57 protein-coding genes and 1 other RNA gene (2 of these 58 only partly in view) are annotated in these 55,581 nt (G+C 63.4%); 40 read left to right on the top strand and 18 right to left on the bottom strand.

The window, feature by feature from the left end:
- Positions 1 to 503: the 5' portion of a LysR family transcriptional regulator gene (locus G522_RS0100580; protein WP_036837521.1), read on the bottom strand. Its footprint begins 385 nt before the window's first position; 503 of the gene's 888 nt are visible here — the first part of the coding sequence; the start codon lies at positions 501 to 503; its stop codon lies off the left edge, out of view.
- Between the two features lie 112 nt (positions 504 to 615).
- Here G522_RS0100580 and G522_RS0100575 point away from each other — a divergent pair, with 112 nt between their 5' ends.
- Positions 616 to 801: a 4-oxalocrotonate tautomerase gene (locus G522_RS0100575; RefSeq protein WP_026789385.1), complete on the top strand. Its 186-nt coding sequence runs from the start codon at positions 616 to 618 to the stop codon at positions 799 to 801.
- Positions 802 to 1,056: 255 nt separating this feature from the next.
- Positions 1,057 to 1,611, top strand: a complete 555-nt coding sequence (locus G522_RS0100570; RefSeq protein WP_026789384.1) for a class I SAM-dependent methyltransferase — start codon at positions 1,057 to 1,059, stop codon at positions 1,609 to 1,611.
- A 9-nt stretch (positions 1,612 to 1,620) separates the two neighbouring features.
- Here G522_RS0100570 and G522_RS0100565 read toward each other — a convergent pair whose 3' ends face one another.
- Entirely contained in the window at positions 1,621 to 2,193 is a 573-nt protein-coding gene (locus G522_RS0100565) for an FMN-dependent NADH-azoreductase (RefSeq protein ID WP_026789383.1), read from the bottom strand.
- Between the two features lie 96 nt (positions 2,194 to 2,289).
- Here G522_RS0100565 and G522_RS28715 point away from each other — a divergent pair, with 96 nt between their 5' ends.
- On the top strand, positions 2,290 to 3,024 hold the full coding sequence (locus tag G522_RS28715) for an AraC family transcriptional regulator (RefSeq protein WP_051227956.1): 735 nt from the start codon (positions 2,290 to 2,292) through the stop codon (positions 3,022 to 3,024).
- On the opposite strand, the gene G522_RS0100555 is transcribed toward G522_RS28715, so the two are convergent.
- Entirely contained in the window at positions 3,025 to 3,693 is a 669-nt protein-coding gene (locus tag G522_RS0100555; protein WP_036837518.1) for a TetR family transcriptional regulator C-terminal domain-containing protein, read from the bottom strand.
- A gap of 88 nt (positions 3,694 to 3,781) precedes the next feature.
- Complete coding sequence (locus G522_RS0100550) at positions 3,782 to 4,330, bottom strand: cupin domain-containing protein (protein WP_026789381.1); 549 nt, start codon at positions 4,328 to 4,330, stop codon at positions 3,782 to 3,784.
- A gap of 188 nt (positions 4,331 to 4,518) precedes the next feature.
- Between G522_RS0100550 and aptA the strand changes: the two genes are divergently transcribed.
- The 10 genes from aptA (at position 4,519) to G522_RS0100500 (ending at position 14,116) form a co-directional block, all read left to right on the top strand.
- Complete coding sequence (gene aptA, locus G522_RS0100545; protein ID WP_026789380.1) at positions 4,519 to 5,838, top strand: omega-aminotransferase AptA; 1,320 nt, start codon at positions 4,519 to 4,521, stop codon at positions 5,836 to 5,838.
- A 74-nt stretch (positions 5,839 to 5,912) separates the two neighbouring features.
- Positions 5,913 to 6,359, top strand: coding sequence for a VOC family protein (locus G522_RS0100540; protein WP_425414036.1), 447 nt, complete (start codon positions 5,913 to 5,915; stop codon positions 6,357 to 6,359).
- A 169-nt stretch (positions 6,360 to 6,528) separates the two neighbouring features.
- Positions 6,529 to 6,759, top strand: coding sequence for a hypothetical protein (locus tag G522_RS0100535; protein ID WP_026789378.1), 231 nt, complete (start codon positions 6,529 to 6,531; stop codon positions 6,757 to 6,759).
- A gap of 256 nt (positions 6,760 to 7,015) precedes the next feature.
- The gene (locus G522_RS0100530; protein WP_156886799.1) at positions 7,016 to 8,269 is read left to right on the top strand and encodes a Zn-dependent hydrolase; all 1,254 of its coding nucleotides are present in this window, start codon (positions 7,016 to 7,018) and stop codon (positions 8,267 to 8,269) included.
- Positions 8,266 to 8,754 carry a GNAT family N-acetyltransferase gene (locus G522_RS0100525; protein ID WP_026789376.1) on the top strand — a complete coding sequence of 163 codons (489 nt, stop codon included), beginning with the start codon at positions 8,266 to 8,268 and terminating at the stop codon, positions 8,752 to 8,754. The genes G522_RS0100530 and G522_RS0100525 overlap by 4 nt, the downstream gene beginning before the upstream one ends.
- A gap of 3 nt (positions 8,755 to 8,757) precedes the next feature.
- The gene (gene hydA / locus G522_RS0100520) at positions 8,758 to 10,212 is read left to right on the top strand and encodes a dihydropyrimidinase (protein WP_026789375.1); all 1,455 of its coding nucleotides are present in this window, start codon (positions 8,758 to 8,760) and stop codon (positions 10,210 to 10,212) included.
- A gap of 298 nt (positions 10,213 to 10,510) precedes the next feature.
- Positions 10,511 to 11,290: an ABC transporter ATP-binding protein gene (locus G522_RS0100515; protein ID WP_156886779.1), complete on the top strand. Its 780-nt coding sequence runs from the start codon at positions 10,511 to 10,513 to the stop codon at positions 11,288 to 11,290.
- 27 nt (positions 11,291 to 11,317) lie between these two features.
- Entirely contained in the window at positions 11,318 to 12,217 is a 900-nt protein-coding gene (locus tag G522_RS0100510; protein ID WP_026789373.1) for an ABC transporter permease, read from the top strand.
- Positions 12,217 to 13,086 (top strand): ABC transporter permease, encoded by an 870-nt coding sequence (locus tag G522_RS0100505; RefSeq protein ID WP_026789372.1) that lies wholly within the window; start codon positions 12,217 to 12,219, stop codon positions 13,084 to 13,086. Before G522_RS0100510 ends, G522_RS0100505 begins: the two co-directional genes overlap by 1 nt.
- Before the next feature lie 46 nt (positions 13,087 to 13,132).
- A complete protein-coding gene (locus tag G522_RS0100500) occupies positions 13,133 to 14,116 on the top strand; it encodes an ABC transporter substrate-binding protein (RefSeq protein WP_026789371.1) in 984 nt (327 codons plus the stop codon).
- Positions 14,117 to 14,223: 107 nt separating this feature from the next.
- Here G522_RS0100500 and G522_RS0100495 read toward each other — a convergent pair whose 3' ends face one another.
- The 4 genes from G522_RS0100495 to G522_RS24905 all read right to left on the bottom strand — a co-directional run bounded on the left by G522_RS0100495 (position 14,224) and on the right by G522_RS24905 (position 17,496).
- Positions 14,224 to 14,505 (bottom strand): ArsR/SmtB family transcription factor, encoded by a 282-nt coding sequence (locus tag G522_RS0100495; protein WP_036837512.1) that lies wholly within the window; start codon positions 14,503 to 14,505, stop codon positions 14,224 to 14,226.
- 520 nt (positions 14,506 to 15,025) lie between these two features.
- Positions 15,026 to 15,541 (bottom strand): transglutaminase-like cysteine peptidase, encoded by a 516-nt coding sequence (locus G522_RS0100490; RefSeq protein ID WP_026789369.1) that lies wholly within the window; start codon positions 15,539 to 15,541, stop codon positions 15,026 to 15,028.
- 573 nt (positions 15,542 to 16,114) lie between these two features.
- Positions 16,115 to 16,732, bottom strand: a complete 618-nt coding sequence (locus tag G522_RS0100485) for a PilZ domain-containing protein (protein ID WP_026789368.1) — start codon at positions 16,730 to 16,732, stop codon at positions 16,115 to 16,117.
- Between the two features lie 98 nt (positions 16,733 to 16,830).
- Entirely contained in the window at positions 16,831 to 17,496 is a 666-nt protein-coding gene (locus tag G522_RS24905; protein ID WP_036837509.1) for a PAS domain-containing protein, read from the bottom strand.
- 466 nt (positions 17,497 to 17,962) lie between these two features.
- Between G522_RS24905 and G522_RS0100475 the strand changes: the two genes are divergently transcribed.
- Both G522_RS0100475 and G522_RS0100470 read left to right on the top strand, forming a co-directional pair.
- Positions 17,963 to 18,718 (top strand): rhomboid family intramembrane serine protease, encoded by a 756-nt coding sequence (locus G522_RS0100475; RefSeq protein WP_026789367.1) that lies wholly within the window; start codon positions 17,963 to 17,965, stop codon positions 18,716 to 18,718.
- A gap of 126 nt (positions 18,719 to 18,844) precedes the next feature.
- Complete coding sequence (locus G522_RS0100470) at positions 18,845 to 19,279, top strand: CBS domain-containing protein (RefSeq protein WP_036837507.1); 435 nt, start codon at positions 18,845 to 18,847, stop codon at positions 19,277 to 19,279.
- A gap of 617 nt (positions 19,280 to 19,896) precedes the next feature.
- Here the strand turns inward: G522_RS0100470 and G522_RS0100460 are convergent.
- Positions 19,897 to 20,163 (bottom strand): hypothetical protein, encoded by a 267-nt coding sequence (locus G522_RS0100460; RefSeq protein ID WP_026789365.1) that lies wholly within the window; start codon positions 20,161 to 20,163, stop codon positions 19,897 to 19,899.
- A 277-nt stretch (positions 20,164 to 20,440) separates the two neighbouring features.
- Between G522_RS0100460 and radA the strand changes: the two genes are divergently transcribed.
- The 8 genes from radA to G522_RS0100425 all read left to right on the top strand — a co-directional run bounded on the left by radA (position 20,441) and on the right by G522_RS0100425 (position 28,277).
- Positions 20,441 to 21,862 carry a DNA repair protein RadA gene (gene radA / locus G522_RS0100455; RefSeq protein ID WP_026789364.1) on the top strand — a complete coding sequence of 474 codons (1,422 nt, stop codon included), beginning with the start codon at positions 20,441 to 20,443 and terminating at the stop codon, positions 21,860 to 21,862.
- 123 nt (positions 21,863 to 21,985) lie between these two features.
- Complete coding sequence (locus tag G522_RS24900) at positions 21,986 to 22,693, top strand: CvpA family protein (protein WP_036837503.1); 708 nt, start codon at positions 21,986 to 21,988, stop codon at positions 22,691 to 22,693.
- A 286-nt stretch (positions 22,694 to 22,979) separates the two neighbouring features.
- Positions 22,980 to 24,449: an amidophosphoribosyltransferase gene (purF, locus tag G522_RS0100445; protein WP_026789363.1), complete on the top strand. Its 1,470-nt coding sequence runs from the start codon at positions 22,980 to 22,982 to the stop codon at positions 24,447 to 24,449.
- 19 nt (positions 24,450 to 24,468) lie between these two features.
- Entirely contained in the window at positions 24,469 to 25,203 is a 735-nt protein-coding gene (locus G522_RS0100440) for an SDR family NAD(P)-dependent oxidoreductase (protein ID WP_026789362.1), read from the top strand.
- The gene (locus tag G522_RS0100435; protein ID WP_026789361.1) at positions 25,200 to 25,955 is read left to right on the top strand and encodes a peptidoglycan recognition protein family protein; all 756 of its coding nucleotides are present in this window, start codon (positions 25,200 to 25,202) and stop codon (positions 25,953 to 25,955) included. Before G522_RS0100440 ends, G522_RS0100435 begins: the two co-directional genes overlap by 4 nt.
- A gap of 149 nt (positions 25,956 to 26,104) precedes the next feature.
- Positions 26,105 to 26,701, top strand: coding sequence for a lytic transglycosylase domain-containing protein (locus tag G522_RS29360; protein ID WP_156886778.1), 597 nt, complete (start codon positions 26,105 to 26,107; stop codon positions 26,699 to 26,701).
- Positions 26,702 to 27,067: 366 nt separating this feature from the next.
- Positions 27,068 to 27,448, top strand: an RNA gene (gene rnpB, locus G522_RS28770) — RNase P RNA component class A.
- A 277-nt stretch (positions 27,449 to 27,725) separates the two neighbouring features.
- A complete protein-coding gene (locus G522_RS0100425; protein ID WP_026789360.1) occupies positions 27,726 to 28,277 on the top strand; it encodes a flavodoxin family protein in 552 nt (183 codons plus the stop codon).
- Positions 28,278 to 28,342: 65 nt separating this feature from the next.
- On the opposite strand, the gene G522_RS24890 is transcribed toward G522_RS0100425, so the two are convergent.
- Positions 28,343 to 29,386, bottom strand: coding sequence for a uracil-DNA glycosylase (locus G522_RS24890; RefSeq protein WP_342663861.1), 1,044 nt, complete (start codon positions 29,384 to 29,386; stop codon positions 28,343 to 28,345).
- Positions 29,387 to 29,462: 76 nt separating this feature from the next.
- On the opposite strand from G522_RS24890, the gene G522_RS0100415 reads away from it, so the two are divergent.
- From G522_RS0100415 to G522_RS0100405, 3 genes are read left to right on the top strand one after another with little or no spacing between them, the layout of a single operon-like run.
- A complete protein-coding gene (locus G522_RS0100415) occupies positions 29,463 to 31,133 on the top strand; it encodes an electron transfer flavoprotein-ubiquinone oxidoreductase (RefSeq protein ID WP_026789359.1) in 1,671 nt (556 codons plus the stop codon).
- A gap of 34 nt (positions 31,134 to 31,167) precedes the next feature.
- On the top strand, positions 31,168 to 31,851 hold the full coding sequence (locus G522_RS24885; protein ID WP_051227943.1) for a LuxR C-terminal-related transcriptional regulator: 684 nt from the start codon (positions 31,168 to 31,170) through the stop codon (positions 31,849 to 31,851).
- A 1-nt stretch (position 31,852) separates the two neighbouring features.
- Positions 31,853 to 32,398, top strand: coding sequence for an NUDIX domain-containing protein (locus tag G522_RS0100405; RefSeq protein ID WP_036837496.1), 546 nt, complete (start codon positions 31,853 to 31,855; stop codon positions 32,396 to 32,398).
- Positions 32,399 to 32,407: 9 nt separating this feature from the next.
- Here the strand turns inward: G522_RS0100405 and G522_RS0100400 are convergent, their stop codons facing one another.
- The gene (locus G522_RS0100400) at positions 32,408 to 33,058 is read right to left on the bottom strand and encodes an HD domain-containing protein (protein ID WP_026789357.1); all 651 of its coding nucleotides are present in this window, start codon (positions 33,056 to 33,058) and stop codon (positions 32,408 to 32,410) included.
- Between the two features lie 517 nt (positions 33,059 to 33,575).
- Here G522_RS0100400 and G522_RS0100395 point away from each other — a divergent pair.
- From G522_RS0100395 to G522_RS0100375, 5 genes are all read left to right on the top strand, one after another.
- Positions 33,576 to 34,103, top strand: coding sequence for a flavin reductase family protein (locus G522_RS0100395; protein ID WP_036837492.1), 528 nt, complete (start codon positions 33,576 to 33,578; stop codon positions 34,101 to 34,103).
- 108 nt (positions 34,104 to 34,211) lie between these two features.
- Positions 34,212 to 35,564, top strand: a complete 1,353-nt coding sequence (locus tag G522_RS0100390) for an LLM class flavin-dependent oxidoreductase (protein ID WP_026789355.1) — start codon at positions 34,212 to 34,214, stop codon at positions 35,562 to 35,564.
- Positions 35,565 to 35,588: 24 nt separating this feature from the next.
- Positions 35,589 to 36,434, top strand: a complete 846-nt coding sequence (locus tag G522_RS0100385; protein WP_026789354.1) for an ABC transporter permease — start codon at positions 35,589 to 35,591, stop codon at positions 36,432 to 36,434.
- A gap of 48 nt (positions 36,435 to 36,482) precedes the next feature.
- Positions 36,483 to 37,478, top strand: coding sequence for an ABC transporter substrate-binding protein (locus G522_RS0100380; protein WP_026789353.1), 996 nt, complete (start codon positions 36,483 to 36,485; stop codon positions 37,476 to 37,478).
- 23 nt (positions 37,479 to 37,501) lie between these two features.
- Complete coding sequence (locus G522_RS0100375; protein WP_026789352.1) at positions 37,502 to 38,272, top strand: ABC transporter ATP-binding protein; 771 nt, start codon at positions 37,502 to 37,504, stop codon at positions 38,270 to 38,272.
- A 78-nt stretch (positions 38,273 to 38,350) separates the two neighbouring features.
- Here G522_RS0100375 and glyS read toward each other — a convergent pair whose 3' ends face one another.
- The gene (gene glyS, locus G522_RS0100370; protein WP_026789351.1) at positions 38,351 to 40,390 is read right to left on the bottom strand and encodes a glycine--tRNA ligase subunit beta; all 2,040 of its coding nucleotides are present in this window, start codon (positions 40,388 to 40,390) and stop codon (positions 38,351 to 38,353) included.
- Positions 40,391 to 40,547: 157 nt separating this feature from the next.
- A complete protein-coding gene (locus G522_RS24880; RefSeq protein WP_245586559.1) occupies positions 40,548 to 41,783 on the bottom strand; it encodes a cell wall hydrolase in 1,236 nt (411 codons plus the stop codon).
- Positions 41,784 to 42,013: 230 nt separating this feature from the next.
- Here G522_RS24880 and G522_RS0100360 point away from each other — a divergent pair, with 230 nt between their 5' ends.
- Together G522_RS0100360 and G522_RS0100355 are read left to right on the top strand one after the other, a co-directional pair.
- Positions 42,014 to 43,006, top strand: coding sequence for an MDR family oxidoreductase (locus G522_RS0100360; protein WP_026789350.1), 993 nt, complete (start codon positions 42,014 to 42,016; stop codon positions 43,004 to 43,006).
- Positions 43,007 to 43,074: 68 nt separating this feature from the next.
- Complete coding sequence (locus G522_RS0100355) at positions 43,075 to 44,025, top strand: DMT family transporter (RefSeq protein WP_051227937.1); 951 nt, start codon at positions 43,075 to 43,077, stop codon at positions 44,023 to 44,025.
- Positions 44,026 to 44,098: 73 nt separating this feature from the next.
- Here the strand turns inward: G522_RS0100355 and apbC are convergent, their stop codons facing one another.
- Positions 44,099 to 45,214, bottom strand: a complete 1,116-nt coding sequence (gene apbC / locus G522_RS0100350) for an iron-sulfur cluster carrier protein ApbC (RefSeq protein ID WP_026789348.1) — start codon at positions 45,212 to 45,214, stop codon at positions 44,099 to 44,101.
- A 114-nt stretch (positions 45,215 to 45,328) separates the two neighbouring features.
- On the opposite strand from apbC, the gene mobA reads away from it, so the two are divergent.
- The 4 genes from mobA (at position 45,329) to G522_RS0100330 (ending at position 48,726) form a co-directional block, all read left to right on the top strand.
- A complete protein-coding gene (gene mobA, locus G522_RS0100345; RefSeq protein WP_026789347.1) occupies positions 45,329 to 45,973 on the top strand; it encodes a molybdenum cofactor guanylyltransferase MobA in 645 nt (214 codons plus the stop codon).
- A gap of 284 nt (positions 45,974 to 46,257) precedes the next feature.
- Positions 46,258 to 47,037, top strand: coding sequence for an ABC transporter substrate-binding protein (locus G522_RS0100340; protein ID WP_026789346.1), 780 nt, complete (start codon positions 46,258 to 46,260; stop codon positions 47,035 to 47,037).
- A 151-nt stretch (positions 47,038 to 47,188) separates the two neighbouring features.
- Positions 47,189 to 47,899 carry an ABC transporter permease gene (locus G522_RS0100335; RefSeq protein ID WP_026789345.1) on the top strand — a complete coding sequence of 237 codons (711 nt, stop codon included), beginning with the start codon at positions 47,189 to 47,191 and terminating at the stop codon, positions 47,897 to 47,899.
- A complete protein-coding gene (locus G522_RS0100330) occupies positions 47,899 to 48,726 on the top strand; it encodes an ABC transporter permease (RefSeq protein ID WP_026789344.1) in 828 nt (275 codons plus the stop codon). Before G522_RS0100335 ends, G522_RS0100330 begins: the two co-directional genes overlap by 1 nt.
- Before the next feature lie 125 nt (positions 48,727 to 48,851).
- Here G522_RS0100330 and G522_RS0100325 read toward each other — a convergent pair whose 3' ends face one another.
- Positions 48,852 to 49,127, bottom strand: coding sequence for a glycine zipper domain-containing protein (locus tag G522_RS0100325; protein WP_026789343.1), 276 nt, complete (start codon positions 49,125 to 49,127; stop codon positions 48,852 to 48,854).
- Between G522_RS0100325 and G522_RS29865 the strand changes: the two genes are divergently transcribed.
- The 3 genes from G522_RS29865 (at position 49,126) to G522_RS0100310 (ending at position 51,150) form a co-directional block, all read left to right on the top strand.
- Positions 49,126 to 49,266 carry a hypothetical protein gene (locus G522_RS29865; RefSeq protein ID WP_156886777.1) on the top strand — a complete coding sequence of 47 codons (141 nt, stop codon included), beginning with the start codon at positions 49,126 to 49,128 and terminating at the stop codon, positions 49,264 to 49,266. The genes G522_RS0100325 and G522_RS29865 overlap by 2 nt on opposite strands.
- Positions 49,267 to 49,301: 35 nt before the next feature.
- Positions 49,302 to 50,171, top strand: a complete 870-nt coding sequence (locus G522_RS0100315; RefSeq protein ID WP_026789342.1) for an NAD(P)-dependent oxidoreductase — start codon at positions 49,302 to 49,304, stop codon at positions 50,169 to 50,171.
- Between the two features lie 409 nt (positions 50,172 to 50,580).
- Positions 50,581 to 51,150, top strand: coding sequence for a manganese efflux pump MntP (locus tag G522_RS0100310; RefSeq protein WP_026789341.1), 570 nt, complete (start codon positions 50,581 to 50,583; stop codon positions 51,148 to 51,150).
- On the opposite strand, the gene G522_RS0100305 is transcribed toward G522_RS0100310, so the two are convergent.
- The 3 genes from G522_RS0100305 to G522_RS0100295 all read right to left on the bottom strand — a co-directional run.
- Entirely contained in the window at positions 51,104 to 52,333 is a 1,230-nt protein-coding gene (locus tag G522_RS0100305; protein ID WP_156886776.1) for an MFS transporter, read from the bottom strand. The two genes, G522_RS0100310 and G522_RS0100305, sit on opposite strands and share 47 nt — an antisense overlap.
- Before the next feature lie 59 nt (positions 52,334 to 52,392).
- Positions 52,393 to 52,938: a helix-turn-helix domain-containing protein gene (locus G522_RS0100300; protein WP_036837666.1), complete on the bottom strand. Its 546-nt coding sequence runs from the start codon at positions 52,936 to 52,938 to the stop codon at positions 52,393 to 52,395.
- A gap of 72 nt (positions 52,939 to 53,010) precedes the next feature.
- Positions 53,011 to 55,581: the 3' portion of a DUF2339 domain-containing protein gene (locus G522_RS0100295; protein ID WP_051227931.1), read on the bottom strand. It continues 183 nt past the right edge of the window; 2,571 of the gene's 2,754 nt are visible here — the last part of the coding sequence; its start codon lies off the right edge, out of view — the gene reads right to left on this strand; its stop codon occupies positions 53,011 to 53,013.

Raw genomic sequence — 55,581 nt, 5'->3', positions numbered from 1 at the left:
GCCGCAAGAATGCGCCGATAGGGCCGCAGCGACCGCGCGACAAGATTGGTGTCATTCAGTTCGCCGATGTGAATGCCCAGTTCATACCCCTCGCCGATCAAATCATGCGGATTGTTATCAAGGGCAAGGTCGATGCTGACCCGAGGATTCTGCCGCATGTACTCGACAAGCGCAGGAACCAGATTTTGCGTTCCGAAGCTCACGGGAGCCACCAGCCGTAAACGGCCGTGTGGCGTCGATTGCAGCTCCGAGGCGGATGCTTCGGCAAGCTCCACCTCGGCCAGGGCGGCCTTGCTTCGCTCATAGTAAAGCCGACCGACTTCCGTCAATTGTTGGCGGCGCGTCGTGCGATGCAATAATCGAGCTCCAAGGCGCTGTTCGATTGTCCGAATGTGCTTGGCGGCCATGGCAGGCGACACACCGCTGGCCTCCGCGGCGGCGGCAAAACTACCCAAATCGACAACCCTGACAAACATTGCCATGCCGGCCAATTTATCCGTCATTCCGTACCTGCAGGTTTTGAATGAAGATAACGCCCGCGTATTTATCACCCCATGTTTCTTTGGGATAGTCCGCCCCGCCCAGGCTCGGGCGGTACTCTTATGAGGAACAGCAATGCCTATCATACGCGTTGAGATGCACCCCGGACGCACGCAGGAACAGAAGCGCGCGTTCGTTCGCGAGGCAACCAAGGCCGCAGTCGAGACGTTGGTCTGCCCGCCGGAATCCGTCGAAATCATCCTTGCGGAGATATCAAAGGAATCCTGGGCGAAAGGCGGCAAATTTAAATCTGATGTCTGAAGCCATATGGTTCGAGGTGCCCCGCGAAAATAAGCCAAAAACTACCGTGGGGCACCTGGCTGTCTGATGAGTTCTGGAGCGGTCGGATCACTCATAAGGATATGATTGGGCTTTCAGCTTTCCGCGCTAAGAGTTGGGGAGTTGTCAGGCACATCGCCTTTCATCAAATCCGAACCTGTCTGGCACAAATGGGGATAAACCGGACCATCGGCAGGCGCGCCAGTCGGCTCGCCTCCGAACTGGGGGGAGTTGCGAATGCCTCATCGCTGTCCTTGGTATCTCGGATACTTTCTGCTCAATCCCTTGCGCCGACTTGTTCAAAATCCGACCAAACTGTTGGCGCCCTTCGTGAAGCCGGGATTCCGCGTGCTCGAGCCCGGGCCGGGCATGGGCTATTTCACGCTCGAGTTGGCACGCCTCGCCGGACCGACCGGCAAGGTCCACGTCGTCGATGTCGAGCCGCGCATGCTTTCGGCGCTGGGGCGCCGCGCCAGATCGGCTGGCTGCGAAAATCGGATTGACCTGCGCTTGGCGCGGAAAAATGCCCTTGGTGTCGGCGACCTTGCCGACGAAATCGATTTCGTTCTCGCCTTCGCCGTCGTGCACGAGCTCGGCAACGTCGCGGGCTTCTTCACCGAAGCGGCGAGCGCCATGAAGTCTGGTGCGCGATTGCTTCTTGCCGAGCCGACCGGCCATGTTTCTGAAGCGCTATTTGTGCAGGAATGCGCGGCGGCCGAAGCCGCCGGCCTTGTTGTTGTCGAGCGACCCGACATCTGGCGGAGCCACGCCGTCGTCTTCGCCAAGGCTTGAGGAACGAGATCAAGCGTCGGCGGCTTGCCGACGCTCCTGGCGGATGCGGGCGGCGACGCTGGCGATTTCGGCGTTGGCCGCTTGCATTGCCTTTGCCCGATGCTCCTCCGAGATATTGACGCCCTCGGCGCGGACGACGTCGATGTCCTTGATACCCAGCAGTCGGAAGAACGAGCGCAGATAGGGATCGACGAAATCCTCTTCCGGTCCGCGATGGAACCCACCGCTGGCGTAGGCGACGACCACTTTGCGTCCGGCGGCGAGGCCCTCCGGCCCTTTCTCGGTGTAGCGGAACGTCTTGCGGGGAATGGAGATCGAGTCGATCCAGGCCTTGAGGCGGGACGGGACGCTGAGATTGTACATCGGCGCGCCGATGACGATGACGTCGGCAGCCAGGAACTCGTCGGCGGCCGGGCTATCGCCGAGGCGTGGATTGATGGCTGCTGGCTCCTCGTTCGTGAGGTCGTGATGGATCACCGGCTCGCCGGAGCCATCGGCGATGGCCGCCACAATGGCCGCCGTCAACGCGCGAGAAACGGATCCGTCGCTCTGGATGCTGGAATCGATATGCAGGATGGTCACTGTCTCTAACCTCGATTGATGTCGAGCGGAAATCTATCGTGACACCCGCCGATCTGTTATCGACACTGGATCATCTGATATCGAGTTTGGGCCAAAGTGACCGATACCCCTCTCAACCGCCTTGTCGAGAGTGACGCGCGCCATAGCGCCGCCATCCATCGACACGACCAGGGTCAGCTCACCTACATCGAACGCGGCGTGCTCAGCCTGGAGGCGGACGGCGGTATCTGGGCCATACCACCCGGTCACATGCACTGGATTCCGGCCGGTGTTGAGCATGCTTCGCGCTCGCATGGCCAGGTGCGCTTTTGGCTGACGCTGGTGCCGGAAGGCTTTGCCGATCGCCTGCCGAGGCACACCACCGTGCTCGAAGCTTCGCCGCTGCTCATCAGTGCGCTCGACCGTCTCAGGGGCTTGGAACCAAATGACGCCTTCGCAGGTCCGCTGCTGGATATCATCGCCCATGAAATCCATGCCGGTGCCCAGGATGCGCCGGGCATACGCCTTCCTGCAGCCTCGAAAATGCGCGACTGGGCCCTGGCTTTTCTGGCCGCACCGAACATCAAGACCAGCATAGATACAGCCGCCGCTGGCGTTGCCATGTCACGACGCAGCTTCACCCGGCATTTCGAACGTGAGGTTGGCATGACCTTCGCCGCGTGGAAGCGGGCGGTGATCGTCCACCGAGCAACGGTGCGACTGGCTGAAGGAGCTTCGGTTGGTGATGTTGCGCTGGATGCCGGCTACGAGAGCGTCAGCGCCTTTATCGCCATGTTCAAGGCTGTCGGCGGCCGCCTGCCAGGCGACATCCGCCGCCGCGCGGAAGCGTGATCAGCGCGCGGGTAGAATGCCGCGCATCAGCACGCCAATGACTGTGTCGGAGGCGGTGCGGAAGGTCGTGGGATCTTCGATGCCGCGCCCCAGCACCGAGCGAACTTGGGCATCGAAGTCGGCGTAGTGCTGCGTCGTTGCCCAGATCATGAAGATCAGGTGGACGGGATCGACATCGAGGAGCTTGCCGTCCTCGATCCAGCGGCGAATGACCCCCGCCTTTTCTTCGACGATCGATTTGAGGTCGGTTTTCAAGACGCTGTCAAGATGCGGCGCGCCGAGCAGAACCTCGCCGATGAACAGCCGGCTTTCGTGAGGAAAGTCGCGCGACTGCTCAAGCTTCTGGCGAATATAGCCGGTGATTTCAGTCTCTGGGTCGCCATCCTCGGTCATGTCTCCGAGCGGCGCCAGCCACATGTCGAGCGTGCGCGTCAGGACGGCCGTGTAGAGATCATGCTTGCGGCGGAAATAGTAGAGAAGGTTCGGCTTGGACATGCCGGCCTTCTCGGCGATCTGATCGACGGTGGCGCCGCGGAAGCCATAACGCGAAAAAACCTCCAGCGCCGCGTCAAGGATGCGTTCCTCGTTTTCCGCCTGGATGCGCGTCCGCTTCTTGGAGCCGCGCGCGCGGGCCAGATCCTGACTGTCAGTCGCTGTTTCGTAACTCATGCAACGAATGTCCACGCATTCCCCATGTTGGGCAAGCCCGGATCGACGCCAAAACGCTGGTAGCGGTGGATGAATTTTGTCCTGATGGTCAGAAACTCGGCGGTGTGCACACCGAGATCACCTCGCAGATCTCGTCGCCGACATTGCGGAAACGATGCGGTTCGTGGCTCTTGAAATAGTAGGCCTCGCCGGGACCGAGCACCTGTCGCTTGTCGCCGACGATCACCTCGATCTGCCCCTTGAGCACAATGCCGCCTTCCTCGCCCTCATGGCGCAGATGGATTCGGCCGGAGCTGCTGCCCACCTCGTAGCGCTCGGACAGGATCTGCAGCGCCTTGCCCGTGAGATCGCGCCCGACCTGCCGATAGGATACGCCGCCGCGACCGATCTCCATCAGGTCTTCCGCCTTGAAGAAGATCTGTTCGGCCGCCGGCTCGTCCTCGGCAAAGAAATCGGCCATCGGCACCGGCAGGGCATCGAGGATGCGTTTCAAGGCGCCGACCGACGGGCTGATGGTGTTGGATTCGATCTGGCTGACGGTGGCGTTGGAGATGCCGGCCCGCCGTGCCAACTCGCGCTGCGACAGGCCGCGTGCTTCGCGAAACCGCCTGAGCTTGCCGCCAAGATCGAGGCCCATGGCGTCCTCCACTGTTAAGTTGTTTGCTTTACCAAACAGGTCGCCACAAACGGCTTGGTTTTGCAAGGGTGGCGATCTGCACAAGATAACTGCTTGTTCAGGAAACGCGCATGTCGTTATCTACGTGTCGATCCGGACCCGCTCGAGCGCTATCCAAGCCTCGCCGTCCGCCTCGATCGGAGATCTTCATGAACGTTCCCGTTCCCAACAATCTCGAAGCCTTCTGGATGCCGTTTACCGCCAACCGGCAGTTCAAGAAGGCGCCGCGTCTGCTCGCCTCGGCCTCGGGCATGTATTACACCACGGTCGACGGGCGGAAGCTGCTCGACGCGGCGGCCGGCCTCTGGTGCGTCAATGCCGGCCACGGTCGCCGCGAGATCGTCGAGGCGGTGGCCAACCAGGTGGGTGAGCTCGACTACGCCCCGGCCTTCCAGATGGGCCACCCCAAGGCGTTCGAGCTGGCGGCGCGCCTCACCTCTATGCTGCCGAAACCGCTCGACCACGTGTTCTTCACCAACTCCGGTTCCGAGTCGGTGGAGACGGCTCTGAAGATTGCGCTCGCCTACCAGCGCGCTCGCGGCAAGGGCACCAAGACACGTCTCATCGGTCGCGAGCGCGGCTATCACGGCGTCAACTTCGGCGGCATCTCGGTCGGCGGAATCCCCACCAACCGCAAGTTCTTCGGCTCGCTGCTCACCGGTGTCGATCACATGCGCCATACGCATGATATCGAGCGCAACGCCTTCACGCGTGGCCAGCCGGAATATGGTGCCGAGTTTGCCGACGAACTCGAGCGTATCATCTACCTGCATGATGCTTCCAACATCGCCGCTGTCATCGTCGAACCGATGTCGGGTTCAACGGGCGTGCTGGTGCCGCCCAGGGGCTATCTGGAGCGCCTCCGGCAGATCTGCACCAAGCACGACATTCTCCTGATTTTCGACGAAGTGATCACCGGCTTCGGCCGCCTGGGCACGCCCTTCGCGGTCGATTACTTCGGCATCGTCCCGGATATGGTCGTTACGGCGAAGGGCATCACCAACGGCGTCATCCCGATGGGCGGCGTGTTCTGTTCCTCGGAGATCTACGACGCCTTCATGACCGGGCCGGAGCACGCCATCGAGCTGTTCCACGGCTACACCTACTCGGCCCATCCGGTCGCCTGCGCCGCTTCCATGGCGACGCTGGACATCTACGCCAAGGAGGGCCTGCTCACCCGCGGTCCCGAGCTCGCACAGTATTTCGAGGATGCGCTGCATTCGCTGAAGGGCCTGCCGCATGTCATCGACATCCGCAACATCGGCCTCGTCGGCGCCATCGAGCTGCGGCCGATCGACGGCGAGCCGACCAAGCGCGCCTTTTCGGCCTTTCTGAGTGCCTACGAGAAGGGCGTAATGATGCGCACCACAGGCGACATCATCGCCCTGTCGCCGCCGCTGATCGTGACCAAGGAGCAGATTGACTTCCTGGTGTCGGTGATCGCCGACGTGCTGAAGACGCTGCCCTGAAGACGGATACCGTTCGCTCCTAAAACAACGCCGGCCGGGCTCCCTGGCCGGCGTTTTGTCATCTGGACCGATTAATGTCATTGCGTTCAGCGAACATTTGGTTCACGTTATGTTCCGTAATGGCTGATCGAGAGGAGACCGCCATGACTCACGGTAGTTTTTGTTGGAATGAGCTGATGACCCCGGACGTCGCCGCCGCCAAGGCCTTCTATGGCGCCGCCCTTGGCTGGACGTTCACCGAGGAGGATATGGGGGACAACGGACTTTATACGCTGGCCCATACGGCTGGAGAGGAAAAGCCGGTGGCCGGTATTTACGAGTGGCCGGAAAGTCAGCCCGGCTCGCGCGACTGGTTCCCCTATGTCGCCGTCGATGATATCGATGCGGCCGTCGGCAAGGTAGCGCCAGCCGGCGGCAAGGTTCTGCGCGGCCCGTGGGCGATCCAGGGCGTTGGCAAGATTGCGATTGTGCTCGACGCGGCGGGTAGCGCCATCGGCTATCTGGAGCCCGAACCCAGGTGATCGGCTGACTAACCATTCGCTCGCCGGTTGAGCTTGGGCATCGATCGAAACACCGATGGTCGCGACAACGTGATCCTGACCGTCGGTGTTTCCAACAGGCTTGCCATGTTTCTGCCGGACACCGGAGCGATCTTGCCGCCAGCGAAACGGAGCGCGACGGAGGCAGGTTATGACGCCGATCGTTACCATAACCATGTTGGTGGCCGCCTTTTGTGGCATGGCCCGGCGGTTTGTCGCCTCCCTCGTTGGAGCATTCATGCTGGCCATGATTGGTGTCGCCCATTTGTTGGCGCGCCAGCCGGCATCCGCGCACCACATTCTGCTGCACGGCTTCCATCTTCTGCTGATTTTCAACGTGACTTACGCTGCCTTCGCATTGCTTTCCGCGTTGGTACTTTGAAGCTTTCCGCGCTTCTGCTCGAATACGGCACGTAGCTCTGCTGCGAAGCGCAGCAACTTTTTGAGTTTCGCCAAAAACTGAGGCTTTTGCCTAGTTTGTTGCCCAAAAATCGCCCTTGACCAATTCAGGGGCAAATCCGACACTGCCTTTATCAATTGGTAAAAGTTTTGCCGATCCGCCGTCCGAGGGATGGTTGGATGGCCGGGGAATGTCGGGGGTGGCCCGATCGGCTTGCTCTCGCGATCAGGGGAACATGATGACGACGCCGACCGACAACATGCGGGTCAACGGAGCGCGGCTGTGGGACAGCCTTGAAGAGATGGCGACCACCGGCCCCGGTCTCAGAGGGGGCTGCAACAGACAGACGCTGACGGACGCCGATGCCAAGGGCAGGGCGCTGTTCAAGGCCTGGGGCGACGCAGCCGGCATGACGCTCGGCATCGACCAGATCGGAACGATGTTCTTTACCAGGCCGGGCACCGATCCGAACGCTTTGCCGGTCTATGTCGGCAGTCATCTCGACACTCAGCCGACCGGCGGCAAGTATGACGGCGTGCTCGGCGTGCTCAGCGCCCTGGAAGTCGTCCGTTCGCTGAACGACCTCGGCGTCAAGACCAAGCATCCAATCGTCGTCGTCAACTGGACCAACGAGGAGGGCGGCCGATTTGCGCCGGCCATGCTGGCCTCGGGTGTCTTCGCCGGCGTCCACAGCCTCGACTACGCCTATTCGCGCAAGGACCTCGACGGCAAGGTGTTCGGCGATGAGCTGAAGCGCATCGGCTGGCTCGGGGAGGAAGAGGTCGGCGCGCGCAAGATGCACGCTTATTTCGAGTATCACATCGAACAGGGGCCCATTCTCGAAGCCGAGAACAAGCAGATCGGTGTCGTCACCCATTGCCAGGGCCTCTGGTGGCTGGAGTTCACGCTGACCGGCAAGGAGGCGCATACCGGCTCGACGCCGATGAACATGCGCGTCAACGCCGGCCTTGCCATGGCCCGCATCTTCGAGCTGGTGCAGAAGGTGGCGATGGACAGTCAACCCAATGCGGTTGGCGGTGTCGGCCAAGTGAAGTTCTCGCCCAATTCGCGCAACGTATTGCCGGGTACCGTCATCTTCACCGTCGATATCCGCTCGCCCGAGCAGGACAAGCTCGACCGCATGCGGGCGCTCATCGAGGCTGAAGCGCCGAAACTCTGCGATCCTCTGGGCGTCAAATGCTCGGTCGAGGTGGTCGGCCATTTTGACCCCATCACCTTCGATCCGACGCTGGTCTCCCGTGTTCGTTCCGTTACCGAGAAGCTCGGCTACAGCCACATGAACATCGTCTCCGGTGCCGGTCATGACGCTTGCTGGGCGGCCAAGGTGGCGCCGGCCACCATGATCATGTGTCCCTGTGTCGACGGCCTTTCCCATAACGAGGACGAGAAGATCACCCCGGAGTGGGCGGCAGCCGGCGCCGACGTGCTGTTGCACGCCGTGCTGGAAACTGCGGAGATCGTCGCCGGATGACGGATGCTCTCCACGCCATAGCCGAGGAGGCGCCGGATAGCCCCGACGTCGTGGCGTTGATCGAGGCCTCCGACGCCTATTCGCTGGAGCGCTACCCGCCGCAAGGGCATTTCGGCACCGACATCGTAGGCTTGACGTCGCCGGACATCACCTTTCTCGTCGCGCGGCGGAGCGGCTCGGCCGAAGGCTGCGGGGCGGTGAAATGGTTCGCTGACGGTACGGCCGAGCTGAAGCGCATCTTTGTAGCGGAAGCAGCGCGTGGTCTGGGCCTTGGACGCCGCATCATGGCCCGTCTCGAAGCGCTTGCCGCCGAACGCGGCGTGAAAACGCTCTATCTGGAAACCGGCCCGCTCAACACCGAGGCGGTGACGATGTATCGTCGGCTCGGTTACGCCGAATGCGGCCCGTTCGCCGATTACGCTGCGAACCCCTATAGTCTGTTCATGACAAGAAAGCTGACGGACAAACCGTCCAACGAGGGTTGAACCATGTCGAAGGTCATCAAGGGTGGAACCATCGTCACCGCCGATCTGACGTATGAAGCCGACGTGCTGATCGAAGGCGAGCGCATCGTGGCCATCGGTCCCGATCTCAAGGGCGACGAGGTGCTGGATGCCACGGGCTGCTACGTCATGCCGGGTGGCATCGATCCGCATACTCACCTCGAGATGCCCTTCATGGGCACCTATTCGGCTGACGATTTCGACAGCGGCACCCGGGCGGGCCTTGCCGGCGGCACCACCATGGTGGTCGATTTCATCACGCCGCGTCCGGACGAGTCGATGCTCAGCGCTCTGCAGAGCTGGCACAACCGGGCGAGTCGCGCCAACAGCGACTATTCCTTCCACATGTGCGTCACCTCGTGGAATGAGAAGATCTTCGACGAGATGAAGGTGGTCGTCGAGGAGAAGGGTATCAATTCCTTCAAGCACTTCATGGCCTACAAGGGCTCGCTGATGGTGGACGACGACGAGATGTTCTCGTCCTTCCAGCGCCTGGCCGAACTCGGTGCCCTGCCGATGGTGCACGCCGAGAACGGCGACGTCGTCGCCCAGATGCAGGCCAAGCTGTTTGCCCAAGGCAACACCGGTCCCGAGGCGCATGCTTACTCGCGTCCGCCGGAAGTCGAGGGCGAAGCCACCAACCGTGCCATCATGCTGGCCGATATGGCCGGCGCTCCCCTCTACGTCGTTCATACCTCCTGCGAGCAGGCGCATGAGGCGATCCGCCGCGCCCGCCAGAAGGGCATGCGCGTCTATGGCGAGCCGCTGATCCAGCACCTTCTGCTCGATGAAAGCGAATACGCCAATCCCGACTGGGATCATTCGGCCGTCCGCGTCATGAGCCCGCCCTTCCGCAACAAGCTGCACCAGGACAGCCTGTGGGCCGGTCTCGCCGCCGGCTCGCTGAGCTGCGTCGCTACCGATCATTGCACCTTCACCATTGCCCAGAAGCGCAATGGTCTCGGCGACTTCCGCAAGATCCCCAACGGCACCGGCGGTCTCGAAGACCGCATGCCGCTGCTGTGGACCTATGGCGTGCGCACCGGCCGGTTGACCATGAATGAATTCGTGGCGGTGACCTCGACCAACAGCGCCAAGATCCTCAACATGTATCCGAAGAAGGGCGCCGTGCTGGTCGGCGCCGATGCCGATCTCGTGGTCTGGGACCCCAAGCGCACCAAGGTCATCTCGCCGAAGACCCAGCAGTCGGTGATCGAGTACAACGTGTTCGACGGCTACGAGGTAACCGGGCTGCCGCGCTTCACGCTGTCGCGCGGCAAGGTGGTGGTCGAGGAAGCCACCATGAAGACGGAGGAAGGCCACGGCAAGTTCGTGCCGCGCAAGCCGTTCACGGCGGTGGCCAAGGCGCTTAGCCAGTGGAAGGAAATCGTGTCGCCGCGGCGCGTCGAACGTGCCGGCATTCCTGTCACCGGCATCTGAGAAGTGACCCGGTCGGCCCGCTTCTTGCTTTGATTTCGGTCAGCTATCGGCCGACTTGGTGAGCGTTGCGGGAGGCGGTCGGGCAAGGTTTGCGTATCTGGCCGTGCCGTCCCGCAGAGCGGGATGGCGGACAAGGTGGTCGCCTGTGGCGGCCGGCCGAGGGAACGGCTGTGTCTTCACCATGCGTTGGAGCGAAGTCGATCAAGCTGCAGGGACGATCGCTCCAGTCCTCTTCTTCGTATCCGCTCTTTCCGAAAAGCTGCAACTTTTCGGCCGGATGCCTGGGGTGCCGGCAAGTATGAATGTCATCGACATCGAGGCGCTATCCCTGACTTTTGAGACCGGCGACGGACCGGTTCAGGCGCTTTCCAACATCGACCTGAAGATCGCCAAGGGCGACTTCGTTTCCTTCATCGGCCCCTCCGGCTGCGGCAAGACGACGCTGCTCCGCGTCATCGCCGATCTGGAACAGCCGACCGGCGGCTCGATCTCCGTCAATGGCACTACGCCGGAGCTCGCCCGTCTCGACCGAGCCTATGGCTATGTCTTTCAGGCGCCGGCCCTTTATCCTTGGCGCACCATTGCCAGGAACGTGGCATTGCCGCTGGAGATCATGGGGCTCACGCGCGCCCAGCAGGACGAGCGCATTGCGCGCAACCTGGCTCTGGTCAACCTCACAGGCTTTGAGAAGAAATATCCCTGGCAGCTGTCCGGCGGCATGCAGCAGCGCGCCTCGATTGCCCGTGCCCTTGCCGTCGAGCCGGATCTTCTCCTGATGGACGAGCCGTTTGGCGCCCTCGACGAGATCGTGCGCGATCATCTCAATGAGCAACTTCTGCAGCTCTGGGCCAAGACCAAGAAGACGGTGGTCTTCGTCACCCACTCCATCCCCGAAGCGGTCTATCTCTCCACCAAGATCGTGGTGATGAGCCCGCGGCCCGGCCGCATCCACGACATCGTCGAGAGCGATCTGCCGCGCGGCCCGAGGCCGCTCGACATTCGCGAAACGCCGGAGTTTCTGAAACTTGCCCAGCGGGTGCGCGACGGCCTGAGAGCGGGGCATAGCTATGACGACTAGGCCCTTCCTGCAAGCGGGGAGGGCGGCATGACACAGCCTTCCTTCTTTCGTCACAGCGTCGTTCCGGTGCTGACGGTCATCGCCGTCATCGTCGCATTCTGGTATGTCGCGGCCCTGTTCATGAACCACTCCACCGTGGTGGCCGAGGCGCAGTTGAAGGGCCTCGCCTTCACCCCATCGGCAACCTGGTATCGGTCCTGGGCGCTCGACAAGCCCCTTCTACCGGCGCCGCACCAAGTCATCGCCGAATTGTGGAAGAGCACAGCCGGCTTGTCGGTCACCTCCAAGCGCAGCCTCGTCTACCACGGCTGGGTGACACTGTCGGCGACGCTGCTCGGCTTCCTTCTCGGCACGCTGCTCGGCATTCTGCTCGCCATCGGCATCGTTCATCAGAAGGTGATGGACAAATCGCTGATGCCTTGGATCATCGCCAGCCAGACGGTACCCATCCTCGCCGTGGCGCCGATGCTGATCGTCGTGCTCAACGCCATCGGCATCTCCGGCCTGTTGCCCAAGGCGCTGATCTCCACCTACCTCTCCTTCTTTCCGGTGGTGGTCGGCATGGTCAAGGGCCTGCGCTCGCCGGAAACAATCCATCTCGACCTGATGCGGACCTACAACGCCGACGATCTGCAGGTGTTCACCAAGCTTCGCTGGCCGGCGTCGGTGCCCTACCTGTTTGCCTCGCTCAAGGTGGGCATTGCCATTTCGCTGATCGGCGCCATCGTCGGCGAACTGCCGACCGGCGCAGCCGCCGGCCTCGGCGCTCGGTTGCTGTCCGGCTCCTATTACGGTCAGACCATCCAGATCTGGGCGGCTCTGTTCGCTGCTGCTTTCCTGGCCGGCATTCTCGTGTTGGTGGTCGGCTGGTCGGAAAGCCTCGTCATGCGTCTGATGGGCGCCCGCCCCGAGCGGAGGGCCGCCTGATGGTCGCTGTCCTGTTGATCGCCATCCTCGGCGTTGCGCTCGGCATCTCCTGGCTTTGCGTCTATCTCGTCCATCTCGGCGAAGCGCTCCCGGCGGCGCGGCGCTTCGTCGATCTGGCCGTGCCGCTTCTGTTCGGCGTCATGCTCATCGCCGAGTGGGAGCTGGTAACGCGAGGTTTCGGCGTCCCGGAAATCCTGCTGCCGGCGCCGTCGGTTATCCTGAATGTGGCAGCCAACGCGCTGCCGACCCTCTGGGAGGACGTGATTCAGACCTTCGTCAAGTCGGCACTGTCGGGCTACCTCGTCGGCTGCGGTCTTGGTTTTCTGGCTGCGCTCCTCATCAACCGCTCCGATTTCCTGAAGCGTGGCCTGCTGCCGCTCGGCAACTTCGTATCGGCCCTGCCCATCGTCGGCGTCGCACCGATCGCCGTCATGTGGTTCGGCTTCGACTGGCAATCCAAGGCGGCGGTCATCGTGCTGATGACTTTCTTCCCGATGCTGGTCAACACCGAAGCGGGGCTTGCCGCCGCCGGCCACATGGAGCGCGACTTGATGCGCACCTATGCTGCGACCTGGGGCGACGAAATGCGCCGCCTCCGCCTGCCGGCCGCCTGGCCGTTCATTTTCAACGCGCTGAAGATCAACTCCACGCTGGCCCTGATCGGCGCCATCGTCGCCGAGTTCTTCGGCGCGCCGACCTACGGCGTCGGCTTCCGCATCTCCACCGAAATGGGCCGCATGAACACCGCCATGGTCTGGGCGGAAATCGGTGTCGCGGCCATCCTCGGCTCGGCTTTCTACGGCGTCATCGCGCTTTTGGAACGGCGCGTGACCTTCTGGCATCCGTCTGTTCGCAAAGGGCAGAGGTGAACCCGGCGGCGGCAACCGCCGCCGGCAATCAAAAAAGGGGAACGACATGACCAACACCGTGACCAAGCTGGCACTTGCCAGTGCCATGGCCCTGACGGCGTTCGGGGCCAATGCCGCCGACAAGCTGACGCTACAGTTGAAATGGGTGACGCAGGCCCAGTTTGCCGGCTATTTCGTCGCCAAGGACAAGGGCTATTATGAAGCCGAAGGGCTCGACGTCGAGATCAAGCCCGGTGGACCCAACATTGCTCCCGAGCAGATTATCGCCGGTGGCGGCGCCGACGTGATCGTCGACTGGATGGGGGCCGCGCTGGCTGCCCGCGAAAAGGGCGTGCCGCTGGTCAACATCGCCCAGCCCTACAAGAACGCCGGCCTCGAGATCATCTGCCCGGCCGACAGCCCGATCAAGAAGGTGGAAGATTTCAAGGGGCACACCATCGGCGTCTGGTTCTACGGCAACGAGGTGCCTTTCTTCGCGCTCGCCAACAAGCATGGCCTGAAGACCGAAGGCGGTCCCGACGGCGTCAAGATCCTGCAGCAGAGCTTTGACGTGCAACCGCTCATCCAGAAGCAGGCCGACTGCATCCACGTCATGACCTACAACGAACTCGGTCAGGCCTACGACGCCGGCTACACAGCCGACAAGTTGACCGTCTTCTCCTACACCGACATGGGCGAAAATCTGCTGGAGGATGGCCTTTATGCGCTTGAACCGAGCCTGAAGGATCCGGCCTTCAAGGATAAGCTCATCCGCTTTGTCCGCGCCTCGATGAAAGGCTGGACCTACGCCAAGGACCATCCTGAGGACGCCGCCGACATCGTCATCGACAACGACACCACCGGCGCCCAGACCAAGGAGCATCAGCTCTACATGATCAAAGAAGTTGCCAAGCTACTGGGCGACTCCACCGGCGTGCTCGACGAGGCCGCCTATGCTCGTACCGAAAAGGCGGTTCTCGATCAGAAGATCATTACCAAGAAGCCGGAAGGCGCCTGGACGCACGAGATCACCGATGCCGCGTTGAAATAACGCCGGCAATCATCTTCGGCATTGGCCGCGCGAAACCAATCCTTCGCGCGGCCGATACCTCAGAAAGCATTTGTTGGGCAGCAGGCGTCGCTCGATCGGAGCGGAGCTCAAATGAGAAGCCGGTTCAGGCCGGCCAGAAAATCGCCGAGGCGCTGGCGGTGAGCGCAATAATAGATGGTCCGCCCCTCGCGACGGGTCAGGACGAGTCCATCCGACCTGAGACGGGCGAGCTGCTGTGATACCGCAGGTTGCGGAAGGTTGAGTTTCCGTTCGAGTTCGCCAACCGAGCACTCCCCCTGGGAGAGATGCACGAGAATGGCAAGACGCTGTTCATGCGAAAGCGCCCGAACAGTTCGGGAAAGATCGTGGATCAGCAGCGGAACGGCCATTCCGGTATCAACTGAATCGCTTTGACTGGTGTCGTGCATGGCTCGGTTCACCTCAATTGAAGAGGTGCCTTCCGCGACAATAAATCGTCAACTCCACGGAAACACAAGGTGACTCCGAGACGTTCAGTCGGCGGCAATGCGGTAGTCTAGCTACAAAAGGTAATTTTAGCGAGTAAAACTAACGATGGCAATTAAATGATTGAATATGGTGAACAAAGTCTCAAATCAGGAACTTTGCGGAGAGATTTTAGAAACGGTGAATTTGCGGGAAATTTCAAGTGTCTAGGCAAGCACTCCGCGAAGCGGTCTGAATTCGCCCTCAAAACGAAGCATTCTGCAGAGTCGAAATTGTAAAACCGATGGTTGTTTTTACTCTAGCGAATTTTCTTGAGGAAATCGTTGTGGCTGGCTGAGGCCGCTTCGTCAATGTTGCGCATTTCGCAGCGTCGCGCCCATCGCACCGGGAATCGAATTGTCGCCGCGCCCAGACCGGATGCGGCGACTCGAATAGCCGTGATGGTCACTTCAGCGAGCCGACCAGCGACGTACGGGCATCCTCGATGAGATCCCAGGTGTTGGGGTCGCGCGTCGACTGACGTTTCAGGTAGGTATAGGGCGTGTCTGCCCACACCAGAATCTTGTCCGTCTTGTTGTCCAGCACGACGTCGCCCCGATTGGTGCGTACGGTCAGAACCGCATGACCGGAGCCGGTTTCATCGCGCACGACAGTGATCAGCAACGCGCTTTCGGGCCAACCCGACTGGATCAGGTCGCGCCGCTTTTCCAGCACGTAATCCTCACAGTCGCCGGCGAGTTTGGGATAGTCCCAGTGCTCGAGAACGCCGTAGATTTCCATGTCTGTGGCAGGCAGCACGGCGGTGTTGACCCCCGTGTTGATCTGGTTGAGCTGGTTCCACACCGCTTGGGTGAGGGTGACGACCTGATCGGTGTCTTTTTCTGGCCGGCAATCGGCTGGATACTCAGCGCAGAACTGCACGTAGCCGACCGGAGGGGCCGCGACGCCGTGGATGCTCATCAGTTTCTCGGCAGCCCAGCCTGCTTGAGCGGCAAGTAAAGCCGAAAAACAAAGAACCGTTTTCGTTAGCGTCGCGATCTTTTTCATCGTCGTGACGTCTCCCTGTTGTTGTCAGGAGAATGGCACAGTTGTTTTTCGGTCCTGTGAAATATGAGAATCAAAACGCAAGTAACCCGGAAATGATCTGTTTACGAAAATTTTGGGTGTATTTTAGGTTTTGTTTATACTAATCCCGACAGTACTATTTACTTTCTGTCCACCATCATTGAACCGGCCGGTCCTGGCGTTAACGCGCCACAGATCGAACGGTTGCCCGATTGGCCCGGAGTCTTTGGCCTGTCCGACTTCGAGACTTCCCGTTTGGCAAGCTGCATTAACCCTGCCAAAGGGAGGTGTCCTTCATTGGCACAGGTGGACGGTTTCCGAGGGGGAGAAGAAGCCCGCGATGGCTCGCATCGGGCAGGCGCAGGCGTTGCCTTCGGCGCGGCTCAAATGGGGCCGACCGGTGGCGACGTCGAGACGTGGTTATCGAAATGAAAAGATCGGAAGGCGCACCAGTGCTGGTGTCTCGGATCAGAGATTGTTCTTCAGCATGTCTTCCGATTGCAGCATCGCGAACTCAACGGCGATGCCTTCGGGGAAGTGACGAACAACGCGGGCCCGCATGCGCCCAAGTGTGATCGCTGTACCGAGCGGCGGCTTGAGAGGGGTGGCAATGGCTGCGCCGGATAGCGACACGTCGATGATCTTGCAGCGGCTTTCCTGCCCATCGGGCAGGACCAGGTTCGAGAACGGACGCTGAGGCGTGATGCGCTCGTGGCGGCGATCCTCAGGCAGACTAAGGGTGTCGCGGTTGGCTAGCCACGTGAGCTGGCTTGCGAGCTTTTCGCGCTTGCCGGCGGTGGCGTTCACCGTCATGGCAAAGCCACCTTCAAACAGACGTGTTATCTGTCCTTCGATGCGGCCCACATGGTCGAGATAGGCAACGACCCTTTCCCCGACTTCACCGGTAACCGGGGTTATCAACGCCGCACCGCCGGGGGACATATCTTGGACCTGACAGGGATATTCGTTGCGGTTGGACAGCATGAAGCGGCCGAGCACATCGATCTTTACGCGCTGAAACCGCCGACGTTCCGGCTTGGGAAATTTACTCGCACGGAGAGGCGTCGTAGCCGCGAGGGTTGCCATGCCGCTGTCCACTGGTCGGCCAGACATGGCCGTTCTCGGTGTAACGGTAAGCATCCAACCTTAAGATTAAGTTTAGTGGCGCGCTCGCGCGGTGTGACTCAGTCTGCCCGTCCTCCCTCAATGACGCGGAAATGCCGGAAAGTCCGCCCCGGCAGCGTGTGGGGAGCGGGCCGGCGACGGTCGACGTTGAGGGCGGGGGGCTCATGGCGAAGAGGCGCCCGGCTATGTGTGCCGTCAACCTTCTCGCTGGTCAGCAGGAAGGCGGGCTTCTCGTCCGGCCAAATCAGCCTGAGGCTCTGAAGCGGCTGACGCACCACCGGGTAGAGGCCGAGCCAGTAGGGCTGGTCCATGGGCGCGAAGCAGCCGAGGATACGCGTGTGGTTTTCGCCCTCGTGGTGGAGCGGCAGGAACATCACCTCTACCGGCATGACCTGGCCGCGGTCATTGGTGGCGCTGAGGCCGAATACGGCGGCGGCGCCGTCTTCGACCACGGCCGCCAGCAGGCAGGCGATGGATTCCCGATCTTTGCCCGACCAGAAGTCGAGGACGTTGCGTCCTTTCAGCTCGCGGCCGTAAGCGGCGCAGATGCGGGTACCGGCGAGGCGGAAGGAATAGGTCTGACGGTCGAGGGCTTCGAGAATGAAAGTGTCACCGAGAATGCCGCGAATGGCAGCCGGATCCACTTCGTTACGCTCCGGCGCCGCCCGCCGGCCGCGCAGGTTCGTCCAATATTCATAAAGAGAACGCGCGACGACGCTTTTCATCGAAATCCCCGCAAGACCAGACCAACCCGGCTCAATTTGTCCGTGGTCGGACGAGGCACCATGCCATTTCGGCACAGGGGCAGCTCGTCCTAAACCAACTGATGGTTCCTGAGCAGGCCTCGTGCCAGAACATGCCCGTTGTCCCCACTGTTCTCGTGGAAAAGGGGATCGGCGGTTGAAAAAATAAATACGTGTAGTATGGCCGCCCTGCGACCCTGACGAGAACCGGCGGATTCGGGCGACGGCGCGATGTTAACGCTGAAGGGATGTCTTGGTCACCAAACCATGAACGTTTGGCGTCGGATTTGGTTTATGGTCCGTTATCACGGCGAGCGCATTTTTATGGATCGCTCCAACGTGCGGCAACTGATCCATTGCGGCACCACTCCGCTCCGGCTGTGCCTTTTTGGCTGCGCTCTGGCACCGTTGCTGTGTTTGCGATAAAGCCCTGTCGGAAGCTCGCGGCATGGCGGGCGTTGAGGAAGCCGCGATGCAGAGCGACAACGACAATCAAGAACCGATGTTCAACCTGCCGCGGGTGATCCTTGCCTTCATCCTGCTGTCGGCTGGCATCTTCATCGGTCGCACCTGGTATCTGAGTGGAGATGGGGCGGCCACGTTCCTGCTAACCTTCTGCTTCATGCCCATGCGCTATCAGTATCTGGCTTCGGGCGTCGGCTTTCCGGGAGGCTGGGCGGCTGGCCTCTGGAGTCCGCTGACCTACGTCTTTTTGAGTCCCACGCCTTCCAGCTTGGTGTTCGATCTTCTCTGGTTGGCCGCTTTCGGGACCGCAGTAGCGCGTCGCTTCGGGGCATGGCGCTTCATTCTCTTCTCCGCGGCGGCTTCGATTATCGGTGCGGGTCTGTTCTGGCTGCTGGCCAAAGACGTCCAATCCGTATTGCTCGGTCCCAGCTTCGTTGTCGCGGCCCTGCTCGGCGCGTCCATCCGCTTCATTTACGCGGCGGGTCTCGGAGGCATCATGACCATGGGAAGCGATGCCTGGCGGCAGCCGGCGCTGGGGATCGTCGAAATGTGGTCGGACGTCCGGGTGCTGCAGCTGTTCGGCTTCATCTTCGCCGCCAACACGCTTTTCGCCGTGCTCTATGCCTCCTCAGGTCTCGATGGCCGAACGCTGGTGCACAATACGCTCGGTTATATTGTCGGCATCTTGCTGTTCTCGCTGTTCGATCCTCGACCGTCGGCGGCGAGCCGACCCGGCTAAGGGAAAATCCCTAGGTCGTGCTTGCCAGACCGTTCGATTCAATCCATCCTTCATGAGGGGGCGACAAGGAGCGGAACGTCGAACAACAGGCGGCCTCTTTGTCAGGGACAAGCTGGAGGCATGGAAATGACGACCGTCAAACAGATTTTGTCCGTCAAAGGCGAGGATGTGGTCACCGGTGACCGTTCGATGACGCTCGGACAGGCGGTGGCAAGGCTGGCCAGTAACAAGATCGGCGCCCTGATTTTCGTCGACGATGACCGCGCCGTCATCGGCATCCTGTCGGAACGCGACATCGTCGCCTCGCTGGCTCTGCATGGCGCCCGTGTGCTCGAAGAGCTCGCCAGTTCGCATATGACGCGCAAGGTCAGCACCTGCACGCGGGACGACACGGTGGAGGACCTGATGGACATGATGACCAACGGCCGCTTCCGCCACCTGCCGGTGGTGGAGGATGGCAAGCTGGTCGGCATGGTGTCGATCGGCGACGTGGTCAAGCATCGCGTGGCCGACATCGAGCATCAGGCGACCGAGATCCGGAACTACCTCTTCACCACCTGAATCCGCCTGTCGACGGCGGGCTTGGGTATGGTTTTCCCCAGCATGCGGCGCGACATGGCGCCGCGTGGCATTAAATTCCGCATATGCCGTAGGAAGTTAGAACACTATCGCCTTATTGACCATGCCGGCGAGGCCAAAATGAGTTGCGCTTCGGCGAGAGGAAGTTAAGATTTCGTCAAGCCCGATCGGTTGGCCCGATCGGTTGGGTGCACGGCCTAGCTCGCGACGCGCGATGGCCGCGTGAATAACGGTTCCGCCAACGGCGGAGCTCATGAACAGGTTGAAACGTTCTGTTTCAGCGATCGTTGAGAAGGCGGCTGGTCCGGCAATCGACGATCGTGAAGGCACGAAGGAGACCCGCGATGAGCCTGACCCGTAGTCTCAACACCCTGGTCGTTTGCGCCGCGTTTCTGTTCGTCGTCGCCATCGTGGCCGGCGTCATCTGAAAACCGCGCAGTTCAAGCCTTTATAGAGCCGATCGGCGGAGGCCCGCCGGTCGGCTTTTCTCGATAACGGTGGGTGCCCGGACATTTCCGAGCCACCGTTCCAGGTTTTATGTTTGAGCATCGGATTGATCCGAAAAGTGGATCCACTTTTCGGTCCGATGTCGTGGATGCTCAGGCGGCGATGATGATGCGCTCGACTTCGGCGCGGCGTGAATCGAAGCGGCCGAAGATGCGCGCGGGCAGGGCGCGCTCGCCCTTCAGCACGATGGTGGCGTTGCCGTCAAACAGGCAGTCGACGGTGCTGATCGTGTTGGAATGGGGCTCGATGTGGTCGAGTTCGGGAGTCGTGCCATCGGTTGTCAGGCTGGTCCAGGCCGGCGTGGCCTCGATCTGGAAGCGACGGATAGCATCGGCAATCATGGTCTTGGTCGGGTTCATGGCACGGTCCTTAGCTCCCTGATACGGGAGAACACATACGCGAGAAGCGTTGTTTGTTGGCTAATGGCGCCGAAACTAAGGCATTGCCTGCCTCTCCGACCTTTGTCGGCCCCCTCGGGGACGGTCTGACCCAAGCCTTTGTGAGAAGTGAACTTTTCGCCTCACGCATGGGAGATGCCCATGTTTTGTTGTGGACAAAACAGGAACATTCCGTCATGTTCCGTCAACCCTATTCGCAGCTTTGTGAACAGGGACCGATTCCGATCCCGGAGATGTCATGGCCAAGCGCACTACTCAATTCGTCTGCCAGTCCTGCGGCGCCGTCAGTCCGCGCTGGGTTGGCAAGTGCGAGGCCTGCGGTGCTTGGAACTCCTTCGTCGAGGAAGTTGGCGGCGGCGCCACCATCGGCTCGGCGGTTTTCGGTCAGAAGGGCAGGCCGATGCGCAAAGGGCGCGTCGTGCCGCTGGTGGAACTGTCGGGTGAGATCGCACAGACGCCGCGCCTCGAATCCGGCATCGCCGAACTCGACCGCGTGACCGGCGGTGGCTTCGTGCGCGGTTCGGCTCTCCTTGTCGGCGGCGATCCGGGCATCGGCAAGTCGACCCTGCTCATTCAGGCCGCGGCCACCCTGGCGCGGAAAGGCGCCCGCGTCGTCTATGTCTCGGGAGAGGAGGCCGTCGCCCAAGTGCGCCTCAGGGCCGAACGGCTGGGTCTTTCCGACGCGCCGGTGGCGCTCGCCGCCGAGACCTCCGTCGAGGATATTCTGACGACGCTGGCCGATGGGCCGACGCCGGATCTGGTCGTCATCGATTCCATCCAGACGCTGTGGACGGAGGTGGTCGAATCCGGACCCGGCACGGTGACTCAAGTGCGCACGGCGGCGCAGGCCATGGTCCGCTATGCCAAGGAAAGCGGCGCCACCGTCGTTCTGGTCGGTCACGTGACCAAGGATGGCTCGATCGCCGGCCCGCGCGTCGTCGAGCACATGGTCGACGCCGTTCTTTATTTCGAGGGCGATGGCGCGCGCCATTTCCGCGTGCTGCGGTCGGTCAAGAACCGTTTCGGCCCGACCGATGAGATCGGCGTGTTCGAGATGACCGGCGACGGATTGCGGGAAGTGCCGAACCCGTCGGAATTGTTTATGGGCGAGCGCGACGGTTCGTCCGCCGGCGCCGCCGTCTTTGCCGGCATGGAGGGCACGCGGCCGATGCTGGTGGAGATCCAGGCGCTGGTGGCCCCCACCTCGCTCGGCACGCCGCGCCGCGCCGTCGTCGGCTGGGATGGCAGCCGGCTCGCCATGATCCTTGCCGTGCTGGAAGCCCATTGCGGCGTCCGCTTCGGCCAGCATGACGTCTATCTGGCCGTTGCAGGTGGCCTGCGCATCCAGGAACCGGCCGCCGATCTGGCGGTTGCCGCGGCGCTGGTCTCCTCGCTGGCTGGCACGTCTCTCGGCCACGACTGCGTCTATTTCGGCGAAGTCAGCCTGTCGGGTGCTGTCCGTCCTGTGGCGCATGCTGCCGCCCGCCTCAAGGAAGCCGAAAAGCTGGGCTTTGCTCGGGCCGTGGGACCCAAGCTCGCAAGCGGGGAGGCGCCGACCGGTTTGAAACGGGCCGCCGTCACCCAGCTCGTCGATCTGGTCACCCGCATCGCCGCCGATGGTGCCGGTGCGGCCGCTCCTCGCCGCGAGCAGCGTGGATAAGCGAAAGGGCGGTAGGAGTCGCAGCCCTCCGTTGATTGAATTTGCGAGTTCGGGCCGTTACCGTTAATTCGGTATCGGCGTGAAGGAATCAGGGCCGGGGCTTCCGGCGCCAAAGGGGCAGAGATGTCGATTACGTTACTCGACGGGATCCTCATTGTGGTCATGCTGATCTCGGCGTTGCTCGCCATGATCCGTGGCTTCGTGCGGGAGGTGCTGTCGATCGCCGCCTGGGTTGCCGCCGCGGTGGCCGCCTTCCTGCTTTACGATAAAGTTCTGCCCTTCGTTCAGCCACATATCTCGCAGAAGCAACTGGCGCTGGTGGCATCGGCCGGCGGCATTTTTATTGTGACGCTGATCATCGTCAGCTTCATCACCATGCGCATCTCCGACTATGTGCTCGACAGCCGCATCGGCCCGCTCGATCGTACGTTGGGTTTTGTCTTCGGCGCGGCCCGCGGCCTTCTTCTGGTCGTTGTCGGCATGCTGTTTTTCAACTGGTTCATTCATGACCAGGCGTCGCAGCCGGCCTGGGTGTCCCAGGCCAAGTCGCGGCCGCTGCTCAATGCGCTTGGCGCCAAGCTGATGGCGGCGTTGCCCGAGGATCCGGAGAAGCAGATCCTCGACCAGTTCCGCAATCCGAGCCTCGAGGATGGCGCGCCGGTGCCCGATGAAAGCCAGCCGCCGGCCGACGACGCCGCGCCCAGCGATACCCCCCCGCCCAGCGGCGCGGCGCCAGGCAATACCACGGCGCCCGGTGATGGTGCCTATAAGCAGGGCGAGCAGAATGGGCTCGACCAGCTCATCCAATCGACCACCACGCCCAAGCCGTGAGCGGTCTTTGAAGGCGATATGCGAATGCGTCGGATCCGTCCGGCGCATTTGATGTTTTGAAGACAGCGCCGAATGCATTATATGCCTGCCTGCGCGACGGCTTATGGGCGACCTCTTGTGTTGGACGAAACTTGTGCGCCGCCGAAGCGAAATCCGGCTGTTCGGGTCGGGTCTTGCGGTTTCCATTTTGGAAGGTCCGGTCTAGCGCCGCGGACTTCCGGCATCCCCGGCCTTGCGAGGCAATCAGCCGGGATCAGATGAAATCTCGAAAGTGGGTAGGCCAACCATGGACGATTTCACCCTAGACCCGTTCGCTGCCGATGATGACGATCGTTTCCACGAGGAATGTGGCGTCTTCGGCGTCTTCGGCGTGGAAAACGCTTCGGCACTCGCCGCGCTGGGCTTGCATGCTTTGCAGCATCGCGGCCAGGAAGCGGCCGGTATCACCACCTTCGATGGCAAGGAGTTCTACACCGAGCGGCATATCGGCCTCGTCGGTGATAACTTCACCAAGGCCAAGGTTCTTGGCCGTCTGACAGGTGATCGGGCGATCGGCCATACACGCTATTCCACCACCGGCGGTTCCGGCCTTCGCAATGTTCAGCCGCTTTACGCCGAGCTGTCGGTGGGGGGCTTTGCGCTTGCCCATAACGGCAACCTGACCAATGCCATGACGATCCAGCGCGACCTTCAGCGCCGGGGCGCCATCTTCCAGTCGACCTCCGATACCGAGACGATCCTTCATCTCGTCGCCACCAGCCAGAAGGCGGCGATGGTCGATAAGCTGGTCGATGCGCTCCGTGCAGTGGAGGGTGCCTATTCCATCGTCTGCATGAGCCAGGAGAAGATGATCGGTTGCCGCGATCCCTACGGCTTCCGGCCGCTGATCCTCGGCGACCTCGATGGCGCGGCCATCCTGGCGTCCGAGACCTGCGCCCTCGACATCATCGGCGCCCATTTCGTGCGCGAGATCGAACCCGGCGAAATGGTGGTGATCACCGAGCGCGGTATCGAGAGCCTCCGCCCATTCGAGCGGCGGCCGTCTCGCTTCTGCATCTTCGAGCATGTCTATTTCGCCCGGCCGGATTCGGTCTATGGCGGCACGTCGGTCTATCAGGTGAGAAAGCGCATCGGCGCCGAGCTCGCCCGCGAAACACCGGCCGTCGCCGACGTGGTGATTCCCGTGCCTGACAGCGGCACGCCGGCTGCCATCGGTTTCGCCGAGGCGTCGGGAATTCCCTTCGATTTCGGCATCATCCGCAATCACTATGTCGGTCGCACCTTCATCTCGCCGACCGACACCATCCGCCACATGGGCGTGAAGCTGAAGCATAATGCCAACCGCACGGTGATCGAAGGCAAGCGCATCGTGCTGGTGGACGACAGCATCGTGCGTGGCACCACCTCGCTGAAGATCGTGCAGATGATGCGCGAGGCCGGCGCCGCCGAGGTGCATATGCGCATCGCCTCGCCGCCGACCACCGACTCCTGCTTCTACGGCGTCGACACGCCTGAGAAGGGTAAGCTCCTGGCCTCGCGCATGTCGATCGAGGAGATGACCCGCTATATCCAGGTGGACAGCCTTGGCTTCCTGTCGATCGACGGTCTCTACCGGGCCGTCGGTTCCACGGCTCGCGATAACGAGCATCCGCAGTATTGCGATGCCTGCTTCACCGGCGAATATCCGACTTCGCTGACCGACGCCGCCGGCTCCGGCCCGGTGCGGCAGCTTTCGCTTCTGGCCGACGCCGGCTGATCGCCCGGGAGGAACGAGGGTGACCGATAAACGCATCGTGGTCGTGACCGGCGCCTCGCGCGGCATCGGTTATGAAGCGGCGCTGGCGCTCGGCCGCGCCGGCTGGCACGTGGTGGCCGTCGCCCGTACGCAAGGCGGCCTTGAGGAGCTCGACGACGCCATTCGCGACGCCGGTGGCTCTGCCTCGCTGGTACCGCTCGATCTTGCCGATCCTGCTCGCGTCGATGAGCTTGGCGCGGCGCTGAACCAGCGGTTTGGTCGCGTCGACGCGCTCCTCGGCAATGCCGGCCTTCTGGGCGGCGGCTTGGCGCCGGTGGGCCATATCGATCCCAAGAAGTGGGATCAGACCTTCGCCATCAACGTCACCGCCAATTACCGGCTAATCCGCTCGCTCGATCCGCTGCTGCGCCAGTCGCAAGCCGGCCGCTGCCTGTTCCTCTCCTCGGCTGCCGCCTGGAAGGGCGCACCGTTCTGGGGACTCTACGCCGCCTCCAAGGCCGCTCTCAACGCGCTCGTCATGGCCTATGCCGAGGAAGTCAAAAACTTCGGCATCGCCGTCAATCTCCTCAACCCCGGACCGCTCAGGACGCGCATGCGCGCCCAGGCCATGCCCGGCGAGGACCCGGAGACGCTCGCAACCCCTGCCGACCTCGCACCGCACATCGTCTCGATTCTTGAGGCGACCGACGGGCGGAGCGGCGCGCTTTACGACTTTCCGACGCTCTCGTGGAAGAAGCTGCAGCCACCACAATGAGTCCTCACGATATCGGTCGCACCTGGTCGTCTCCCAATGCGGGCCAACGGCCGCCGGGTAGCGCTATCGATCATCTGGTCCTGCATTATACCGGCATGCGCTCGGAAGAGGGCGCCCGCGACTGGCTTTGCGACCCGCGCTCGCAGGTGTCGAGCCATTATGTCGTGTTCGAGGATGGTCGCATCTTCCAACTGGTCGATGAAAGCCGCCGCGCCTGGCACGCAGGGCGTTCCTTCTGGCGGGGCGTCACCGATATCAACTCGCGGTCCATCGGCATCGAGATCGCCAATCCCGGCCATGAGTTCGGATATCGTCCATTTCCGGACCGCCAGATTGAGGCGGTGATCGGGCTGTGCCGTTCGATCTTTGCGCGCCATTTCGTCCCGCCACATCAGGTGGTCGCCCACTCCGATATCGCACCGGACCGCAAGGAGGATCCCGGCGAACTGTTCCCCTGGGAATGGTGCGCCGCCTTCGGCATCGGCCTTTGGGTGCCGCCAGCCCCCCTTGATCATGAGACGGTATTCGCGCGAGGCGATGAGGGAGGCAAGATACTGGAATTTCAGAAGATTTTAAGCGACATCGGTTTTGATGCGCCGCTCTCCGGCATTTTCGACGACCGAACCGAGACGATTGTCCGTGCCTTTCAGCGCCACTGGCGGCCGTCTTGTATCGACGGTCGCGTCGACGCGTCTACCCTGGACACTTTGGGTCGCGTCGCGGCGGCTTTTGACGCGTCCAGAGCCGCCTGATCCCTAGCCGGCTGCGCGATCAATGCGGCGAAGATCGGGACGATTTCGCGGCCGCATGGCTGGCATGCGCCACATTGACGGCCCCGCATGGCCCGATTCGTCGGTCAGTTCCTTGCCCCATCGCTGGGAGGCAATGGAACCAAGACCGCATGACACTCATCAAGACGTTTGCCACCGCCACGCTGCTTGTTGCCGGTACCTTCGCTATGCCGGCTCTTGCTGACACCGCTCGTTCCCCCAAGGCCGAGGCGCCGGCTGTTGCCGACGATGAAAAGCCCGATAACATTTATGAGCTGCTGTTCGGTGTGAAGGGCAAGCAGAATACTGTTACAGCCGAGAAATTCGATACATCTGCCCCAAAGGCAGGGCCTGGGGCTCCCCTTCGCGATCGCATTGCCGCTCACGCCAAGGCGGCGGGCCTGCCGGCCGAACTGGCGGAGGCGGTCATCCGCCATGAGAGCCGCTTCAATCCCAAGGCGCGCGGCCGCCACGGCGAAATCGGCCTCATGCAGATCAAGCCACAGACCGCTCGCGCGCTTGGCTATACCGGCACGGCATCTGGTCTCTACGACGTCGAGACCAATCTCAAATGGGGCATGGCCTACCTGGCAGGAGCCTACAAGCTGGCCGGTGGCGACACCTGCGGCACCATTCTTCGCTACAATGCCGGCCATGGTGCAACACGCATGAACCGGACGTCTCGCGCCTATTGCTCCGAAGTCACCACTTACGTCGCGTCACTCTAGAGCCGCCTCTGGCGGCCGGCGCCAAGCGGCGCCGCGCGCAGCGGAAGCCAAGCGCCGGAGGCGCGCCGGCGGCTGAGGCCAAATAAAACTGAAGTCGCCTTTGGCGACTTCCGGCGCCAAGCGGCGCCGCGCGAAGCAAAAGCCAAGTGCCGGAGGCGCGCCGGCGACTGAGGCCAAATAAAACTGAAGCCGCACTTCGCGGCTTCCGGCGCCAAGCGGCGCCGCGCGAAGCGAGTCTTTCGGGTGCGCAGCCTCCCGAAAGACGGAAGCGAAGCGGAAGCACAAGGGCCGGAGGCCCGCCGGCGATTGAGGCAGAATAAAAGCTAACCTTGACCTTCCGGCGGGGGCATGCCACACGGCTCCCCGCCAGTCGGTTGGACGACCGCGCGGACAAGGGGCGAAAGCCCGTCCGGGAGGAAAGTCCGGGCTCCACGGAAACACGGTGCCGGGTAACGCCCGGCGAGGGCGACCTCAGGGAAAGTGCCACAGAGATCGAACCGCCCCGGTGCGCCGGGGTAAGGGTGAAAAGGTGGTGTAAGAGACCACCGCGGGACCGGCAACGGGACCGGCATGGCAAACCCCACCGGGAGCAAGACCGAATAGGGATGACGTGGGTGCAAGCCCAGCCCGTTTCCGGGTCAGTCGTCCGGGTTGGTTGCACGAGGCGTCCGGCAACGGCCGCCCCAGATGAATGGTCGTCGGGCGGGAAACCGCTCACAGAACCCGGCTTACAGACCGACTGGCTTTTCTCCCCGCCTCACCCATCTTCCCAAGGGCGAGGTTCACGTGCCCGCATCTGTTCACTCGTGATTGACAGTATGTTGACCGTGCGGCGGAATGGCTTTTCTTGAAGCGACGTCGTCGCGCACCTATTCCTATGCTAGCAATTCGGATTAAGCATTTTTCACGAGGGACGTTCGCTTGCGAACGACCGCATCGCGATTGTCCGGATTGCCATCAGTTATGCGCCGCATCACGGCGCTCGTCGAAGGCGGGCATCGCCCCGAAAAGGAATAGGTCTCAAATGGCTAAGGTCGCAATCGTCTATCATTCAGGGTATGGCCACACGGAAGTCGTTGCCAAGGAAGTCGCTGCCGGCGCTGGCGCCGAACTCATTCCGATCGATGCCGAGGGCAATGTCAGCGAAGCGGACTGGGCCAAGCTGGATGCCGCCGATGCGATCATCTTCGGCACGCCGACCTACATGGGCAATTCGAGCTGGCAGTTCAAAAAATTCGCCGATGCCTCGTCCAAGGCGTGGTTCAGCCGCAAGTGGCAGGACAAGGTGTTTGGTGGTTTCACCAATTCCGCCAGCCTCAACGGTGACAAGCAGGTGACGCTGATCGGCCTGCAGACGCTGGCCTCGCAGCACGGTGGCATCTGGGTCAGCCTCGGCCTGCTGCCGGCCAATACCAAGGCGTCGACCCGTGACGACGTCAACAACCTCGGCGGTTCCGTCGGTCTCCTGGTTTCGACGCCGTCCGACGCAGGTGCCAACGAAGTCCCGGCCGGCGATCTCGAAACGGCCCGGTCCTACGGTGCCCGCGTCGCCTCGGTGGCCAACAAGCTGCACTGATCTGCGCGAAGTCTGACAGTCGAAAGGCGGTGGCCCAACCAGGCCGCCGCCTATTCCATAACTTCTCAGGTTGGCGGCAACATGCCGCCGTTCTCGAGAAACACTTTGGCTGTCAGGAAGTCGCGCCACGCCTCGCGCTTCTTGATCGGCGTCCTGAGCAGATAGGCCGGGTGGAAGGTCGGCAGTGCCTTGAAGCGCTTGGTCCCGATCTCCAACTCGCACCAGCGGCCGCGCAGCTTGTTGATGCCCTGCTTCACCGCGTCGCCACCCAGCAATGCCTTGGCCGGCTGGGCACCCAGGAAGACAATCAGCTCGGGATTGATCAGCTCGATCTGACGTAGAATGAATGGACGGCAGAGGGCGATCTCCACATCCGAGGGGTCGCGGTTGCCCGGTGGGCGCCAGTAGATGACATTGGCGATATAGGCGTTATGGCTGCGGCTGTAGCCGATGGCGCTCAGCATCCGATCGAGCAATTGGCCGGAGCGGCCGACGAAAGGGCGGCCCTCAATGTCCTCATCCCGACCCGGAGCTTCGCCGACCAGCATCAGCTTGGAGGCGGGATTGCCGTCGGCGAACACTGTGTTCTTGGCGGTAAGCTTCAGGTTGCAACCATCGAAGGCCTGGATCAGCTCCTTGAGCTCGTCGAGTGTCTTGGCCGATTGAGCGGCGGCGCGCGCCTGCATCACCGTGGCTTCGGTCGGCACCTGGGCCGTCTGTCCCACAACGGCGGCCGGACGGACCGGCGTTCCTTGCGCGGGGAGATCAACCGGAGGCGCCGGGCCACGAGGGGCTGACGGCGGTGCCGATTGTCGCCGGGCCGCCTGGCTTTCCGCCGCCACCTTGGCCTTGGCACTCTCCTTGAACCGATCGAACGGCGCGTCGGCCAGCGTCACGTCGACGCCCATCGCCGCGTACCACTCCAAGAGGGCAGCGGCGGCGTCGAGGCCGGGGGAAGGGAAGGTCGGATCGGACGGCATGGCCCTTCTATAGAACAGGATGATCTCCGAGGAAACGCCACAGCCGAGCTCAACGGGCGACCCGAAAGCGTTTGATCGCATCTCCGGATCGTGGTTGAAGGGCGGCGGTGCAGAGATCCGTGTTTTCACCCAAGCTTTGCCTGGAAACATTGGTGCGGATGATGCACGCTTCGTCGGCGATCATCTGCCCGAAAGAGAGATATTCATGACCGAGCTACCCGAGCGCGAATCCATGGAATTTGACGTGGTGATCGTTGGCGCCGGTCCGGCCGGCCTTGCCGCTGCCATCCGGATAAAGCAGCAGGCAGCCGTAAGCGGCCAGGACATTTCCGTGCTGGTGCTCGAAAAGGGCTCTGAAGTCGGCGCTCACATCCTCTCCGGCGCCGTGGTCGACACCTCGGGCATCTCGGCTCTGCTGCCCGATTGGCGCGATGATCCGGACAATCCATTCAAGACGCCGGTCAGCGATGATCGGTTCTTCTTCCTGTTCGAGAAATTCGGCGTCCGCCTTCCCAACTTTCTGATGCCGCCGTTGATGAGCAATCACGGCGCCTATGCCGTGTCGCTGGGCAACGTCTGCCGCTGGCTGGCCCAGAAGGCCGAAGCGCTGGGCGTCGAGATCTATCCGGGCTTTGCGGCGGCCGAGGTGCTCTACGACGAGAACGACAGGGTGATCGGCGTCGCCACCGGCGACATGGGAGTCAAGAAAGACGGCACGCCCGGTCCCAACTACCAGCGCGGCATGGCGCTTCTGGCCAAGTACACGCTGTTCGCCGAGGGCGCGCGCGGCTCGCTCACCAAGACGCTGATCGCCCGCTATCGGCTCGACGAAGGGCGTGAGCCGCAGAAGTTCGGCATCGGCATCAAGGAGCTGTGGGAAGTTGCGCCAGACAAGGCCAAGCCCGGCTTGGTACAGCATTCCTTCGGCTGGCCGCTGGTCGGCAGCACCGGCGGCGGCTCCTTCCTCTACCATCTTGAAAACAATCAGGTGGCCGTCGGCTTCGTCGTGCACCTCAACTACGCCAACCCCTATCTTTCCCCCTTCGAGGAATTCCAGCGTTTCAAGACGCATCCTCTCATCCGCAGCACCTTTGAGGGGGGCAAGCGCATCGCCTACGGAGCGCGGGCGCTGACCGAGGGCGGCTGGCAGTCGGTTCCCAAGCTCGTCTTCCCCGGTGGCGCGCTGATCGGCTGTTCGGCCGGATTCATGAACGTGCCGCGCATCAAGGGCAGTCATAACGCGGTGCACTCGGGAATCCTGGCCGCCGATGCGGCTGTCGAGGCGATCGCCGCCGGCAGGGCGGGCGATGAGTTGACGCCCTATGACGTCAACTGGCGTGGATCGGCCATCGGAAGGGATCTGAAGCGGGTTCGCAACGTCAAGCCGCTATGGTCGCGGTTCGGCACGCTCTTGGGCATCGCGCTCGGCGGCCTCGACATGTGGCTGGAGACGCTGTTCGGCGCCTCCCCCTTCGGCACGCTCCGGCACGGCAAGACCGACGCCGACTGTCTGGAGCCGGCCGCGCGCTTCACGCCGATCGCCTATCCGAAGCCGGATGGCAAGCTGACGTTTGACAGGCTGTCGTCGGTTTTTCTGTCGGGAACCGCCCATGAAGAGAACCAACCGGTCCATTTGAAACTACTCGACCCGGACTTGCAGAAGCTTTCGGAGCTCGATGTGTTCGCCGGCCCGTCGGCCCGCTACTGCCCGGCTGGCGTCTACGAGTGGATAAACGAGCCAACTACCGGTCCGCGTTATGTAATTAATGCCCCAAACTGTGTTCACTGCAAAACTTGTGATATCAAGGACCCTAACCAAAACATCGATTGGGCGGTCCCGGAGGGAGCGGGAGGACCCAATTATCCAAATATGTAATGGTCACTTCGTTCTAGCGGGTAGGGTGGGATTAATGAGCGAGCGGTTAGAAGATGCGCAGTCGGCTGATGTCGGCCAGAATTGGACGGCGATTGTTGCCGAGGACCACCCCATTATTCAGTCGGCGGTTGTGCGCATCCTGAAAAAGCGCTTCGGTTTCCGGCAGCCGATTCTCGCGACCAGCTACGATGAGCTGGCCGATGCAGTTCTCGATACCGGCGACAATACGCTGGTCATCACCGATCTGGTCATGCCGGGCATGCGTGGCCTCGACACCATCAAGCATATTCGCTCGCTGGCGCCGAAAGCCTTCGTGGCCGTCTATTCCTCCAATTCCGGCGAGGAACTGGCGCAGGGCTGCCTCGATCTCGGCTGCCGCGCCTTCATCGGCAAGCGGTCGTCCGAGGACATGCTGGCGGCGGCCATCGAAGCCGTTCTTGACGGCGGCACCATCATCGAGGTCGGCGCCGACAATTCGGCAGTGTCGCAGGCGGTGCTGGAGCGATCGGCTCTCGTCGCCGAACTGTCGCCGCAGCAGCTCAAGGTCTTCCAGCTGCTTGGTGACGGTCTCCTCAACAAGCAGATCGCCTACCAGCTCGGCATTTCCGAAGCGACCGTCAAGGCGCATGTCGGCAAGATCCTGGAGACGCTGAAGATCACGTCGCGCAGCCAGGCTGCCATCACCTCCGCCTGGATGGCCGAGCACGGACTGATCTAGGGTGGCGGATATCCGCGCTATCGACAGTCATGTCGTCTATGAGAACCGCTGGATGCGCGTCCGCGAGGACGCCATCGAGCGGCCGGACGGTTCGCGTGGCATTTACGGGGTGGTGGAGAAGCCGGACTTCGTCGCCATCGCCGCCGTCGATCGAACACGCGGCCTCATCCATCTCGTCGAGCAGTATCGCTACCCGGTCGCCGGCCGCTACTGGGAACTGCCGCAAGGCTCCTGGGAAACGCGGCCGGACGTGCCGCCCGAAGAAGTGGCCCGCGCCGAACTCTCCGAGGAGACCGGCATCGTCGCCGGCAAGATGACGCGCGTCGGCGACCTTTTTCTCGCCTATGGCTATTCGTCGCAGTGCTATCACATCTTCTTGGCGGAAGAACTGGAGCAGGGCACGACGTCCCTCGAAGCCGAGGAAGCCGATCTCATCTCGCGCGCCTTTCCGCTCGCCGAGGTGGAGGCGATGATTGCCAGCGGCACCATCCGCGACGCGACAACGGTCGCAGCGCTAGGGCTGATCCGTTTGAAGGGCCTGCTGTAACGCTACCGCTCAGATTTCTTCGAGCAGGTCGTCGTAGAAACGTTGCAGGCGGGCATGACGCTCGGCGGCAAGCCGCCGGCCGGTCGCTGTCTTGAAGCCATCACACAGCTTGAACAGCTTGGTCATGAAGTGATCGAGCGCGAAGCGGCTGTCGTTGAGCGGCCGCTCTTCGGCTGAGGGATCGCCGGCGTCATAAAGATGGTTGTTGAGCCGCCCGGCGACGTAGAAGCAGCGCGCCGCGCCGATCATGCCGATGGCGTCGAGGCGGTCGGCGTCCTGCAGAATACGGGCTTCCAGCGTGACCGGTTCAATGCCGGCCGAGAAACTGTGTGCCTCGATGGCATGCGCCACCTTCTCCCGTCGCTCGGCATCCCAGCCGATATCGTCGAGAATGCTGCGCGCTTTTTGCGCCGACAGCCTGGACGCACGGGGACGGTCCGGCGAATTCTTCTCGACGGTCACGCAATCATGCAACAGCACGGCTGCCAACAAGATCTCGGTATCGCCGCCCTCATTGTCGGAAATGATGGTCGCGTTTTTCCACACCCGTAACAGGTGGGAAAAATCGTGGCTTCCGTCGGTGCTGCAGACGCAGGCGCCGGAATGGGGCAGGAGAAGGGAGGCGAGGCGATCATGCGGAGAGAACAGCGAAAAGGTCAACAGCGCTCATCCGTTAACAATAGACATTGGGATTAGCATACGCCGAAAGTCGTATATGCCAAGCTTTTTTGTACAATACACGCGCAAAAAAAGCAGATCCGAAATCGTAACGATTTCAGGTTGACGTTGGTTCCGTGACCGAACAAAAAAAGTCGTTCGCCATGATGAACGAACGGCGTTTTACTGTCAGAATTAACGAGGGCTAGCCTTCGATCTTCGAGACGTCTGCCGCCTGCTGGCAGGCGTTGCGTGGAACCGTCAGAAGAGCGAGGTGGCACCGACCACCTCGACCGCTCACCATTATGCCTGCAACCGCATCGCTGACGCTGGTGTCCCGTCGGGCTGGCAATAGGTGGAAAGCCTATCAGGGAAAATACGCGTTGCATCCCGCCTGAAGGCCAGAAAGATCGTTCCGTACCGGCGCGCAGTTTCGATTAATATACTTAGATTATATACTATATGCCTTTATCATCATCTCCAGATCAAGCGCCTGCAACGATCCGGAGAGACACCCGTCATGAATGTCGCGAGCCATCCCGTCCCGCCTGCCCATATCGACCCGTCCGCGTTGAAGCGGGCGATGCGCAGCCTCGCCGGGGGCGTGTCGGTGATCACCGCCGGGGCGGGCGATCGGCGTAGTGGCGCGACGGTGACGTCGGCCCATTCCTTCTCCATGGAGCCGCCGACCATGGTGGTAAGCCTCAACCTCTCTTCGTCGACCTGGCCTGTGGTGCGCGACTTCGGTCATTTCGCCGTCAACATCCTCGCCTTGGACCAGCAGGCGATCGCCGACCGCTTCGCCGGGCGCGGCGGCCTCAAGGGGCCGGAGCGCTATGCCGGCGCCGGCTGGACGACGCTGGAAACCGGGGCGCCGCTGCTGGTGGACAGCCTCGCCGGCATCGACTGCGAGGTGGAGGAGGTGATCGAGCGGCATAGCCACGCGCTGGTGTTCGGCCGGGTGCGCGCCGTGCTTGGCTCGGGCGGCGCCTGTCTTCTCTATGCCAACGGCGGTTACGGCGGCTTTGCCGCGTCTGCGGCGGCCTGATCCGACGACCCAAGTCCGAATGCGTTTTCCACCGGGCCGCCGACGCGGCGCCGATCCCTGTTCCTTTGCCTCGATTGCCTAGCGTTCCAGCCTGAAAGGACATTCCCCATGACTCGCAAGATCCGTCTCGGTGCCTTTCTTCCCGGCGGCGGCCAGCATATTGCCGCCTGGCGCCATCCCGATCAGCCGCTCGACAGCGCGCTCAATCTCGAGTTCCACAAGGAGCTGGCCCGCACAGCCGAGCGCGGGCTGTTCGACGCCTATTTCCTGGCCGACGGCCTGTCGATCGGCTTCACCGGATCGCGCGAAGGCGGCAATGCCAAGGCGGCGGGCTTCGAGCCGGTGACGCTGTTTGCCGCCTTGAGCCAGGTGACGACGCATCTCGGCTTCATCGCTACCTCATCGACCACCTATGAGGAGCCCTACACAACGGCACGCAAGTTCGCCTCGCTCGACCTGATCAGCGGCGGCCGCGCCGGCTGGAACGTGGTGACCACCACCGGCGACGCCACGGCGCAGAATTTCAATCTCGATGTCCAACTGCCGCATGCGACGAGATATGAGCGCGCCTCGGAGCATGTGGAGGTGGTGAAGAAGCTCTGGGACAGCTTCGAGGACGACGCCTTCGTGCGCGACCGCGACAGCGGCGTCTTTTACGACCGCGACAAGCTGCATGAGACCAACCATGTCGGTGCCCATTTCAAGGTGCGCGGGCCGCTTAACGTGGCGCGCTCGCCGCAGGGCCATCCGGTGATCGTCCAGGCCGGCCAGTCGGAAGCAGGGCGCGATCTCGCCGCCGAGACGGCGGAGGTGATCTTCACCGCCCATCAGTCAATCGATACGGCGCAGGAGTTCTACCGCGACATCAAGCGCCGCGCCGCCGCCAAGGGGCGCAACCCCGATCATGTGCTCGTCATGCCGGGCGTGGCGCCCTTCGTCGGCCGCACGCGGGAAGAGGCACAGGAAAAATATGACCGCCTCACCAGCCTGATCCTTGAGGAAGACGGCGTCGGCCTGCTCAACGGACTGACCGGTGGTACGCTCGATCTCAAGGGCTTCAATCTCGACGGTCCGCTGCCGCCGGTGCCGCAGACCGAGGGTATGAAGAGCCGGCAGGCGCTGCTGCGGCAGATCGCCGACGAGCACAATTTCACGATCCGTCAGCTCTATCAGTGGGTCGCCACGGCGCGCGGCCATTACACCATCGTCGGCACGCCCGCCGACATCGCCGATCAGCTGCAGGCCTGGTTCGAGAACGAAGCCGCGGACGGCTTCAATATCCTGCCGCCCTGGCTGCCCACCGCCCTCGACGATTTCGTCGATCTGGTGATCCCGGAGCTGCAGCGGCGCGGCCTGTTCCGCACCGCCTACGAAGGCAAAACTCTGCGCCAGAATCTCGGTCTGCCCTATGCGGTCGACCGCTGGACCGCCGCTCGAAGGGCGGCCGTCGCGGCAGAGTGACGTGGGCACGAGGAGGGACTGACCATGACCATTCAGGACGTGAACTCGTCGCTGGCTCTGGGCGCGGACGGCGCCCGGCCGGCCAATACCGGCGCCTTCGGCCGCAAGGCGCTCCAGCTCGTCGGCGATCTCGCCACCCGCTTCGGCGTACTGATCGCCTTTGCCTTGCTCTGGGAGTACGGCGGCCGTCTCGGCTTTCTGAACTCGGCTGTGATCCCGCCGCTCAGCAACGTCATCGCGGCGCTGAGAGACGGGCTGGTCAGCGGACCGCTCAAGGAAGATCTTGGCATCAGCCTGACGCGCGCCGGCGTTGCCTTCGGCGCGGCAACGGCGCTGGGCATCCCGCTCGGCCTCGTCATGGGTCAGCTGCCAACGGCTGAGAAGCTGATCGACCCGCTGCTGCAGCTGTTCCGCCAGACGTCGGCGCTGGCGCTCTATCCCGTGTTCATCCTGCTTCTCGGCCTCGGCGAGACGTCCAAGGTTTTCGTCATCTTCTGGGCCTCGCTGTTTCCAATCCTGCTCGCCACCATCGGCGGGGTGAAGGAGGTGGACGGCAAGCTGATCGAGATGGCGCGCGTCTACGGCGCCCGCCGGCTGACTATCTTCCGCCGCGTGGTGCTGCCGGGCGCGGTGCCGCAGATCTTCGTCGGCCTGCGCCTGTCGGCCACCACGGCGCTGCTGATGCTCATCGCCGCCGAGATGATCGGCGCCAACCACGGCGTCGGCTTTCAGGTGATGAACGCCCAATACAATTTCCAGCTCCCCCTGATGTTCGCCTCGATCGTGCTGTTGGCCCTGCTGGGTCTCGCCACCAACTACGCCATCCTCGGTTTGCAACGACGGTTGTGCCGCTGGAACGCCGCTGCGTGAGACGTCGGAAAATCGCCGCCCCTTAAGATCTCAATCAAGGAAACCACAATGACCGCCATCTTCCGTCACGTCGGCCTGCCGCTCGTCCTTGCCGGCGGCCTCACCTTCGGCGCCTCCACGCTGACTGCCCAGGCAGAGGAGGTGACCATTCGCTATCTCGCCAGCCAGGGCGGCATCGCGCCGCATGAGCTGGCCGACTATCTCGGTTACTACAAGGATGCCGGCATCAAGCTCGATCGCGTCGGCTACGCCAAGGGCGGTCCGGAGTCGCTGTTCGCGCTGGCCTCGGGCAGCGTGGACCTCGGCAGCGCCGCAACGCCGGCCGTGCTGAACTCCATCGCCAGCGGCAACGATTTCGTCGCCGCCTATCCCTCCAATGGCGTCAATGCCACGGTGAAGAGCACCTTCTACGTGCTCAACGACAGCCCGATCCACGACATCAAGGATCTCGCCGGCAAGACCATCGCCATCAACACGCTCGGCGCCCACCTCGACTACACGGTGCGCGAGGCCTTCCACAAGGCGGGCCTGCCGGAGACCTCGGCCAATTTGGTCACCGTGCCCGGTCCGCAGCTCGAACAGACGCTGCGCTCCAGGCAGGTGGACGTGGCAGCCATCGGCTACTGGCAGCAGACCTTCGGCGGCGCGCTGCTGAAAACCGGCGGCGTGCGCGGCATCTTCACCGACCAGGAGGTGCTCGGCGACATCGCCGGCGGCTTCATCGTGCTGCGCCGCGACTTCATCGCCGCCCATCCTGACACCGCCGCCGCCTTCGTTGCCGGCGCCGCCAAGGCCTCCGACTGGGCCAACGCGCATCCGGACGAAGCCCGCGCCACGCTGGCCGACATCCTGAAGGCACGCGGAGAAAACCCCGACATCGCCCAGTATTGGCAGGGCTTTGGCCTGCGCGCCGGCGCAGCGACCGAGCCGCATGACCTCACCTTCTGGATCGACACGCTGGAGCGCGGCGGCAAGATCGCCAAGGGCAAGCTGAAGGTCGAGGACATCCTGTTCAATCCCAAGATCAAGACTGCTGCCAAGTAACGACTGGCAAAGGAGCGTCCGTCATGTCCGCAACGCAAGCCGCCCTGCGCGGCGAGGTGTCGATCCGCCGTCTCTCCAAGGCCTTCACGCTCAACGACCGGCGTCTCGATGTTCTGAGGGGCCTGAATCTCGACATCCGCTCCGGCGAGTGTCTCGTCATCGTCGGCGCCAGTGGTTCGGGCAAGACGACGCTTCTGCGCATCCTCGCCGGCCTCGAACAGGCCGATGCCGGCGAGGTGGACATCGACGGCCGTCCGGTGGCCGGCGTCGGGGCGGAGCGGGCGGTGATCTTCCAGGAGCCACGCCTCTTGCCCTGGCTCACCGTGCTGGAAAACGTCACCTTCGGCCTGGACATACGCGGCTGGTCGAAGGCCAGGGCGAGGGCGGAGGCGCGGCATTATATCGAGCTCGTCGGCCTCGGCGATTTCGCCGACGCCTATCCGCGCCAGCTGTCCGGCGGCATGGCCCAGCGGGTCGGCATCGCCCGGGCGCTGACGGTCAAGCCGGAAATCCTGCTGCTGGACGAACCGCTCGGCGCGCTCGACGCCATGACCAAGATCGCCATGCAGCAGGAACTCTCCCGCATCTGGCGCGAAGAAAAGGTGACGATGATCCTCGTCACCCACGACCTCGAAGAGGCGATCTACCTCGCCGACCGCGTGCTGGTCCTGCCGAAGATCAAGAGCCAGCCGCCCCGCCTCATCGACGTCAACCTTCCCCGTCCGCGCGAGCGCAGCAGCGCCGATTTCGTCGCGCTCCGCGAGGAGCTGCTGGCGGAGTTCGGCCTGCATTGAGGCGGCGTCCGAGTTGAAACAAAAAAGCCGTCCGCCAACATCAGGCGAACGGCTTTCATTATTAGAAATAACGAGGGCTTAGCCTTCGATCTTCGAGAAGTCCGCCACCTGATGGCAGGCGTCGCGCAGCACCGTTAGAAGAGCGAGACGATTGGCCCGCACCTTCTCGTCGGCATCGTTGACCAGCACCTTCTCGAAGAAGGCGTCGACCGGCGCGCGCAGGGTAGCGAGCGCCTTCATGGCGCCTTCGAAGTCTTCAGCCACGACGGCCTCATGAGCGGCCTTGGCGGCCGCCGTCACGGCGGCGGCGAGCGCCTTCTCCTCGGCTTCCTTGAACAGGCCGGAGTCGACGGAGGCCGCGACAGCCGTGCCCTTCTTCTCCTCGGCCTTCAGGATGTTGGCGGCACGCTTGTAACCGGCCAAGAGGTTCTTGCCATCGTCGGTGGCGAGCAGGGCGCCCAGCGCCTCGACGCGCTTGACGATCAAGAGGAGATCATCCTGGCCGCCGAGGGCGAACACGGCATCGACCAGATCGAAGCGGTTACCCTGCTCGCGGAGCTGCACCTTCAGGCGGTCGGCGAAGAAGTTGAGAAGGTCGGGCGTCTTGCTCGCATAGGCGTTGAGCGGCAGGCGGACGCCATTGTCGAGAATGATGCGGATCACACCCAGCGCCGCCCGGCGCAGCGCGAAGGGATCCTTGCTGCCCGTCGGCTTTTCGTCGATCGCCCAGAAGCCGACCAGCGTGTCGAGCTTGTCGGCGAGCGCCACGGCGATGGAGACCGGCGCCGTCGGCACGCGGTCGGACGGACCCTGCGGCTTCCAATGCTCTTCGATGGCGGCGGCCACGGCCGGGTCCTCGCCGGCATGCGCCGCATAATAGCGGCCCATCAGTCCCTGCACTTCGGGGAACTCGCCGACGACGCCACTGAGCAGGTCCGCCTTGGCGAGCAGGGCAGCGCGGGCCGCCTTGTCGGCGTCGGCGCCGACCAGCGGCGCGATCTCGCGGGCCAGCACCACGATGCGGCGCACTCGGTCGCCCTGGCTGCCGAGCTTCTCGTGGAAGGTGATGCCCTCAAGCTTCGGCACCAGTGTCTCAAGCGGGATGGCGAGATCGCCGTCCCAGAAGAACTTGGCGTCTGACAGGCGGGCGCGGATAACGCGCTCGTTGCCGGCGATGATGGTGGCGCCGCCATCGGTCGCCGCCATGTTGGACGTCAGGATGAAGCGGTTGGCGAGGCGCCCGCTCCTAGGGTCCTTCAGCACGAAACACTTCTGATTGGCGCGAATGGTGGCGCGGATCACCTCGTCGGGCACGTCCAGGAATGCGGCATCGAAGGTGCCCATCAGCACGACAGGCCATTCGACGAGACCGGTCACTTCGTTGAGCAGCCCTTCGTCTTCGACCAGCTCCAGGCCGGCAGCAAAGGCGAGGTCTCGCGCGTCATGCAGGATGATGTCGCGGCGGCGGGCCGGATCGAGCACCACCTTGGCCTTTTCGAGCTTCTCGATGTAGTCGGCGAAGCGTCGCACCTTGATCGCCTCGGGCGCCAGGAAACGATGGCCGTAGGTGACGTTGCCCGAGCGGATGCCATCCACCTCGAAATCGATGACGACAGGCTCCTCGGTTTCCGGACCGAAGGTGCAGACGATGGAATGCAGCGGCCGAACCCAGCGCAGCGTGCCCGTGCCCCAGCGCTGCGACTTCGGCCAGGGGAAGCTGCGGATGATCGAGGGGATGAGGTCGGCGATGATCGCTTCGGCGGCGCGGCCGGGTTTGACGAGATCGGCGACGTAGAAGTCGCCCTTCTTCGGATCGGAGACGACGCGCGCCTTGGCGATGTCGTCGAGCCCGGCGCCGCGCAGGAAGCCCTGGATGGCGCCGGCCGGCGCGTCGGTACGCGGGCCCTTCTTCTCTTCGCGAATGTCGGGCGAGCGGGTGTTGAGGCCGTGAATGGTGAGCGCCAGGCGGCGCGGCGTTGCAAAGGCGCCGGCGCTTTCATAGGTGAGGCCGGCTTCCACCAGACCGTTCGTCACCAGACCCTTGAGATCGTCGGCGGCCTTCGCCTGCATGCGGGCGGGGATCTCTTCGGAGAAGAGTTCGATGAGAAGATCGGGCATGGTGGTCCTCGGGTCTCCCGGCCTCGTGCCGGTCGTCTTGCAATGCTGCGTCTGATTAGTCGGTTCGGGGAAAAATGTCATCCCCGAATAGACGAGCAAGAAGACGGAAGACCACGAGGGATCGGGGCGGAAAACTCACCCTTCAGGTGTTTGCCGCTCAGCTCCAGCCGCCGTTGATGGTCTGGTAGAAGACGTGCATGCCGATCCTGGCCTTCTTGGTAAACACGCTCGCCCAGTTCGGCCGCACATAGATAGCGTGATAATGGGTCGCCGTCCCGATCTCGTCGAGCCAGGCGGCGCCGCTCGTCACCTCGCCGGCAACCTGTTTGGCGACCCGCCACGACGCCTTGTCGAAGACGATGTGGCGCCGGCCGTCGCAGGCGAACGAGAACTGACACTCGTTGTATTTCTCGCGGTTCTGGTAGACGACCTTGCAGATGCTGTCGGGATAGGCCGGGTTCTTGACCCGGTTGAGAACCACCTGCGCCACGGCGATCTGGCCCTTGCGCGGCTCCGAACGCGCCTCGAAGTAGATCGCTTCGGCAAGGCACTTCTGCTCACTGTCGTCCCAAACGCTGGCCGGCAGCGGATTGGCCGCCCACCAATGATCGCCGGGATGCACCACCGGCGCCGGCGGCGCCGGCTTGTCGCCGGGCATGGCGAACAGCGGCGCGAACATGTCCTGGCTGACCACCGAGCTGTCGGGCGCATAGGCGGCTAGCAGCGCCGACGCGGCGGCGCCGGTCTCGGCCGGGGCGTAAGCGCGCGACGGATAGCTCGTGGCGACAAGCTCGGTCCGGTCGGGTTTGCGCTGGGGCAGGGGAATTGGCGCGAGATCTGCCACCTCGGTCGCCGGCTTGGGGCTGATGAAGCGCGACACGGCCAGCATCGAAAGGGGGGCCGCCGACGCTTCGAAGGTCATGGTCGGCAGTACGGCGGGTGGCGTCAGACGGCTGGTGTCGTTGAAGGTGAGGGAACCGGCGGAAAATCCGCGCTCGGTGGGGGGCGTCGTGACCGTCATCGGCAGGTCGCCCTTCCAGCTGCGGTCGATGCGCTCCTCGTCGGGCACGGCGGCCGAGCCGCCCACCGCGCCGGTGATGACGTCGCCTGTGCCTTCGATGACGATCGAGCCGCCGTTCATTTCGAGGCGGGCCGACGACTCCTTGACGTCACCAAGGCGTGGCGCGACCACCTTGCTTTCGCCGCCCGGGCCGACACCGAGCGTCACCGCCCAACGTGTTGCCGGGTTGATCGAATCGACCACCAGACTGGCGATATCCTGATAGGCGATGGAGGTGGGGAAGGCGACCACGGCGACGAATAACGCGCCAGCGGCGGCGAATCCGACGCGCCCGTGTCCGGGCCGGACTCTCGTACGAGGAACGCGACGCATGGACTGACGATCTCCGGCGGGAACAGGACTGAGACGAACGATGACGGAAACAAAACTGCTCCCTCTCCGGAGGCTGCCCGATTAACCTTGAAAAGCCGTTAATACCGGTTGCCACGAAGGCCTTGCTTGGCCGTTTTCCGCGAAAAACGCCGATCTGCCAGCAATATGAAGGTGCTGGCAGATAGATCATCGTGGTAAACGGGTTAGGACAAGAGACGGAAGGAGAGACGATGACGGACTTCGCCGCGGTGCTGCTCGAGCAAGACCAAGACGGAAAGACCCGCGCGCAACTCACCCGTCTTTCCAACTCGGATCTCATGGAGGGTGAGGTCACCCTCGCCGTCCGCGCCTCGGCGGTGAACTACAAGGATGGACTGGCGGTGACCGGTCGCCTGCCGGTGGTGCGTCGCTGGCCGATGGTGCCGGGCGTCGACGCCGCCGCCAGCGTGATTGCGTCTCAAGATCCCCGCTGGCGGGCCGGCGACGAGGTGATTCTGACCGGCTGGGGTGTCGGCGAAACCCATCTCGGTGCCTGGAGCCAGCGGATGCGGGTATCAGGCGATTGGCTGGTGCACCGCCCCGCGACGCTGTCGCCGATGGAAGCGATGGCGCTCGGCACGGCCGGCGTCACCGTGGCCGAAGGGCTCGACAGGTTGAAGCGCCATGGCGTGACCCCGGCCGATGGTTCGGTCGTGGTGACCGGTGCCGCCGGCGGCGTCGGCTCGATGGCGGTGATGCTGCTCGCCCGTGAGGGGTGGAGCGTCACGGCGGTCACCGGGCGGCCGGAAGAGGCCGACCGCTTGCGGCAGCTGGGCGCCGCCGAGGTGATCGGCCGCGACCTGTTTGCCGGGCCGGCAAAGCCGCTGGCCCGCGAGCGCTGGGCTGCCGCCTTCGACATGGTCGGGTCGACGATTCTGGCGCATGTGCTGTCGATGCTGAAACCGGGCGGCGCGGCCATCGCCTGCGGCAACGCCGCCGGCATGGATCTGCCAACGAGCGTCGCGCCCTTCATTCTGCGCGGCGTCAGCCTGATTGGCGTCGACAGCGTCCGCGTGCCGACCGCCCGACGCGAAGCGATCTGGAACCATCTCGCCGCAACGGTCGATCGTCATCGCCTTGCCGCCATGACGCGTGTGATCGAGCTCGCGGATGCCATCGAGGCTGGCCGACGGATCGTCGACGGCGCCGTCGCTGGACGGACGGTAGTGGCGATTGGCGATTAGGATTGGCGGCCGGGGAGGGGCAGGGGAGCGAGGCGGGCATAGGTTCGTCGCTTGCCGTGAATCGTTCCATGCAGCATAGTGCGCGTCAGTTCGACCGCTTCGAAGGCAAATCCCATTTCATGACTGATTTCCGCGAGACGCTGCGCGGCATCGTGGCGATGCTGCTCTGTTGCCTGTTCTTTCTCGTCAACGACACCATTGTCAAAGCCGTGGCCGACGATCTGCCGATCGGGGAGATCCTGTTCATCCGGTCGCTCATCGCGACGGTGGTGGTGATCGTCGTGGTCTGGAAGATGGGCCTTCTGCCGAGCGTGCTGCCGCAAACCTCGCGGTTCGTGGTGATGCGCTCGATCTGCGAGGGCTTTGCCACCGTCGTTTATCTCTCCGGCCTGGTGCACCTACCAATCGCCAACGCGTCGGCCATCTCGCAAGGAGCGCCTCTTGCTATCACGGCGGCCGGAGCCTTCGTCCTGGGTGAGGTCGTTGGCTGGCGGCGCTGGATGTCGGTCGCGGTGGGCTTCCTGGGCATCCTGATCGTCGTCCGGCCCGGGCCTGATGGCTTCAACAGCTGGGCTCTGCTGCCTCTGGCGTCTGTTGGACTTGTGACGATCCGCGAACTCTCGACGCGCTTCATCGCACCGGCCACCAACTCGGCGGTGGTGACGCTGGTTACCCAGGTGATGGTGACGGTCGCCTGCGGTCTTTTGTCGGCAACCGAGGTGTGGATGCCGATGACCATGATGCAGTTCGGCCTGATCGTCGTCGCTGGCCTCAGCTGCATCTTCGGCGTCCAGTTCTCGATCGACGCCATGCGGCATGGCGACATCTCGCTGGTCGCCCAGTTTCGCTATTCCACCATCCCCTTCGCCATTCTTCTCGGCTGGGTCATCTGGGGCGATGTGCCTGATATCGTGACGCTACTCGGCATCGCCGTCGTCGTCGGCTCCGGCATCTACATCTTCTATCGCGAGCGGGTCCGGCACCAGAACCTGGTGACCCGCTCCGAGCCCGGCGTCTAGCGCCCCAGCAAAAGGAAAGGGCGCTTCCGCCGATCAACGGAAGCGCCCCCGATGCCGAGATTTCCGGCAGACCTCACTCGATGACGATGCGCGGCGCCGCCCGTTCCGGCTTGCCGGCCAGCGTGTCGAGAACACGACCGGCGATCGCGAGGTAAGACTCCGCGTGCGGGCCGTTCGGCTCGGTGGCCACCACCGGCAGGCCGGCGTCGGACGTCTCGCGAATCTTCATCTCCAGCGGCACTTCGCCGAGGAAGGGCACGCCAATGCGGCGGGCTTCCTGCGCCGCGCCGCCATGGCCGAAGATGTCGTGATGGGTGCCGCAATTGGGGCAGACGAAGTAGGCCATGTTCTCGACGATGCCGAGGACGGGCACCTCGACCTTCTGGAACATGGCGACGCCGCGCCGCGCATCCATGAGCGCCAGGTCCTGCGGCGTCGAGACGATGACGGCGCCGGTGAGCGGCACCTGCTGCGCCATGGTGAGCTGCACGTCGCCGGTACCGGGCGGCATGTCGACGACCAGAGCGTCGAGCTCGCCCCAGGCGCTTTCGCGCAGCATCTGCGTCAGGGCGGAGACTGCCATCGGCGCCCGCCAGATCATCGGCGTCTCTTCCTCGACGAGGAACCCGATCGACATCACCTTGAGGCCGAAATTCTCGAGCGGCACCAGCGTGCGGTCCTCGTTCACCTCCGGCTTCTCGCCGGACAGGCCCATCAGGCGCGGCACGGACGGGCCGTAGATGTCTGCGTCGAGGATGCCGACCTTGAGGCCGCGTGCCGCAAGGGCGAGGGCGAAGTTGACGGCCGTCGTCGATTTGCCGACGCCGCCCTTGCCGGAGGCCACGGCGATGATCGACTTGACGCCGGGAATGCCATTCTTCGCCGGCATGGCATGACTGTGACCATGTGCGGCAGGTGCCGCCTTGGGCGCACTGCCCGGAGCTACCTCGGCGGTAAGTGCCACCGTCGCCTTGGTAACGCCGGGGATGGATTTGATCGCCGCTTCCGCCGCCGCGCGGATCGGCTCGAATCGCTGGGCCTTGTCGGCGGGCACCGAGATCGACAGCATCACCTTGCCATCCTTCTCATAGATGTCCGACACGGCGCCGGCGGCGACGATGTCCTTGCCGGTGCCGGGCATGGTGATCTTGCTGAGGGCGGCGGCGACCTGATCCTTGAGGCTTGGCATGGCGTGCTCCGATTGGCTTTTTCTCTACCTAATCCATAATACGAGCGACCGGGAGTGAATTTGCGGCAGGGCAATCATGCGGCCGACTCGTTGGGGCTTGTTCGGTTCTCTGAGATGCCGTTCACTCCTGCCATGACGAAATGCGCGGGCCTCATTCTTGCCGGGGGACGTTCGAGCCGGATGGGCGGAACGCCCAAGGCGCTCGTCGAGCTGGCCGGCCTGACATTGCTTGAGCGGGCCATGGCCGCGCTCGCGCCGCAGGTCGGTGACCTCGCGGTCAACTTGCCGCCGGATATCGATATGCCGGTGCCGGGTCTGAGCGTGGTCCGCGACGAAGCGCCCACCTTCGAGGGGCCGCTTGCCGGTGTTCTTGCCGGTCTTCTCCATGCGTCGACCCTGTCGCCTCCGCCCACCCATCTGTTGACGGTGCCGGTCGATCTGCCGTTTCTGCCTGCCGAGTTGGCTCACCGACTCGCGGCGGTCATCGACGGTTCGGATACCATCGTCGTTGCCGAGGGGCCCGAGGGGAGGGCGCCGCTCTGTACGCTGTGGCCGCTGTCAGTCGCGCCGCGTCTTGCGGCCTTCCTCGCCGGTGGAACGGATCGGCGGGTGGGGGCGTTCCTCGCGAGCCAACGGACGGCAAGCGTCGCCTTCGCTCCGATCCCCGTCGGAGAGGCAATGGTCGATCCCTTCTTCAACATCAACACGCCCGATGACCTCGATAAAGCCGCCGCTCTGATCGGCGCCGGTCGTCCGTGATCATCCCGGCATGCAGAATCCGGACCGGCCAAATAATGTCCCCGTTGCATCCGATCGCGGAATGAGATGAAGATGCGGGCGGATCGGCGTCAGCACAAGGATTAGGCAGTGCGTCGGTTCGCCGAAGGGTTCGCACGGCCAGCCGGTCCAACGAGGGATACCAACTCCTCCGACGGCTGCGCCGAAAACGAACAGGGGGCCGCCGATCGGCCGCGGCAATCGTCACGGACGATTGGTTCGCGTCGGGTGCGACGGTCGGTCAAATAGGTTCAGAGGGGATAATCATGAAGTTTGCCAAGACACTCGTCACCGCCGCCGCCTTGCTGGCGCTGTCGCTCGGCGGCGCTGCGGCCAAGGAATGGAAGAAGGTGGTCATCGCCACCGAGGGTGCCTATCCGCCGTTCAACTATGTCGACACCGATGGCAAGATGAAGGGCTTCGACGTCGATATCGCGCTCGCCCTTTGCGATCAGATGAAGGTGGAATGCCAGATTGTCGCCCAGGACTGGGACGGCATGATCCCGGCGCTGCTCGCCGGCAAGTTCGATGCCATCATCGCCTCCATGTCGATCACGCCGGAGCGCAAGAAGGTCATCGACTTCTCCGAGAAGTATTACAACACGCCGCCGGCCATCGTCGTGCCGAAGGATAGCGATATCAAGGGCGTCACTGCGGATGATCTGGCTGGCAAGACGGTCGGCGCGCAGGTTTCGACCATGCACGCCGACTACGTCGAGAAGAAGCTGACCAAGAGTGAGCTCAAGACCTATCCGACCGCCGACGAATACAAGCTGGATCTCGCCAACGGCCGCCTCGATGCCGTCAATGACGACATCGTTGTCCTGTCCCAGTGGCTGAAGACCGACGCTGGCGCCTGCTGCAAGGTGGTCGGCACGATAACCCCGGTTCCCGAAATCCACGGCGTGGGCGCTGGCATCGGCGTTCGCAAGGAAGACACCGACCTGCGTGACATGTTCTCGGCGGCGATCAAGGCGATCCGCGCCAACGGCAAGTACCAGGAGATCAACAAGAAGTACTTCGACTTCGACGTCTACGGCGGCTGAGCCGGGGTGCTGAAAGCAACGAATTGATACGGCGCGGGTTTTGCTTATTGAAAGCAGGCCCGCGCTTGTTGCAAGTAAAGCCGCGCCAACGTGGGCTGGCGAATGGCAAAATGCCGTCGCCACAAGGTGTGGGCAGGGGGAGACCGGCCGGATGGCCAATTACATGGAACTGCTGTCCTTTGGCGACAGCGGCTGGGGTGATGAACTGGCGAACGGCGTCGTGGTGACGGTGACGCTGGCACTCGCCACACTACCGCTGGGGCTGCTGATCGGCTTTCTGATTGCCGTCGCGAAAAACTCCACCGAACCGCTGCTGCGCAACGCTGCTCACGTTTACACGACGATTTTTCGCGGCCTGCCGGAACTTCTGACGCTGTTCCTCATCTACTACGGCGGCCAGATGGCCATGTCGGCGCTCTGGCGCCTGCTGTTCGGGCATGCCTTCGAGGTCAACAGCTACCTTGCCGGCATGATCGCGCTGGCGCTGGTCTTCTCGTCCTATGCCAGCGAGGTGTTTTTGTCGGCCTTCAGGGGCATTACCCTTGGTCAGTATGAAGGCGCCTATGCGCTTGGCCTGTCACGCTCCCGTACCATGCTGCTGGTGATCCTGCCGCAGCTCATCCGGCTGGCCCTGCCCGGTCTTTCCAACCTGTGGCTCAACCTTCTGAAGGATACCTCGCTGGTGTCGGTGATCGGCCTCACCGATCTCCTCAGGAACACCAACATCGCCGTCGGCGTCACCAAGCAGGCGTTCTTCTTCTTCTTCGTGGCCTGCTCGCTCTATCTCATCATGTCGATCATCTCCTCCTTCGGACTGCGGCGCGTATCGGCCTGGGCCGAGCGTGGACAGGGAGGGCACTGATGACCTACGTCGACGCTCCTTCGACCGAGCGCCCGCCCGCCGCTGCCCGCCGACGCTGGACCGGCGCCCGCGTCGCCGGCCTCTTGCTGATGGCACTCTGGGCCTTGCTCGGCCTTTCCATCATCTACATGCTGGTGGTCGGCTATGATCCTGAAGAGATCGCCAAATACGGCCCGCGAATCCTGAACGGCATCTGGGTGACGCTGCACCTCGTGGTGCTGTCCATCCTGCTCGGTGCGTTGATCTCGATTCCGGTGGCCCTCGGGCGTCTGTCGCACAATCCGATCATCGGTGGCATAGCCTTCGGTTATTCCTATTTCTTCCGCGGCACGCCGCTCCTGGCCCAGACTTTCCTGGTCTACTACGGTGCCGGACAGTTCACCGATGCGCTGAAGGCTGTGGGACTCTGGATGTTCTTCCGCGACGCCTATTTCTGCGCCGTGCTCACCTTCTCGCTCAATACGGCCGCCTATCAGGCGGAGATTCTCGCCGGCGCCATTCGTTCCGTGTCCTCGGGCCAGTGGCAGGCTGCCGAGTCGCTCGGCCTCCGACCTTTCATCACCATGCGCAAGATCATCCTGCCGCAGGCGCTGATCACCGCGTTGAGGCCCTATGGCAACGAGGTGATTCTGATGATCAAGGCGTCGGCCATCGCCTCGATCATCACGGTCCTCGATCTGATGGGGCAGACCCGATACGCCTTTTCCAAGACCTACGACCTGCAGATCTACATCTGGGCTGCCGTGATCTATCTGATCACGGTGGAGGTGCTGCGGCGTCTTTGGGAGATGATGGAGCGCCGGCTGACGCGTCACCTTCGGCGCTAGATGCATAGGCGAAACCCAGAGCGGTGGCCCGGATTTACCCGGCCCGCCATTCTGAAAAACAACAAGGCCCGGAGCGGGGTGCTCCGGGCCTTGAAAGTACGGCTGAGAAAGCCGCGCCGACGCTATCAGCGGCAGGCGGTACGATAGGGGCGGCCGTAACGGTCGTAGGCGATGCAGTCTTCGCGCGGTGCGGTCATACCGGCAACCGCCGCTCCGCCGATGCCACCGACGGCCGTGCCGATCAGAGCACCCTTGCCGCCGCCGGCAATGGCACCGACCGCTGCGCCGCCCAGCGCGCCAATGGCCGCACCGGTGGTCACACGCTGCTGAGTGGGCGTCTGGTTGGCGCAAGCGCCGAGGCTGAGTGCCACCACGGTGGCTGCAACTGCGAGAACTTTCATGACTGCCTCCAATCTGGTCCTGTCGGTGACTTCAACGCATCAGCGGCAAAAGGGTTCCTCGCGCCGCGGCATCGCCGCCATCTGGTTCGCCACCGCGTCTTTTGATAGACGCGACAGGGACAAGCGTCTGCAACAATAAGCGAAAACACTGCAAATGGATAGATGAGGTTCATGATGGCAAAGGTCGTATTTCTCGGGCTCGGTGTGATGGGCTACCCGATGGCCGGTCACCTCCGGACGCGAGGTGGCCATGAGGTAACGGTTTACAATCGGACCGGCGCCAAGGCGGACGCCTGGGTGAACGCGTTCGGCGGACGCGCCGCGCCGACGCCGCGCGAGGCGGCGGCAGGGGCCGATTTGGTGTTCGCCTGCGTCGGCAACGACGACGATCTTCGCTCCGTCGTGCTCGGTCCTGACGGTGCCTTTGCCGGCATGAAGAAGGGCGCCATCTTTGTGGATCACACCACCGCCTCGGCTGGCGTTGCCCGGGAACTTCAGGAAAAGGCTGTCACCCTCGGCCTCGATTTTCTCGACGCGCCGGTGTCCGGCGGCCAGGCGGGTGCCGAGAATGGCGCGCTGACCATCATGGTCGGCGGCAACGACAAGAGCTTTGCCGCGGCTGAGCCCGTGATGAACGCCTACGCGAAGATGATCGTGCATCTGGGACCATCGGGCTCTGGACAGCTCGCCAAGATGGTCAATCAGATCTGCATCGCCGGTGTCGTGCAGGGCCTCGCCGAGGCCATCCACTTCGCCAAGTCGGCCGATCTCGACGTCGAAAAGACCATCGCCGCCATCTCCAAGGGCGCTGCCCAGAGCTGGCAGATGGAGAATCGCTGGAAGACCATGGACGCCGGCAAGTTCGACTTCGGTTTTGCGGTGGACTGGATGCGCAAGGATCTCGGCATCGTCCTCGACGAGGCGCGGCGGACCGGCGCCCGCCTGCCGCTGACCGCTCTGGTCGACCAGTTCTACGCCGACGTCCAGGCCAATGGCGGCAACAGGTGGGACACGTCGAGCCTGATCTCCCGTCTGGAAAAGTGATGCGCAGACGGCCGGCGACAGTCGTCGTCGCCGGCCATCCGCGGCATGGGTGCCATTCGCTCTTCGCAAGGCTCGCATGCTCTCGTGCGGGGCGGATTGTTAATTGACCCAAGAAGGATAGTTTTCTCAGGGCGCTAGCGGTTCGCCCACACGAAAGTGTTGCCTTGGCTAATTTGCAAATGAGTTGCATTTTCAGCTAAGTATTTGATGTTGCTTGATTTTCGATCTTTCTACAGCTATCGAACCTGCATCGGGGAGTAGCTACCGTCGCGTGAGACGGGACCGCGTCAACATGCTCGCAGTTCTTGCGTGGCGCGGAAGGCCGAAAGGTCCGGCAAGACCGTGGTGACGCCATCTTCGAGCGAGATGTGACGACGTCATCCGGTATTGCGCTCGACTGGTATCGCCGATGTCTCCGATCTCCATCGCCGTGCTCGCCGTGGGCATGTCCATCGATAGCCTGCTCGCTTCGGTCGGCGGCGGCGCCAGCCTACGGCGTCAATGCCGTTTCTGCGATGCGGTGCTGGTCGGCGCGGTGTTCGCGATCGTCCAGATGATCACGCCGCTCATCGGCTGGGCGGCCGGCGCCGCCGCAAGCTCCTATGTCGCGAGCTTCGATCATTGGCTGGCCTTCGGCCTGTTGACGCTGGTCGGCGGCCGTATGGTTCTCTTAGCTTTCCGCGCTGAGGATGGGGATGCTTGCGAGGTGAGTTTCATCGGCACGCCAACGGCGCTTATCATGACAGCCATCGGCACCTCCATCGACGCCATGGCCGTCGGCGTGTCGCTCGCTTTCGTCAAGGCGAACATCATGATCATCGTCGCGGCGATCGGCGCCACCACCTTCCTGATGTCGGCCGGCGGCGTGATCATGGGCCGGTTGATCGGCAATCGATTCGGCCGCTCGGCCGAAGTGGTCGGCGGCTTGGTGCTTATCGGCCTCGGCTGCCTGATCCTGCGCGAACATCTGATGGCCTGACGTCGCTCGCCTTGCCGGCAAGCCGCTCGCCGAGCGCAAAGCCGGAAAGCGACAGGAGCGACAGGATCGCCACCAGCGGCGCCACCACCGACCAACCCCAGCGGCTCGCCACATAGCCGACGAGCGGTGGCCCGATCAGCGATCCCGATGCGCCGAACTGGGCGAACACGCCGTTCGAGGCGGTGACCAGCGACAGGGGAACGCCGTTCCGGCGCAAAAGCGTCGGCAGCCGGGCGAAGGCGACGGCCGCGACGAGGCCGGAGATGGCGTTGGCAACGATGATCGCCGCTGCCACGGCGGTGCCCGACAGATGCGTTGCGAGGCCACCGCCGGGGAACCCCAGGAAGAACAAGCCAGCCGGTAGCGCAAGGCCGATGGCGATCAGGGCGAGTGGCCGTTGTGCGCCGTCGCCATTGCCGATGAGACGGGCCGCCGCAAAGCTGCCGGCGATCGTCGCGGCGGACGTCAGGCCGGCGATGGCGCCGGCGGTGGCGATCGAGAAGCCCCAGGCTTCCGAGAGATAGGCCGGCGTCATGCCGAGAACGCCGACTTCCAGCGTCGTGTAGAAGCCGAAACCGATGGCCAGCGCCCAAATCGACAGAGGCGGCGGCGCGAAACTGGTTTGCCGATGCTCGGCCATGGCCGGCAGCCGGAAGGTGCCGGGGAGCGTCACCAACACGGCCAGCGCCCAGAAGACCAGAATGAACCGCCAGTCGATCAGGCTGGCCGCGAAGCCGGAGGCTATGGTGCCAGCGGCAATGCCGATCGGCACGAAGGTGCTCCAGAGGGCCAACGCCGCCGCGCTGTCACGGCCGGCCGTCATGGCGATCAGGCTCGGCGCGGCGATGACCACCATCAGATAGCCGATGCTCTCGACGAGGCGCGCCGCATAGAGCAGCGCTGCGTCGGGGGCAGCCGCTGCGGCGAGGCCGGCCACCGCGATAAACAGGGAGCCGGTTGCCAGGACCGCGCGGCCCGAAAAGCGAGCGGCGATGATACCGGCGATACTGCCGAGGCTTGCTCCGCCGGCTTCGATCAGCGAGATCATCAGGCCGGCACCGGTCAGCGACAGGCCGAGATCGGCGCGGATGGCCGGCATCAGGGCCGCCATTTTGCCGAGCTGGGCGGCAGCCAGCACCCCGGTGAACCAGAGAAGAAGAATCGTCGGCCAGCGTCCGGTCATGGTCACAGGTCCTTTCGGACGACGGCTAGCAGTGCGCTCGATCAGCTTCCACGCATGAATTATGCGTGCTGGTCGTAAAAGGATGTGACGAGCCGGCCGGATGACCCATCGGAAAGCGTCACGCGCTCCCACAGCATCGGGCCGGGGCGAATGGGGATGTCGGGGTCGCCGTTGGCGCCGGTGTCGAAGGCAAGCGAGGACAGCTGGCCGTCATGCCAGCCGAGATCGTCAAGGCGGGCCTCTGCCGCCAGAATCTCCTCCGACGCGTAGACCAGCAGCGACCGTCCCAGATAATCGGCGATATCGACCCGCCAGTCGGCGGCACGGGTCGATGAAGCGGCGAGCAGCCGGTGGGTGCGGTCGCAGATGAGATGGACCGGGCTCTTCGACGTCTCGACGAGCCGCTTCAGCGCGGCGTCCTGCGCCGGATCGGGGCGCGCCGCAAAGATCTTCTGCAGGGTTCGGGTCTGCTCGACGGTGAGCGGCAATGTTCCGTTCTCCCAGCGCGACACGGTCGGCTGGGTGACGCCCATGAGATCGGCGAGGTGCAACTGCTTCATGCCGGCAAGGCGGCGCAGATGCCTGAGCGGAAGGGCGGGAACCATGGCAATAGCCTCGATGACCGGCGGGCCGGGCACCAAAGGATACGCAGCTCCCTCAAATCCGGCAAGCCGGCCCTACCTGCGCCGGAGCATTGTCTGATAGGCGAGGCCGATCGCCACCAGCACACCGCCGAGTCCGATGAAGGACAAGGCCCTGAGCGCCCCGGTGAGGCCGGCCGTGTCGATCAGGAACACCTTGGCCACCACGACAGCGATGATCACCGCCGCCACCGTGCGGATCGTCCGGTTCGCGGTGGCAAAGCCGATGCCGAGCACGGCAAGGCCAAGCACCAGCCAGACCGCCGAATAGGCGTAGAGTTCGCCCTCCAGTACGTCGCCCCAGCTGAGATCTCCCGTGTGCCAGCCGGCGCGCACGGCGAGCGTCGCCCACATGGCAGCCAGCAGACCGCCGACCGTGGCGGCGATGGTGACGGTGCGCTGGGGAAGATCGGGCCGGTGACGCGCCACGCTGGCGATCAGGAAGGTGAGCACGGCCGGCGCCAGATAGCCGATGAGCAGCGTGCCATCGAAGCTGCCGCCATTGATCGGCTCGCCGGTGACGACTGGATTATTGACGACGAGAAGACCGATGGCCGCCGAGATAAGGCCCAATCCACCGAAGATCGGCGTTCCCCAGCTCATGACGGGAGAAGGCCGTCGGACGCGGAGCCAGTTGAGGCCAAGCGAGATCGCCAGCATGACCATGCTGAGCAGGCTCTGTTCGGCAAGGCCGGACACCGGCCTGAACATATCGCCGCCATTCATGGCGTGATGGATTTCCAGTGTCGCCGTCAGCGCCGCGAAGATGACAGCGAGCGCTTCGAAGGCTGGTACAAGGCGCGGGTCGCCCGGCGTGCGGCCGAAGCGCCAGGCGGCATAGGCGAAAGCAAGCGTCGGCACGCCGTAGCCGTAGAGAAGCGGGTTGAACAGCACGGTCGTGCCGAGGTCGTTGCCGACAATGCGCGGATCCCAGACGACGCGAGCGATCACCACGGCGGCGACTGCCAATGCCGTGGGCCTCAGCGCGGCAACCGGCCGTCGCGCCTCCACCCAGGCGATGGCGGCGACCAGTAGCGCGAGGGAGACGGTCAGCATGCCCCGTTCGAGCGCGATGGTGAGCGCCGCGCCCAGCGCCGCGACGCAGCCGACCGCATAGGCGGCGATCGCGCCGTTGCGGCCGATGGCGTCATGTGAGAGCCGGCGGTCGAGATATTCGGTGACCGAAGCGAGATAGCCGGCCGCGATGAGGGCTGCGACGGCGAAGGTCGGCGATGCCGAGAGATCAAGGCTGGTGTTGAGATAGGCAATGGCAATGAGGCCGGGCGCTGCGAAGGCACCGGCGACGGCCAGCTGCGGTCGACCGCGCGAGGTGAGGGCACCGGCAAGGCCCGCCACCGTCAGGATCAGCCCCAGCAAGACGCCGATGCCGAGATAATCGCTACCGGCCGGCGACGCCAGCAGATCGGCAAAGCCCGGCACCATTGGCTCGCCGGTCGTCGGATTGGTGACGACGCGGGGGACTGTGACGTTGAGAAGGCCGTAGCCAAACAACGTGGTGATGAGCGCCGTCACGGCAAGGCCGCGCGCTGCCGGCCATTCGGAGGCCAACGCCATCAGGAGCAGCGCGAAGACGACGATCAGCCCAACAGTGACCGGCCCGGTGCCGGCGGCGGCCACGAAAGTCAGAAGCGCCAACGCAAACAGGCTGAGAACGCCGGTGGCCGTCCGATCGAAGGCCGCATCGTCCGCTCGCTCGCGCGGTGCGTGGCTGGTCACGAAGACGACGGCGGCCAACAGCAGCGAAATCAGGAAGTGGGCGGCAATATAGATCTGGTTGGCGGCGTTGCTGGACGTGCCCGTGGTCGCCGACAAGAGCAGCGACCAGAGGATGTTTGCGACGGTGGCCGATACGGCAAGCCAGCGCCACAGGCGCAGGCGGGCGACGCCATAGGTGGCGGCGGTGACCACGGCGAGATAGATGACCAGCGGCAACAGCGCCGGCTCGTTGCTCGATACGAGAAGTGGCGTTGCGTAGGCTGCCAGGAGGCCGAGCGCGGCGAGAGCCGGTCCATGCCGGAGCGCCAGTACCAAGGTGGCCACGCCGACCGCCCCGAGCGCCACGAAGGCGAAGGCCGGTCCGATCAGGCCGTAGAGGCTATAGGCGGCATAGACCGACGCGAAGGCCGATACGGCGCCGGCGGCGGCAAGCACGCCGGGAATATAGGCGCGCGGCGCCGGACCGGGCGTTTCGGCAAAGCCGGAGCGGCGCAGCCACTCGCCGCCAGCAAGCAGCAGCACGGAGAAGACGAGGCCGAGGAATACCCGCGCCGCCGGGCCAAGCAATCCGGCTTCGATCGAATAGCGAACGAGGAAAATACCGCCGAGACCGAGCGCCAGCCCACCAACCCAGACGGCCCAGCGGCTGCCGATTTTCTCTTCCAGCGAGGCGCGGCTGCCAGTCCTTTCTTCTTGCGGGGTCCTTGCGGCGACGGCTGGCTGCTCCTCCGCTTCTTCCTGTTCCCGTGCCTTTTCCTCTTCGGCTGGCGGTGCCGCCTGTTCGGCGCTTGTCGTTTCCTCGAGCGGCTCTCGCGCATCCTCGGATGGGGAAGGCGTCTCAGCCTGCGCTTCGGGTGTGATGACCTCGGG

It is taken from the genome of Pleomorphomonas oryzae DSM 16300, from assembly GCF_000422965.1.
Classification (GTDB): domain Bacteria; phylum Pseudomonadota; class Alphaproteobacteria; order Rhizobiales; family Pleomorphomonadaceae; genus Pleomorphomonas; species Pleomorphomonas oryzae.
The sequence above is the reverse complement of the archived record's forward strand: the minus strand, read 5'-3'. Positions and strand labels throughout refer to the sequence as shown.

Excerpts from the sequence above, each read along its gene's own strand:
- G522_RS0100475 (WP_026789367.1), top strand. The coding sequence starts at position 17,963 with ATGGCGGGCGTTGAGGAAGCCGCGATGCAGAGCGACAACGACAATCAA.
- hydA (WP_026789375.1), top strand. The coding sequence starts at position 8,758 with ATGTCGAAGGTCATCAAGGGTGGAACCATCGTCACCGCCGATCTGACG.
- radA (WP_026789364.1), top strand. The coding sequence starts at position 20,441 with ATGGCCAAGCGCACTACTCAATTCGTCTGCCAGTCCTGCGGCGCCGTC.
- G522_RS29865 (WP_156886777.1), top strand. The coding sequence starts at position 49,126 with ATGACTGCCTCCAATCTGGTCCTGTCGGTGACTTCAACGCATCAGCGG.
- G522_RS24880 (WP_245586559.1), bottom strand. The coding sequence starts at position 41,783 with ATGCGTCGCGTTCCTCGTACGAGAGTCCGGCCCGGACACGGGCGCGTC.
- purF (WP_026789363.1), top strand. The coding sequence starts at position 22,980 with ATGGACGATTTCACCCTAGACCCGTTCGCTGCCGATGATGACGATCGT.
- G522_RS0100375 (WP_026789352.1), top strand. The coding sequence starts at position 37,502 with ATGTCCGCAACGCAAGCCGCCCTGCGCGGCGAGGTGTCGATCCGCCGT.
- G522_RS29360 (WP_156886778.1), top strand. The coding sequence starts at position 26,105 with ATGACACTCATCAAGACGTTTGCCACCGCCACGCTGCTTGTTGCCGGT.
- G522_RS0100540 (WP_425414036.1), top strand. The coding sequence starts at position 5,913 with ATGTCATTGCGTTCAGCGAACATTTGGTTCACGTTATGTTCCGTAATG.
- G522_RS0100525 (WP_026789376.1), top strand. The coding sequence starts at position 8,266 with ATGACGGATGCTCTCCACGCCATAGCCGAGGAGGCGCCGGATAGCCCC.
- G522_RS0100325 (WP_026789343.1), bottom strand. The coding sequence starts at position 49,127 with ATGAAAGTTCTCGCAGTTGCAGCCACCGTGGTGGCACTCAGCCTCGGC.
- G522_RS0100315 (WP_026789342.1), top strand. The coding sequence starts at position 49,302 with ATGGCAAAGGTCGTATTTCTCGGGCTCGGTGTGATGGGCTACCCGATG.
- G522_RS24905 (WP_036837509.1), bottom strand. The coding sequence starts at position 17,496 with ATGAAAAGCGTCGTCGCGCGTTCTCTTTATGAATATTGGACGAACCTG.
- G522_RS0100530 (WP_156886799.1), top strand. The coding sequence starts at position 7,016 with ATGACGACGCCGACCGACAACATGCGGGTCAACGGAGCGCGGCTGTGG.
- apbC (WP_026789348.1), bottom strand. The coding sequence starts at position 45,214 with ATGCCAAGCCTCAAGGATCAGGTCGCCGCCGCCCTCAGCAAGATCACC.
- G522_RS0100305 (WP_156886776.1), bottom strand. The coding sequence starts at position 52,333 with ATGACCGGACGCTGGCCGACGATTCTTCTTCTCTGGTTCACCGGGGTG.
- G522_RS0100340 (WP_026789346.1), top strand. The coding sequence starts at position 46,258 with ATGAAGTTTGCCAAGACACTCGTCACCGCCGCCGCCTTGCTGGCGCTG.
- G522_RS0100510 (WP_026789373.1), top strand. The coding sequence starts at position 11,318 with ATGACACAGCCTTCCTTCTTTCGTCACAGCGTCGTTCCGGTGCTGACG.
- G522_RS0100300 (WP_036837666.1), bottom strand. The coding sequence starts at position 52,938 with ATGGTTCCCGCCCTTCCGCTCAGGCATCTGCGCCGCCTTGCCGGCATG.
- G522_RS0100415 (WP_026789359.1), top strand. The coding sequence starts at position 29,463 with ATGACCGAGCTACCCGAGCGCGAATCCATGGAATTTGACGTGGTGATC.
- aptA (WP_026789380.1), top strand. The coding sequence starts at position 4,519 with ATGAACGTTCCCGTTCCCAACAATCTCGAAGCCTTCTGGATGCCGTTT.
- G522_RS0100495 (WP_036837512.1), bottom strand. The coding sequence starts at position 14,505 with ATGGCCGTTCCGCTGCTGATCCACGATCTTTCCCGAACTGTTCGGGCG.
- G522_RS0100390 (WP_026789355.1), top strand. The coding sequence starts at position 34,212 with ATGACTCGCAAGATCCGTCTCGGTGCCTTTCTTCCCGGCGGCGGCCAG.
- G522_RS24885 (WP_051227943.1), top strand. The coding sequence starts at position 31,168 with ATGAGCGAGCGGTTAGAAGATGCGCAGTCGGCTGATGTCGGCCAGAAT.
- G522_RS0100395 (WP_036837492.1), top strand. The coding sequence starts at position 33,576 with ATGAATGTCGCGAGCCATCCCGTCCCGCCTGCCCATATCGACCCGTCC.
- G522_RS0100355 (WP_051227937.1), top strand. The coding sequence starts at position 43,075 with ATGCAGCATAGTGCGCGTCAGTTCGACCGCTTCGAAGGCAAATCCCAT.
- G522_RS24900 (WP_036837503.1), top strand. The coding sequence starts at position 21,986 with ATGTCGATTACGTTACTCGACGGGATCCTCATTGTGGTCATGCTGATC.
- G522_RS0100470 (WP_036837507.1), top strand. The coding sequence starts at position 18,845 with ATGACGACCGTCAAACAGATTTTGTCCGTCAAAGGCGAGGATGTGGTC.
- G522_RS0100360 (WP_026789350.1), top strand. The coding sequence starts at position 42,014 with ATGACGGACTTCGCCGCGGTGCTGCTCGAGCAAGACCAAGACGGAAAG.
- G522_RS0100500 (WP_026789371.1), top strand. The coding sequence starts at position 13,133 with ATGACCAACACCGTGACCAAGCTGGCACTTGCCAGTGCCATGGCCCTG.
- G522_RS0100330 (WP_026789344.1), top strand. The coding sequence starts at position 47,899 with ATGACCTACGTCGACGCTCCTTCGACCGAGCGCCCGCCCGCCGCTGCC.
- G522_RS0100435 (WP_026789361.1), top strand. The coding sequence starts at position 25,200 with ATGAGTCCTCACGATATCGGTCGCACCTGGTCGTCTCCCAATGCGGGC.
- G522_RS0100380 (WP_026789353.1), top strand. The coding sequence starts at position 36,483 with ATGACCGCCATCTTCCGTCACGTCGGCCTGCCGCTCGTCCTTGCCGGC.
- glyS (WP_026789351.1), bottom strand. The coding sequence starts at position 40,390 with ATGCCCGATCTTCTCATCGAACTCTTCTCCGAAGAGATCCCCGCCCGC.
- G522_RS0100385 (WP_026789354.1), top strand. The coding sequence starts at position 35,589 with ATGACCATTCAGGACGTGAACTCGTCGCTGGCTCTGGGCGCGGACGGC.
- G522_RS0100570 (WP_026789384.1), top strand. The coding sequence starts at position 1,057 with ATGCCTCATCGCTGTCCTTGGTATCTCGGATACTTTCTGCTCAATCCC.
- G522_RS0100310 (WP_026789341.1), top strand. The coding sequence starts at position 50,581 with ATGTCTCCGATCTCCATCGCCGTGCTCGCCGTGGGCATGTCCATCGAT.
- G522_RS0100575 (WP_026789385.1), top strand. The coding sequence starts at position 616 with ATGCCTATCATACGCGTTGAGATGCACCCCGGACGCACGCAGGAACAG.
- G522_RS0100505 (WP_026789372.1), top strand. The coding sequence starts at position 12,217 with ATGGTCGCTGTCCTGTTGATCGCCATCCTCGGCGTTGCGCTCGGCATC.
- G522_RS0100515 (WP_156886779.1), top strand. The coding sequence starts at position 10,511 with ATGAATGTCATCGACATCGAGGCGCTATCCCTGACTTTTGAGACCGGC.
- G522_RS0100535 (WP_026789378.1), top strand. The coding sequence starts at position 6,529 with ATGACGCCGATCGTTACCATAACCATGTTGGTGGCCGCCTTTTGTGGC.
- G522_RS0100490 (WP_026789369.1), bottom strand. The coding sequence starts at position 15,541 with ATGAGCATCCACGGCGTCGCGGCCCCTCCGGTCGGCTACGTGCAGTTC.
- G522_RS0100425 (WP_026789360.1), top strand. The coding sequence starts at position 27,726 with ATGGCTAAGGTCGCAATCGTCTATCATTCAGGGTATGGCCACACGGAA.
- G522_RS0100485 (WP_026789368.1), bottom strand. The coding sequence starts at position 16,732 with ATGGCAACCCTCGCGGCTACGACGCCTCTCCGTGCGAGTAAATTTCCC.
- G522_RS0100335 (WP_026789345.1), top strand. The coding sequence starts at position 47,189 with ATGGCCAATTACATGGAACTGCTGTCCTTTGGCGACAGCGGCTGGGGT.
- G522_RS0100550 (WP_026789381.1), bottom strand. The coding sequence starts at position 4,330 with ATGGGCCTCGATCTTGGCGGCAAGCTCAGGCGGTTTCGCGAAGCACGC.
- mobA (WP_026789347.1), top strand. The coding sequence starts at position 45,329 with ATGCCGTTCACTCCTGCCATGACGAAATGCGCGGGCCTCATTCTTGCC.
- G522_RS0100460 (WP_026789365.1), bottom strand. The coding sequence starts at position 20,163 with ATGAACCCGACCAAGACCATGATTGCCGATGCTATCCGTCGCTTCCAG.
- G522_RS0100555 (WP_036837518.1), bottom strand. The coding sequence starts at position 3,693 with ATGAGTTACGAAACAGCGACTGACAGTCAGGATCTGGCCCGCGCGCGC.